This is a genomic window from Paenibacillus sp. 453mf (assembly GCF_900116105.1).
Taxonomy (GTDB): domain Bacteria; phylum Bacillota; class Bacilli; order Paenibacillales; family Paenibacillaceae; genus Paenibacillus; species Paenibacillus provencensis.
The window spans coordinates 1-57,671 of sequence record NZ_FPAC01000004.1 but is presented as its reverse complement, the minus strand read 5'-3'; the positions used below and the strand labels follow the sequence as shown (position 1 = coordinate 57,671).

General features: G+C 46.0%; 49 protein-coding genes and 1 pseudogene (1 of these 50 running past the window's edge). 43 read left to right on the top strand and 7 right to left on the bottom strand.

Features of this window, described 5'->3' with window-relative positions; translation table 11 throughout:
* Positions 1 to 1,157, top strand: partial view of a response regulator gene (locus BM415_RS17835; RefSeq protein WP_091160360.1) — the 3' portion only. The gene continues 421 nt to the left of window position 1, outside the view; only the last 1,157 of its 1,578 coding nucleotides appear in the window; its start codon lies beyond the left edge, outside the window; the stop codon is at positions 1,155 to 1,157.
* A gap of 153 nt (positions 1,158 to 1,310) precedes the next feature.
* On the opposite strand, the gene BM415_RS17830 is transcribed toward BM415_RS17835, so the two are convergent.
* On the bottom strand, positions 1,311 to 1,736 hold the full coding sequence (locus BM415_RS17830) for a hypothetical protein (RefSeq protein WP_091160358.1): 426 nt from the start codon (positions 1,734 to 1,736) through the stop codon (positions 1,311 to 1,313).
* Positions 1,737 to 2,000: 264 nt separating this feature from the next.
* Here BM415_RS17830 and htpG point away from each other — a divergent pair, with 264 nt between their 5' ends.
* The 9 genes from htpG (at position 2,001) to BM415_RS17790 (ending at position 9,087) form a co-directional block, all read left to right on the top strand.
* Positions 2,001 to 3,887, top strand: a complete 1,887-nt coding sequence (gene htpG / locus BM415_RS17825; protein ID WP_091160357.1) for a molecular chaperone HtpG — start codon at positions 2,001 to 2,003, stop codon at positions 3,885 to 3,887.
* Positions 3,888 to 4,115: 228 nt separating this feature from the next.
* Positions 4,116 to 5,000 (top strand): putative RNA methyltransferase, encoded by an 885-nt coding sequence (locus BM415_RS17820; protein ID WP_091160355.1) that lies wholly within the window; start codon positions 4,116 to 4,118, stop codon positions 4,998 to 5,000.
* Positions 5,001 to 5,014: 14 nt separating this feature from the next.
* Positions 5,015 to 6,421 (top strand): protoporphyrinogen oxidase, encoded by a 1,407-nt coding sequence (gene hemG / locus BM415_RS17815; RefSeq protein ID WP_091160353.1) that lies wholly within the window; start codon positions 5,015 to 5,017, stop codon positions 6,419 to 6,421.
* Positions 6,422 to 6,464: 43 nt separating this feature from the next.
* Complete coding sequence (locus BM415_RS17810; protein WP_091160352.1) at positions 6,465 to 6,746, top strand: SunI/YnzG family protein; 282 nt, start codon at positions 6,465 to 6,467, stop codon at positions 6,744 to 6,746.
* A gap of 83 nt (positions 6,747 to 6,829) precedes the next feature.
* On the top strand, positions 6,830 to 6,985 hold the full coding sequence (locus BM415_RS17805; RefSeq protein WP_170862541.1) for a DUF3934 family protein: 156 nt from the start codon (positions 6,830 to 6,832) through the stop codon (positions 6,983 to 6,985).
* A 196-nt stretch (positions 6,986 to 7,181) separates the two neighbouring features.
* Positions 7,182 to 7,415: a YvrJ family protein gene (locus BM415_RS17800; RefSeq protein WP_091160350.1), complete on the top strand. Its 234-nt coding sequence runs from the start codon at positions 7,182 to 7,184 to the stop codon at positions 7,413 to 7,415.
* Positions 7,416 to 7,503: 88 nt separating this feature from the next.
* The gene (locus BM415_RS17795) at positions 7,504 to 7,998 is read left to right on the top strand and encodes a hypothetical protein (protein ID WP_091160349.1); all 495 of its coding nucleotides are present in this window, start codon (positions 7,504 to 7,506) and stop codon (positions 7,996 to 7,998) included.
* Positions 7,999 to 8,114: 116 nt separating this feature from the next.
* On the top strand, positions 8,115 to 8,282 hold the full coding sequence (locus tag BM415_RS25175; RefSeq protein WP_170862540.1) for a hypothetical protein: 168 nt from the start codon (positions 8,115 to 8,117) through the stop codon (positions 8,280 to 8,282).
* A 292-nt stretch (positions 8,283 to 8,574) separates the two neighbouring features.
* Entirely contained in the window at positions 8,575 to 9,087 is a 513-nt protein-coding gene (locus BM415_RS17790; RefSeq protein WP_280142883.1) for a GNAT family N-acetyltransferase, read from the top strand.
* Between the two features lie 170 nt (positions 9,088 to 9,257).
* Here the strand turns inward: BM415_RS17790 and BM415_RS17785 are convergent, their stop codons facing one another.
* A complete protein-coding gene (locus BM415_RS17785; RefSeq protein WP_091160347.1) occupies positions 9,258 to 11,642 on the bottom strand; it encodes a glycoside hydrolase family 16 protein in 2,385 nt (794 codons plus the stop codon).
* A gap of 321 nt (positions 11,643 to 11,963) precedes the next feature.
* Between BM415_RS17785 and BM415_RS17780 the strand changes: the two genes are divergently transcribed.
* The 7 genes from BM415_RS17780 (at position 11,964) to BM415_RS17755 (ending at position 17,683) form a co-directional block, all read left to right on the top strand.
* Entirely contained in the window at positions 11,964 to 12,728 is a 765-nt protein-coding gene (locus BM415_RS17780) for a MerR family transcriptional regulator (protein ID WP_091160346.1), read from the top strand.
* Positions 12,729 to 12,975: 247 nt separating this feature from the next.
* Positions 12,976 to 13,230 (top strand): hypothetical protein, encoded by a 255-nt coding sequence (locus BM415_RS17775; protein WP_091160345.1) that lies wholly within the window; start codon positions 12,976 to 12,978, stop codon positions 13,228 to 13,230.
* Positions 13,231 to 13,357: 127 nt separating this feature from the next.
* Positions 13,358 to 14,158, top strand: a complete 801-nt coding sequence (gene phnX, locus BM415_RS17770) for a phosphonoacetaldehyde hydrolase (RefSeq protein ID WP_091160343.1) — start codon at positions 13,358 to 13,360, stop codon at positions 14,156 to 14,158.
* Entirely contained in the window at positions 14,152 to 15,282 is a 1,131-nt protein-coding gene (gene phnW / locus BM415_RS17765; protein WP_091160342.1) for a 2-aminoethylphosphonate--pyruvate transaminase, read from the top strand. Before phnX ends, phnW begins: the two co-directional genes overlap by 7 nt.
* Before the next feature lie 52 nt (positions 15,283 to 15,334).
* On the top strand, positions 15,335 to 16,120 hold the full coding sequence (locus BM415_RS17760; RefSeq protein WP_091160340.1) for a DeoR/GlpR family DNA-binding transcription regulator: 786 nt from the start codon (positions 15,335 to 15,337) through the stop codon (positions 16,118 to 16,120).
* A 391-nt stretch (positions 16,121 to 16,511) separates the two neighbouring features.
* A complete protein-coding gene (locus tag BM415_RS25170) occupies positions 16,512 to 16,682 on the top strand; it encodes a hypothetical protein (protein ID WP_170862539.1) in 171 nt (56 codons plus the stop codon).
* Between the two features lie 269 nt (positions 16,683 to 16,951).
* A complete protein-coding gene (locus tag BM415_RS17755) occupies positions 16,952 to 17,683 on the top strand; it encodes a Fic family protein (protein ID WP_091160339.1) in 732 nt (243 codons plus the stop codon).
* Between the two features lie 251 nt (positions 17,684 to 17,934).
* On the opposite strand, the gene BM415_RS25675 is transcribed toward BM415_RS17755, so the two are convergent.
* Positions 17,935 to 18,294 (bottom strand): hypothetical protein, encoded by a 360-nt coding sequence (locus BM415_RS25675; RefSeq protein WP_244533532.1) that lies wholly within the window; start codon positions 18,292 to 18,294, stop codon positions 17,935 to 17,937.
* A 36-nt stretch (positions 18,295 to 18,330) separates the two neighbouring features.
* Between BM415_RS25675 and BM415_RS17745 the strand changes: the two genes are divergently transcribed.
* The 9 genes from BM415_RS17745 to BM415_RS17705 all read left to right on the top strand — a co-directional run bounded on the left by BM415_RS17745 (position 18,331) and on the right by BM415_RS17705 (position 30,376).
* Entirely contained in the window at positions 18,331 to 18,972 is a 642-nt protein-coding gene (locus tag BM415_RS17745) for an HAD family hydrolase (RefSeq protein ID WP_091160335.1), read from the top strand.
* Positions 18,973 to 19,059: 87 nt separating this feature from the next.
* On the top strand, positions 19,060 to 19,305 hold the full coding sequence (locus BM415_RS17740) for a hypothetical protein (protein ID WP_091160333.1): 246 nt from the start codon (positions 19,060 to 19,062) through the stop codon (positions 19,303 to 19,305).
* Positions 19,306 to 19,807: 502 nt separating this feature from the next.
* Positions 19,808 to 20,431 (top strand): deoxynucleoside kinase, encoded by a 624-nt coding sequence (locus tag BM415_RS17735; protein WP_091160331.1) that lies wholly within the window; start codon positions 19,808 to 19,810, stop codon positions 20,429 to 20,431.
* The gene (locus BM415_RS17730) at positions 20,428 to 21,084 is read left to right on the top strand and encodes a deoxynucleoside kinase (protein ID WP_091160329.1); all 657 of its coding nucleotides are present in this window, start codon (positions 20,428 to 20,430) and stop codon (positions 21,082 to 21,084) included. Before BM415_RS17735 ends, BM415_RS17730 begins: the two co-directional genes overlap by 4 nt.
* A gap of 277 nt (positions 21,085 to 21,361) precedes the next feature.
* The gene (locus BM415_RS17725; protein WP_091160328.1) at positions 21,362 to 22,714 is read left to right on the top strand and encodes a sodium-dependent transporter; all 1,353 of its coding nucleotides are present in this window, start codon (positions 21,362 to 21,364) and stop codon (positions 22,712 to 22,714) included.
* 255 nt (positions 22,715 to 22,969) lie between these two features.
* Complete coding sequence (locus BM415_RS17720; RefSeq protein ID WP_091160326.1) at positions 22,970 to 24,046, top strand: hypothetical protein; 1,077 nt, start codon at positions 22,970 to 22,972, stop codon at positions 24,044 to 24,046.
* Between the two features lie 15 nt (positions 24,047 to 24,061).
* Entirely contained in the window at positions 24,062 to 24,586 is a 525-nt protein-coding gene (locus BM415_RS17715) for a hypothetical protein (protein ID WP_091160325.1), read from the top strand.
* A 251-nt stretch (positions 24,587 to 24,837) separates the two neighbouring features.
* Positions 24,838 to 29,580, top strand: a complete 4,743-nt coding sequence (locus tag BM415_RS17710; protein ID WP_091160323.1) for an S-layer homology domain-containing protein — start codon at positions 24,838 to 24,840, stop codon at positions 29,578 to 29,580.
* 127 nt (positions 29,581 to 29,707) lie between these two features.
* Entirely contained in the window at positions 29,708 to 30,376 is a 669-nt protein-coding gene (locus BM415_RS17705) for a DUF975 family protein (RefSeq protein ID WP_170862537.1), read from the top strand.
* A 68-nt stretch (positions 30,377 to 30,444) separates the two neighbouring features.
* On the opposite strand, the gene BM415_RS17700 is transcribed toward BM415_RS17705, so the two are convergent.
* Positions 30,445 to 31,470 (bottom strand): serine hydrolase domain-containing protein, encoded by a 1,026-nt coding sequence (locus BM415_RS17700; RefSeq protein ID WP_170862536.1) that lies wholly within the window; start codon positions 31,468 to 31,470, stop codon positions 30,445 to 30,447.
* Between the two features lie 145 nt (positions 31,471 to 31,615).
* Between BM415_RS17700 and BM415_RS17695 the strand changes: the two genes are divergently transcribed.
* From BM415_RS17695 to BM415_RS17675, 5 genes are all read left to right on the top strand, one after another.
* Positions 31,616 to 32,536 carry a polysaccharide deacetylase family protein gene (locus BM415_RS17695; RefSeq protein WP_244533525.1) on the top strand — a complete coding sequence of 307 codons (921 nt, stop codon included), beginning with the start codon at positions 31,616 to 31,618 and terminating at the stop codon, positions 32,534 to 32,536.
* A 20-nt stretch (positions 32,537 to 32,556) separates the two neighbouring features.
* A complete protein-coding gene (locus BM415_RS17690; protein WP_170862535.1) occupies positions 32,557 to 33,222 on the top strand; it encodes a YkyA family protein in 666 nt (221 codons plus the stop codon).
* A 41-nt stretch (positions 33,223 to 33,263) separates the two neighbouring features.
* On the top strand, positions 33,264 to 34,145 hold the full coding sequence (locus BM415_RS17685; RefSeq protein ID WP_170862555.1) for a radical SAM/SPASM domain-containing protein: 882 nt from the start codon (positions 33,264 to 33,266) through the stop codon (positions 34,143 to 34,145).
* 146 nt (positions 34,146 to 34,291) lie between these two features.
* Positions 34,292 to 35,278, top strand: coding sequence for an aldo/keto reductase (locus tag BM415_RS17680; RefSeq protein ID WP_091160600.1), 987 nt, complete (start codon positions 34,292 to 34,294; stop codon positions 35,276 to 35,278).
* 37 nt (positions 35,279 to 35,315) lie between these two features.
* The gene (locus BM415_RS17675) at positions 35,316 to 35,705 is read left to right on the top strand and encodes a MerR family transcriptional regulator (RefSeq protein ID WP_091160314.1); all 390 of its coding nucleotides are present in this window, start codon (positions 35,316 to 35,318) and stop codon (positions 35,703 to 35,705) included.
* A 68-nt stretch (positions 35,706 to 35,773) separates the two neighbouring features.
* Here BM415_RS17675 and BM415_RS17670 read toward each other — a convergent pair whose 3' ends face one another.
* A complete protein-coding gene (locus BM415_RS17670) occupies positions 35,774 to 36,991 on the bottom strand; it encodes a GAF domain-containing sensor histidine kinase (RefSeq protein WP_091160312.1) in 1,218 nt (405 codons plus the stop codon).
* A 111-nt stretch (positions 36,992 to 37,102) separates the two neighbouring features.
* Here BM415_RS17670 and BM415_RS17665 point away from each other — a divergent pair, with 111 nt between their 5' ends.
* The 8 genes and pseudogenes from BM415_RS17665 to BM415_RS17630 all read left to right on the top strand — a co-directional run bounded on the left by BM415_RS17665 (position 37,103) and on the right by BM415_RS17630 (position 50,198).
* Positions 37,103 to 37,462, top strand: coding sequence for a winged helix-turn-helix domain-containing protein (locus tag BM415_RS17665; protein WP_348272332.1), 360 nt, complete (start codon positions 37,103 to 37,105; stop codon positions 37,460 to 37,462).
* Positions 37,463 to 37,622: 160 nt separating this feature from the next.
* Complete coding sequence (locus tag BM415_RS17660; RefSeq protein WP_139237012.1) at positions 37,623 to 44,237, top strand: S-layer homology domain-containing protein; 6,615 nt, start codon at positions 37,623 to 37,625, stop codon at positions 44,235 to 44,237.
* Between the two features lie 237 nt (positions 44,238 to 44,474).
* Positions 44,475 to 45,251, top strand: coding sequence for an NUDIX hydrolase (locus BM415_RS17655; protein ID WP_091160307.1), 777 nt, complete (start codon positions 44,475 to 44,477; stop codon positions 45,249 to 45,251).
* Between the two features lie 160 nt (positions 45,252 to 45,411).
* Positions 45,412 to 45,664 (top strand): annotated as a pseudogene (locus BM415_RS17650) (isochorismatase family protein).
* Entirely contained in the window at positions 45,661 to 47,145 is a 1,485-nt protein-coding gene (locus tag BM415_RS17645) for a nicotinate phosphoribosyltransferase (protein WP_091160304.1), read from the top strand. Before BM415_RS17650 ends, BM415_RS17645 begins: the two are co-directional and overlap by 4 nt.
* A gap of 108 nt (positions 47,146 to 47,253) precedes the next feature.
* On the top strand, positions 47,254 to 48,072 hold the full coding sequence (nadE, locus tag BM415_RS17640; protein ID WP_091160303.1) for an ammonia-dependent NAD(+) synthetase: 819 nt from the start codon (positions 47,254 to 47,256) through the stop codon (positions 48,070 to 48,072).
* Between the two features lie 572 nt (positions 48,073 to 48,644).
* The gene (locus BM415_RS17635; RefSeq protein ID WP_091160301.1) at positions 48,645 to 49,154 is read left to right on the top strand and encodes a DinB family protein; all 510 of its coding nucleotides are present in this window, start codon (positions 48,645 to 48,647) and stop codon (positions 49,152 to 49,154) included.
* Between the two features lie 159 nt (positions 49,155 to 49,313).
* Positions 49,314 to 50,198: an AraC family transcriptional regulator gene (locus BM415_RS17630; RefSeq protein WP_091160299.1), complete on the top strand. Its 885-nt coding sequence runs from the start codon at positions 49,314 to 49,316 to the stop codon at positions 50,196 to 50,198.
* Between the two features lie 184 nt (positions 50,199 to 50,382).
* Here BM415_RS17630 and BM415_RS24800 read toward each other — a convergent pair whose 3' ends face one another.
* Positions 50,383 to 50,622: a helix-turn-helix domain-containing protein gene (locus BM415_RS24800; protein ID WP_139237011.1), complete on the bottom strand. Its 240-nt coding sequence runs from the start codon at positions 50,620 to 50,622 to the stop codon at positions 50,383 to 50,385.
* Between the two features lie 360 nt (positions 50,623 to 50,982).
* Here BM415_RS24800 and BM415_RS17625 point away from each other — a divergent pair, with 360 nt between their 5' ends.
* The 3 genes from BM415_RS17625 to BM415_RS17615 all read left to right on the top strand — a co-directional run bounded on the left by BM415_RS17625 (position 50,983) and on the right by BM415_RS17615 (position 52,657).
* A complete protein-coding gene (locus tag BM415_RS17625) occupies positions 50,983 to 51,345 on the top strand; it encodes a 2'-5' RNA ligase family protein (RefSeq protein WP_244533523.1) in 363 nt (120 codons plus the stop codon).
* A 48-nt stretch (positions 51,346 to 51,393) separates the two neighbouring features.
* Positions 51,394 to 52,266, top strand: coding sequence for an aminoglycoside phosphotransferase family protein (locus BM415_RS17620; protein WP_091160297.1), 873 nt, complete (start codon positions 51,394 to 51,396; stop codon positions 52,264 to 52,266).
* 94 nt (positions 52,267 to 52,360) lie between these two features.
* Positions 52,361 to 52,657, top strand: a complete 297-nt coding sequence (locus BM415_RS17615; protein ID WP_244533521.1) for a DUF3600 domain-containing protein — start codon at positions 52,361 to 52,363, stop codon at positions 52,655 to 52,657.
* Positions 52,658 to 52,742: 85 nt separating this feature from the next.
* Here BM415_RS17615 and BM415_RS25845 read toward each other — a convergent pair whose 3' ends face one another.
* Positions 52,743 to 55,454 carry an S-layer homology domain-containing protein gene (locus BM415_RS25845; RefSeq protein ID WP_091160295.1) on the bottom strand — a complete coding sequence of 904 codons (2,712 nt, stop codon included), beginning with the start codon at positions 55,452 to 55,454 and terminating at the stop codon, positions 52,743 to 52,745.
* 743 nt (positions 55,455 to 56,197) lie between these two features.
* Here BM415_RS25845 and BM415_RS17600 point away from each other — a divergent pair.
* The gene (locus tag BM415_RS17600; RefSeq protein ID WP_091160291.1) at positions 56,198 to 57,262 is read left to right on the top strand and encodes a serine hydrolase domain-containing protein; all 1,065 of its coding nucleotides are present in this window, start codon (positions 56,198 to 56,200) and stop codon (positions 57,260 to 57,262) included.
* Positions 57,263 to 57,671 lie beyond the last annotated feature (409 nt).

Genomic DNA, 57,671 nt, shown 5'->3' with positions numbered 1-57,671 from the left:
AACAGACCAAAGCGCTGCTTGAAATAGATTGGGTGTCCTCTATCTGTCAATCACGGACACTTGGCGCAGAGCTAACCGAATGGCAGCAAGCAGCAGGCATCCCTGCAGATTCAGCCGGATATGCCTGTGTACTGAAGGTCACTGTGGATCAGGAGAGCGGGCAAGCAGAGCTTACTCGAATCCAGCAATGGGCACGAAACCGCATATCAGTATATGGATTCTGTCATGCAGGACCTTTTATTGGACAGCATCTTCCGCTGCTGCTGTTTCCTGAACGGCTGAGGAATGAAAGTGGCATATCTGTTCGCTCAAGAGCTGCTCATCTAATTAGGAGCCTGTTGCAGGAAGCGCAGCGCATGTTTCCTTCAAGCGGAATGACCGCGGGCATCGGAACGCTGAAATTCAGCAGGGAAGGATGGATGAGATCTTATCACGAGGCTGTGCTCGCTTCTAGTGAACCGCGTATCTTCTGCAGCTGTTTCTATGAGGATCTGCCCGCAGGGAATGAGGAGTCGTACCCTTATCCTCATGCTTGTGAGCAGCAGTTACTGCTTATGATAGGACGTGGCAACGTGGAGGAGGCGAAGGGCATGTTTCAGCAGTACTTGAACGAGCTGCTTGAAATGACAAGGTATCAGCTGGCAAGGGTTCAGCATGATCTGCACAAGCTGTTTGCTCAAATACTTAACCAGGCGAAGGAGAAGGGAATATCTCTCCCTAAGCTTGGCGGATTTCACGATATAAATGACGTCGAAGATTTACGCGGGCATGCTATATTTCAATTTGATATTGTACTGGAAGCGCTGGACACATGGTATATGGATGAGCACAGAGGCAGTATAGAAAAAGCAAAGGCATATATAGCTGAGCACTACAGCAGGGAGCTGTCACTTGAGGAGGTCGCTGATATCGCGGGGCTGAATCCCCATTATTTCAGTAAGATTTTTCATGAGAGGTGCGGCATTACCTTCATTGATTATTTGACGGGAATCCGAATCGAAAAAGCTCGGGAGCTGCTCGGAGATCCCAGTCATATATTGAAGGACATTAGTCAGAGAATTGGATACAGGGATCCCAATTATTTCAGCCGTGTCTTCAAGAAGATGGTTGGCATGTCGCCTTCCGATTATCGGAGTGCTGCACTTAAAGAATGCTAGGCTTACGAGCAGAAGATGAAACGAAGGACACGAGAATATCGTGTCCTTTTTTAGCGGATGCCAAGACTACCCTTCGTAACGTACTTGCATGACAGTATGAATTTTATGAAGCGAGCACGGAAACCAACCTCCGGCAATCGACTCGTTCATAGATTATGGAGATTTCACTCTCTGAAACACATATGAGAACAAGTTCAATATTGCTATATAAAACGGGTAGAAGATCAGCATGCCAAGGACAATAAGTCCTACAGCGGGTCCTGGATCATCGGCAGGATGGGTGATGGGAAACAGCGTAACCATTACATAAGTAAAGCCGATAAAATAAGGTATCCACAGCAGAACAGTCCAATAATTCGCCTTCCGCAGGCCAAGCCATCTGACGTTTAGGTAACAGAAAAGGGCAGAGAACAGCAGTGATACTCCAAGGCTGCTCCAGTCAACTGCTTGATTCACGATATCCATCTCCCAGTTCGTAAGCCTCGCAATTCGATAAAAATTACCGAGACTTTGAACGAGATAGAAGATCAGCAGCGCGTACATAGCACTCATTATATTAAGCTTAAGTATGTATTTCATGGATTTACCTCCTAAATGAAGGATCGAGCCTATTTTAAACGAAGTAATACATGATTTGGTTACAAATCTGACAGTATCCAGTAGATGAAAATGATCGGATTAGCTTTATTCAGATAATTAATTATGCTGATTACTACAAGAACTGAATCTAAACTTGACATCAATTTTTCGGATATGATATATAAGTAGAAGAGTTAGCACTCTAAGGTTTAGAGTGCTAAAAATTTGAGCAGCGACGCTCATAGAATAGAAGGGAGACTAATCATGGCAACAAAGCAGTTTAAGGCCGAATCCAAGCGCTTGCTGGAGATGATGGTTAATTCTATTTACACACAAAAGGAAATTTTTCTAAGAGAGCTTATTTCCAACGCCAGTGATGCGATCGACAAGATGTACTACAAAGCATTGGTAGAGGATCAGCTGACTTTTAATAACGAAGATTATTTCATCAAAATTACGGCAGATAAAGAAAACCGCACGCTCACCATTTCTGACACAGGGATTGGGATGACTCAGGAGGAGCTGGAGAACAACCTGGGGATCATTGCGAACAGTGGATCTTTTGCGTTCAAGAATGAGAATGAGCTGAAGGACGGCCATAATATTATTGGTCAATTCGGGGTCGGCTTCTATTCTGCGTTCATGGTTGCTGATGAGATTACCGTCATTACCAAGGCTTGGGGCAGCGATCAGGCCTATAAATGGCAGTCTCAGGGCGCAGATGGATACACGATTGAACCGGCTGACAAAGACAGTGTGGGCACCGATATCCTTCTTCACATTAGAGAGAATACGGAAGAGGATTCTTATGATGAGTTCCTTGAGGAGTATCGTCTTAGAACGATCATCAAGAAATATTCCGATTTCATTCGTTATCCGATCAAGATGGACGTGAAGACACAGAAGCCGAAGGAAGATGCAGAGAACGAGTTTGAGGAAGTTACCGAAGAGCAAACCGTAAACAGCATGGTTCCGATCTGGCGCAAGAACAAGAGTGAGCTGACAGATGAAGACTATGAGAACTTTTATTTCGAAAAACGCTACGGCTTCGACAAGCCGCTGAAGCACGTACATATCAGTGCGGATGGTGCCGTTGTGTACAACGCCATTCTGTTTATCCCGGAAAAAACACCGTTCGACTATTACACCAAGGAATATGAGAAAGGTCTTGAGCTCTACTCCAACGGCGTACTGATTATGGATAAATGCGGGGACCTGCTGCCGGATTACTTCAGCTTTGTCAAAGGGATGGTCGATTCCGAGGATCTGTCCTTGAACATTTCCCGCGAGCTGCTGCAGCATGATCGTCAATTGAAGCTGATTGCAAAGAATATTAAGAACAAGATCAAATCTGCACTCCAGTCCATGATGAAGGATGAGCGTGAGAATTATGAGAAGTTCTACGAATCGTTTGGCAGACAGCTTAAATTTGGAGTGTACAACGATTACGGCATGAACAAGGGCGATCTTCAGGACCTCCTGCTGTTCTATTCCTCGAAGGAGCAGAAGCTGGTCAGCCTGGCTGAATACGTCTCCCGTATGCCGGAAGATCAGAAGTATATTTACTATGCAACAGGCGAATCCGTACAGCGTATCGAACGCCTGCCGCAAACGGAGCTCGTTGCGGATAAAGGATATGAAATTCTCTATTTCACAGACGATGTGGATGAATTCGCCATCAAGATGCTGATGAGCTACCAGGAGAAAGAATTCCGTTCTGTATCGAGTGGTGATCTTGGATTCGAAGCGGATGCCAGTGAAGAGGAAGCCGAAGCGAAGGAGTCCGAGAACAAGGAATTGTTTGAGAAAATGCACGAGCTATTGGGCGGCAAAGTGAAGAGTGTCAAAGCTTCTAAGCGTCTCAAATCCCATCCGGTCTGCCTATCCGCCGATGGTGAAATTACCATCGAGATGGAGAAAGTGCTGAATGCGATGCCGAATGCGGACGGCCAGCAGGTCAAAGCCGACAAAGTGCTGGAGATTAATGCGAATCATGATGTGTTCAGCGCATTGAAGCAGGCATATGAGAATGATCAAGATAAATTCGCGGTATACACCAGCGTTCTGTACAACCAGGCGCTGTTAATTGAAGGTCTTCAGGTTGAAGATCCAGTCGCGTTCACGAACGATATCTGCAAAATGATGGCGTAAGGTTTACTACAGCTCCATGCCACGGTAAAATGAAATGAGAACAGAGGTTTCTGTTCTCATTTTTCTATTTTAAGGAGAACTACGTATGCTAATTCAGTTCATTCGCTATCGTTAATGAGAGGTACAGATTATAAGTAAGCCCAGGCGTTTTTTAAAAATGACAAGCCGGGGGTTTATTTTTCTGTGCCTTTTTCATTCCTGCGATAAATGAATGAATGGGGTGTTAGCATGCTGAATTCACACGTTATTAATTTGCTTCGTTGTCCAGTATGTAACGGGGAAATGGAGCTTACGGCAAGAAAAGGCTTGTTTTGTCCGCAAGGACATACCTTTGATATATCGAAATACGGCTACATTAACATGCTGCTGCGTGCAGCAAAAACTAAATATGATCGCACATTATTCCGTGCGCGCAAACAGCTGATCGCAGATGGTAAGCTTGAACCGCTGATTGAGGCGATCGCATTCGGAATGATGAATCACATGCCGGATCATCTCCAGTACTCTAGGGCTTCTGCGCCGAATATGCTGCTGGATGCCGGATGTGGCGAAGGGTCATTGTTAATCCAGCTCCAGAAGAAGCTTGGCTCTATGACGAGGCATGAATGGATTGGTGTTGGGCTGGATATTGCCAAGGAAGGGATTCTGCTTGCGGCCAAGCAGAGCTCCGATTCTCTCTTTTGTGTTGCGGATCTTGCAAGAACGCCGCTTAAGAGCCATGCTGTCGACCACATTCTGAACATCTTGTCTCCTTCGAACTATGAAGAATTCGACCGGCTGCTGACGGATGACGGCATGGTCATTAAGGTTATTCCAGGCAGCGGGTATTTGCAGGAGCTGAGAAGCCGATTCTATGAGCATACGGCACAGGAGGATTACGATAATAAGCGTACAATCCAGCATTTTGCCCGTCATTTTCACATGATTTGTGAGGAGAAGGTAAGCTACACACTTCAGCTTGACGCTGAGGAAATGGCCCACTTGGTTCATATGACGCCTCTGTCCTGGGGAATTACAGAACACAAGCAGAAGGAAGTCCTTAAACAGCAGAGTATTACGTTTGATTATCATATAATGTACGGGAAAAAGAAGAATTCGAACTTTAAGATATAGAAGGTGAGATTCCATTGAAGACAGTGGCCATCGTCGGCGGAGGCATTACAGGCTTGTCCTGTGCCTATCATTTGCAAAAAGAGATTAGAACAAGCGGTCAAGACGTGCGGATCGTCCTGTTAGAGGCAGACTCTGCGCTGGGCGGCAAAATTAGCACCGTACATGATGGGGAGTTTACGATGGAGACGGGAGCTGACTCCATTGTGACGCGCAAAAAGAATACGTTTCAATACATTGAGCAGCTTGGGCTAACCGATCGCATCGTTTTCAACGAGACAGGTACTTCTTTTGTCCACAGTGACGGAGCGCTGAAGCAGATTCCTGATGATTCCATGTTCGGGATACCGATGAGCATTGAATCTCTCGCCAGTACGACACTTGTATCTGCCGAAGGAAAAGTCGAAGCACTCAAGGATTTTTACACGCCTAATGACCGGTTTACAAAAAATGATTCTCTAGGTGAATTTCTTGAAGCTTTTCTCGGCAAGGAGTTTGTGGAGAAGCAGATTGCACCCGTTATATCCGGGGTATATTCAGGGAATATTTATGACCTTACCCTGGCTTCGACGCTGTCCTATCTGCTGGATTACAAGAACGAATATGGGAGCCTGATCCGCGGACTGTCCGAGCAGCGAGGCAAGCTGAAATCCTCTGGAGAGAAGAAGTTTCTTTCTTTTGCTGGAGGGATGTCTGATCTCATTGATGCGTTTGAAAGGGAACTCTCTAAGGTGGATATTCGTAAAGAGACGTCCGTTACCCGCATTGAGCGTGTGAATGGAAAGTATACATTGAATTTGTCTGCCGGTGATGAATTGGAAGCCGATTACGTCGTATTAAGTGTCCCTCATACCGCAGCGGGAAGTATGCTTGCTAAGCCTGAGCTTATGAGAGATTTTGAGAAGCTGAAGAGCAGCTCCTTGATCAGCATCTATTTGGGCTTTGACATTCCGGACAGTGAGCTCCCGGCTAACGGGACGGGGTTCATCACGACGGATGCGAGTGACCTGAAGTGCAATGCTTGTACCTGGACGAGCCGAAAGTGGAAGCATACATCGGATCACAGCCGTTTGCTGGTCAGACTCTTTTATAAAAGCACGAAGCCAGTATATGACTCACTTCTTCCCTTGTCTGAAGAGGAGCTTATTGAGGTTGCGCTGAGCGATATTCGCGAGGCGATGGGAATTTCGGCGAAGCCGATGACGCATCACGTCCGCAAATGGCATGAGCAAATGCCGAATTATCATATGAAGCATCATGAACTGGTTCAGTCGCTGGAGCATGGTATGGCACTTTATTTCCCGGGAATTTGGCTTGCTGGCTGTTCCTACTATGGAGTGGGGATTCCAGATTGCATGCTGAATGGGGAGAAGACAGCAGCGAAGGTAATTGAGCAATTGCATTTACAAGGCGTAGTAGAATAACCTCAGAGGGATAGATACCACTATTATTAAGGGGGACATCAGTATGCTGGGTATTACGGTTGCGAGAAAAGGTGATCAGCTCGTAATTCGATGGCAATTGACCAAGGTCGAAATACCGCTTGAGCAAATCGTCTCCGTTATTGAGGATGCAACGTATGCAGGTGAAATAAAGGATGCAATAAGAATTGGTTTACCGCAAGGTACCACAGATCGGATCGTAATCCGTACAAAGGATGCAGCATATCTCTTATTTACGACGAATGCACAGTCCATATTAACAAATATAAATCAATACCGGGATGAGTATTTCAAGGCTTCTTCGTAAGACTGTACATTGAGTTCTCATTCCTGTATAGTGTTAGGCTAACCCATAAGTATGGAAATGAATATAAAGTGGTGAAGGATAGCATGGCAAAAGGTAAAGGCGGGACAGGAAGAGGGACAGGCAAAAAAGGCTGGAATCGCTGGCAAGCCAGTGAGCGACGCGCCAAGAGTGCGCCAAAGCCATATAAGAGCAAGGGTACTAAGAAATCTTCTGATACAGCTCCCGAAGGTCAGAAATAAAGCAAGCATCAAACATAACAGGATATAGATGATTTAAACTTCAGAACAGTATGCGTTAGGCCGTCCGGCAGAAGCTCCGGGCGGTTCTTTTGCGTTACATAAAGTTTATCTAAGACCGGGAATTCAAGAAATCGCTGTTAATAGTTGTAAAAAGGACGATTCCATTACCTTTCCATATATAAGGGAGGGATTTACAATGGAATTAATCAATCTGGAAGAAATCATTTACTTGGTGACGAACATCGGTTTTCCCATGGCGGTTTGTGTCATTTTACTCCGGTATATACTGAGCACGATTGGAACGCGTTTAGATAAGCTGGATAACTCCATAACCCGGCTGACAAAGACGGTCCGGGATTTGGATGCCGAAGCCAAAGCAGCGACGGCTAATCAAGCAATTAAGTCAGATCGGGACAAAGAGGGTGGATAATCAGTATTTTCAATTACAAGGACTGCGAACGAACTGAATAGATTCATTCAGCATTCAACACTTATTCAGAATTGGAGTATTTTTAATTATGAATCGACTAACTAAACAGATACTGCCAGCCATATTAACAGGCTTGCTGGCAGCAGGCTGCTCACAGCCTGCTGCGGTTGAAGAAATTGCACCTGAATTAGATAAAGTCTATTATCTCTTGGATGAAGCGGATTCTTCCGAACCTGAAGAGATACCAGAGCAAGATCAGATGCAAATGAAATCTTCTCATTATAATGAATCTGGCCGCGAAGTTCGAATCACTGCGGAAGTTACAAATAATCCGGATTATCAGGTTCAGTTTGTAATGCCTGATGAGGCGGATGAAGTGTTCACTGAGCCCAAGGTTAGCATCGCCAGCAGCAATGAAGAGACAAGCATTTATGAAGTGAGGTTTGAAGTGAGAGAGGATTATTTCACAGCCCATCCTGATGTGGAAGTGGTGTATGATACAGCGTGGGAACAGTTCAAGGAAGATCAGAAATATACCATTCTGAAATCACAGACATCCGTATCCTCAGCAGACGTAAATTAGAGCAATTTTATAGTGTAAATCATTCTAATCGTCAGCGTTAGCGTTTCGTTTTCCCCGCAAAGGGTAAATTTCAAGCAAGACACGATGAAATATATCCTAAGAGGAGGAAGTTACACATGTCTAAAAAAAGAGGAATTATAATGACAGCCGTTGGCGCTGGTGTCACTTACTTGATGAGGAATAAAAAAGCGAGGGACAAGCTGTTTACGTCAGTCTCCAATATGATGAGAAGCTCGCGATCGTCACATGGAGGCAAAAAAGTACCGCGCGTAGATTTGAAATAGGCTATCACACACCCAGTCACTAATCAGCAGGCATATTTGCTTGACAGTCACTCATCATCTGACAGTCACTTCACATGGAGGGAAAAGTCCAGGCCAGAAGGCCTGGGCTTTTCCTTTGTGTCCACATCATTATGGGAAGAGTTGGATAAGATAGAAGGTACATGACGGGGCGTTATTGCAATCAGAGTGAGCTGTGGTTTGAATATCCTTGAGGTGCAGTGCTAGACTGGAAAAGGCAGCATTGTGGTTGAAAGCAGCATCTAGCAGATTGTGATATAAGGAAGTGAAAGAATTGGTTCAACTAGAAACATTTGATCAGATATATAGCATCATGAAGGATTCTTTCCCGGTTATTGAGTATCGCAGCTATGAAGGGCAGAAGATGTTATTGTCTAATCCGTACTATCGGCTCCTGACACAAGAGGATGAGCACGGGAAAGTAATTGCTTTTCTCGCGGGCTGGGAATTTGAGAGCTTTCGATTCGTCGAGCATATTGCCGTTTCTCCGGTCATTCGAGGCGGAGGAAGAGGAAGACAGTTAATGGAACAATTCATGAAGGAATCGGCACTGCCGGTCATTCTAGAAGTCGAGCCTCCCGAAGATGAGCTGAAGCGAAGAAGAATCGGGTTCTATGAGCGGCTCGGTTTTCAGCTTGGGGATCACAAGTATGTACAGCCGCCGCTGCGGGAAGGTCAGCCGGAGCTGCCCTTATGCATTATGAGCTATCCTCAGCGATTGACAGAAACGGAGTTTCATTCGTATAAGGAACAGCTGTACAGGGAAGTATACGGCATTCATAGATGAGTCAAAGTCATTTAATTAACAAAATAGAGGTTGGTTACTGAGAGAAAATACAACCAAGAAGAAGCAGGCAATTGTGCTGTGCCTGCTTCTTTCTCTTGAGCTATAGAGCTGCTTTGACATGAATGACTATGACGCTGATGGATACCGCACCTGCTTAGAATCCCGTTATATCATTCGGGTACACCCTCGGTAACGCCATGGATGTAGGTGAGCCAAGGCGTATCTAACGCTCCTCCACCAGGATTATAGGTGAAAAAGTATTCAACGGTATCTCCCTGCTGCAGGTTATTTACATTGTAGGTGAAATTGCCGCTGCCTGTTGAGTTCATAGCAACGTTCAATTGCCCTCCGTTATTAACTTTATAGTGCAAATCGGCGAAAGTTGCGCCATTTACATAGAACTGCAAATCATCTCCAATTATTTTCAGACCCTTGACCTCATCTCCAACAACAGAGACAGGTTCAGGCTCGGTAGGTTCGGTAGGATCAGGATTCGAGTTGCCTTCTTTATAGACACGGACATAATCTACCTGCATCGTGGCAGGAATATCCCCAGGGTTCGGAGTCTGTCCACCGTCAAAGCTTCCGCCAACCGCTAGATTCATAATGAGGTAGAACGGCTGATCAAATGGCGCATTCGGATTGTCCGGCGCAGCAGTGGAGTACCACTGCTCTCTCGTCACTTTGAAGAAGAACTTCCCGTCCACATACCATTTAATATTATCTTCTTCCCATACGACAGAATACACGTGATAATCATTTGCGAAGGTTTGCCCTTCCGGGAAGTGATACTCTCCAGAGAGATGTCGGTTGGCTGGCCATTGTCCGCCAAAGTGTACGGCACCGCTGGTTGAGCCCGGCAAGCGTCCTCTGGCTTCCATAACATCAATTTCACCAGATGATGCCCATACACCATAAGGACTGTTCTCTGGAAGCATCCACAAGGCTGGCCATAGGCCATTTCCCGTCGGCAGCTTCGCACGGAAATCCACTCTGCCATATTCGAGAGAGAACTTATCCTTTGTATTAATCTTACCAGACGAGTATTGTGCATACCGACTTGGGTCTTGTGGGAAGGATTTTGGCTCGTTCATGGCTTTGATCGTTAAATTTCCATCTTGTAAAAAGACATTCTGTGTACTATTCGTGTAATGCTGCAGCTCGGAGTTACCCCAGCCCCAGGTGTTCGGGTCATCGTTTAAATAATATCCTGTTTCATAGCTCCACTTGCTTGTGTCGAGTGTGGATCCATTAAATTCATCCTGCCAAATGAGATTCATGCCTTGAATGTCAGGATTGCCTGGCGTTCCGATCATAATATCCTCCTGATCCGTTACGTCTGGCCGCGGGGCATCCGGGTTGCCAATGAAGGTATAGACGACGTAATTATTTCCGATACTGCCGCCTTTCTGACCATTCAGCGGATAGCCGATTCGAATCTGCATATCCTCCTGGATAGGCTGGAACCAAAGGCCATAGATATGATCCGCCCAGTAGCCCCACTGATTGGCATCGGACATGTTGTTATATCCACTGGAGGAGTAGGTAAATCCGCTCTGACTGGATTGATCCAGATCTATCCACACGCCTCCAACGTTAATCTGGTATACAAAATTACCGAGCTCAGTTCCTACAGCAGCTCCCCCATCGATCCTGGGAAGAGGGAGGCCAATGGCGCCCCTCTCATCTGCTGTAAATGTCGTTCCTTCATACGGTGTGATCACATAGGAATTTCTTACGGGTTCATTAAAAGTAATGGTGTAAATAACGTTAGCTGCCGACGTTTTGGACTCTAATTTGACGTTGATCGACTCCGTTACATTGAACCAGAAGCCGCCGCCGCCATCGGTAAATTGACCAAAGTTCTGATCATAGATCCAGCCGCTGGCTGCATTGTTGTCAATATCAATCCATTCTGTGTCATTGACAGGCTTGACATACACCTTTAGATCTTCCGCTACGGCTTCGTAGGTTACGGCTGGATCATTATTAAATGTAGGATAGGTGAAGCCTGCACCGCCTGTATATCCCGCTGTAATTTGCGGTCCTTGTGTGGGGGTCATTGCTGTGATCGTTGTTTTGTTAATGTTATTGAATACGAGTGTGTATTCTAGTGTAGCTCCGGTTGTCTTGGAGTACAGCTGAAGCTCCGTTGTAGAGGAGAGGGTGAACCAATAGCCGTTAAAGCCGCCATCGCTCCAGTGCCCCCAGTTTTGGTTGTAAGTAAAGCTGTCGATACTATCGATATCAACCCAGCTTCCATTGACCTTTACCTTAACCCCCAAATCATGAGCAACATCATTCCATGTGACAGAGCCTCCGTTAAACACCGGCATGACAAAACCATAGCTGGCCTGCCCAACGCCCGATTTGGTAATAACAGGGCCGTCGGCGGCAGAGAAATAGGTCATTGAGGTGATGGAAGGAGCTGCTTCTTCAGCGGCTTGAACATTGGAAGCGGGCAGCAGACTGAAGGTAGTGACCAGAATTGCGGTTAAGAACAAGCTGAACGCGGCGTGCAAGATACTTTTTCCCGTAGCATGACGATGCTTCATAAATAACCTCCCTCAATAGAGTAGATGCTCCCCAGTGGAAATCGTTCGTTTTGGTAAACGCTTCCAAATGGGGGCGACTTTATTTTATCTAATAACATTCGGAGATGAACAGGTCGCATTTTTTGGTTTTGGTCTCACTTTTTCGGTTTTATTAAGTCCCCAAGTGGAATTTTTCGATGACGAACGACTTTTGTGTCAGCAACCAGAGTGAGAGAGCCAAAAATGGGCAGCCAAAAATGGAGCGCTAAAATGAAACGCCTAAATGAACGCTTGAAACTAACGTTACGTGATGGATTATGATCAGTTCAGGGAGGTGAAGGAATGCTGTATAAAGTGAAGGAAGTAGCGAAATTCACGGGAGTCACGATCCGAACGCTGCATCACTATGACGAGATTGGACTGGTCAAGCCGGACGAAGTCACCGAGTCCGGTCACCGGCTGTATTCAGACGACAATCTGAAACGGCTGCAGCAGGTACTGTTTTTCCGCGAGATCGGGTTCACTCTGCAGGAGATTGGGCCGATTCTGGACCGACCGGATTTTGACCGAAGAGGGGCGCTTGCGGCGCACAAAGAGCTGCTCATGGAGCAGAAGAGACGGCTCGAAGAATTAATCGATACCGTCGATCGAACATTACAAGAGGAGAATGGGGGAGTTCCGATGTCGAAGGAAGAGATGTTTAACGGATTTGATATGAAATCTATTGAGGAACACAAGGCGAAGTATTCACAGGAAGCGAAGGAGAAGTACGGGGAAGAAATCGTTACGCAAACCGAGCGTAAAACTGATGCCTATACGGAGCAGGACTGGGCGAGAATCCACGCCAGAAACAAAGAGATTAACGACAAGATCGAAGGAGCTATGGACCTTGGGCCTGCAGATGCACAGGTGCAGGAGGGAGTTGCTGAGCTTCGTCAGGAAATTACGAATAATTACTACGACTGTACACCCGAAATCTTCCGTGGTCTGGCCGATCTGTACGTGGAGGATTCGAGATTTACCAAGAATATAGAGAAAGGAAGAACTCCAGGGTACGCTGCCTTCCTAAGAGAAGCAATGATCATATACTGTGATGGCTTAAAGTAATAGAAGACGGGGATTGGAGTAACTCAGATATCGAAATACCAGGAAGAAAAGCTGTTCTTGCACCTATAAAGGTGTTTAGCAACAGCTTTTTTTGTGTGTTTCTAGCCAAAACAAACTAAAAACAATCAAAAACACATAATTAACGTGTGTTTGACACTCTGTTAACAATGGTTCCGTAGACTGTAGTTACAGCTAAGGCAAGGCTGTTACGTTAGCAGGCAATTCACAGAAAGTTAGGAGAATGCATATGAACAATGGGGGCTTGGTCATTGACAGCATTAGTAAGTCGTTTGGAACCTATACTGCACTACAACATATCAATGTCACTATACCGAAGGGGAAGTTCACATGTCTTCTGGGTCCCAGCGGATGCGGCCGTGATACCGCGCAGGCAGCAGCGATGTCCGTGCTGATCGTCATGCTGAATTTAGCAGTACGAGGAGGATACGAGGTACTTACCGCAAGGCTTCGCCGCAAAACCGCTGCGTGGCAAAAGAGATAAGTACAACCGAGACATCCGAGGATTTGGCATAAGTTTTTGAAAGAACATCCAATTAAAATTAGGCAAAATCCTGAAGCATTATTAAACGATGAAGCAATCATAAATATAAAATAACGGAGGTAATAACATGATTAGAACAGTAATTTTGGATTGGGCAGGTACGATGGTGGATTACGGGAGCTTTGCTCCCGTAGAGGCATTCCGGAGATTGTTTGACGAACACGGCATTGCGGTAAGCTCGGAGGTCATTCGTAAGCCGATGGGACGGATGAAGATCGATCATCTTCGCGATATTTGTGAAGATCAAGGAGTCTCAGCAGCGTGGCAGGAAAGGTATGGACGTCTGCCGAACGTACAGGATGTCCTTACGATGTATGAAGCCTTTGAGCCTATGCTGTTCTCACTGCTCGATCAATTCGCTGTTCCAGTCCCGGGTGCTGTAGCAATGGCCGATCGACTGCATGCAAAAGGCATAACGATCGGTACAACGACGGGGTATACACGTGCAATGCTTGATGTCATCGTTCCTGAAGCGGCGAAGCATGGTTATAAGCCGGACAGTGTCATTGCGCCGGATGAGACGGCAGCAGGCAGACCTTATCCTTGGATGATCTTCCGAAATGCAGAAGCACTGGGTACGATTCAGATGAAGGATATTGTTAAATGCGGGGATACAGAAGCAGACATGAGAGAAGGACGAAATGCTGGAGTATGGGCAGTGGGTGTTGTATTCGGAGGTAATGAGCTGGGGCTTACTGAAGAGGAAGTCCGCAAACTGCCTGAGGGAGAGAAGCAGAAGAGATTTGACGAAATTGCTGAACAATTGAAAAAGGCTGGTGCGCACTACGTTATCTCCGAGATCGGCGAGCTGGATCAGGTCATTGAAGATATTAATCTTCGTATGGTGAACGGAGAGCTTCCATGCTAACAGTAAAAAAGACAAGCAGTAATCCGTATCTGCTGCTGACTCCCGGACCCTTGACCACGACGGACACCGTCAAGCAGGCGATGCTAAAGGATTGGTGCACCTGGGACGATGAATATAATACGCTGGTAAACTCCATTAGACACAGGCTGGTTCGGCTGGCTGCACCTGGGCACACAGAAGAATATACCGCTGTGCTTATGCAAGGAAGCGGCAGCTTCAGTGTTGAAGCGGTGCTTGGCACAGCTCTGCCGAGGCAGGGAGGAAAGCTTGTGGTGGCGGTAAACGGAGCATATGGAGAACGCATGGTGGAAATGGCGAAGGTGCTTGGCATTCCGGTGACGGCTGTCCGTTTTGATGAGAGAGAAGCGATCAGCCCGGCTGTTTTTGAGGAGGCACTGATGAAGGATCCTTCCATTACTCATGCGGCTATCGTCCATTGCGAGACAACTACGGGGGTACTGAATCCACTCCATGAGCTAAGTGAGGCGGTACGACGCCAAGGCAAATCACTAATCGTGGATGCCATGAGCAGCTTTGGCGGGGTTCCGCTGGACATGCATGAGCTAGGAATTGATTATTTGATCAGCAGCAGTAACAAATGCATTCAGGGCGTTCCCGGCTTCGGATTTGTACTTGCTCGAATCAGCTGTCTGACCGCTTGTAAAGGCAACGCACGCTCACTGTCCCTTGACTTGTATGATCAATGGGATATCATGGAACGAATGAACGGGAAATGGCGTTATACATCTCCGACCCATGTCGTTCGGGCTTTTGATCAGGCATTAATCGAGCTTGAGGAAGAGGGCGGTGTAAATGCACGCTACAATAGATACAATCAAAATCAGCAGGAGCTGGTTAAGGGAATGAAGGAAGCGGGTTTCTCTACATTACTGCCGGCCGAATGGCATTCTCCGATTATTACCTCGTTCCGGTACCCGGAGGCTGGCTTCTCGTTCTCCGCATTTTACAGTCGGTTGAAGGAAGAAGGTTTTGTTCTATATCCGGGCAAGCTGACAAGCGTGCCTACGTTCCGTATTGGAACGATCGGGGATGTGCATGCTTCTGATATTAAAGAGCTGATCGGCATTGTGAAACGGATAACGGCTGCAAATGGGGATAAGTAAGCTGCAATAAGACCTGGATATATAAAGAACGAATACAAAGGAGAATGAGTAAATGTCACTCGCTGGAGAGGAACGGAAGCAGACTATATTAGATATGCTCCAGCTGCAGGGCAAGGTCAGAACGCCTGAGCTGGTAAGGGCACTGGATGTCTCTTCGGAAACCATTCGCAGATACCTCGAAGAACTGGAGAATGAGAACAAGCTGAAGAGAGTGTACGGCGGCGCTGTCAAACTCAATGTTGAACGGGAAGAGCCAGCTTACGGCAAACGTGAAGTGCTTCAGGCAGAAGAGAAGAAGCGGATCGGCAGGACCGCAGCTTCTCTGGTACAGAACCACGATATCGTTGTTATTGACGAAGGAACGACAACACTGCAGATGATCGATTCACTCATCCTTAAAAAGCATCTTACAATACTGGTGTCTTCAATCTATACCTTGAACTTGTTAATTAATTATAAGAATAAAGGTGCGTTTGACGGAGAAATTGTGCTTATCGGCGGGAGAATTAATTCCAAGCATTATCGTGCATCTGGAACACTTGCCGTAGAGTTCATGTCCGGTTTCCATGTCGACAAAGCGTTTGTGGTCGCGGACGGTCTTCAGCTAGATACCGGAATCACGAGCTATGAGGATGACAGAGGGCTGCTGGCTCGAACCTTCATGAAGCAGGCGAAACAAACCATTGTGCTGGCGGATCACACCAAGATTGGAACCTCTCATTTCTATAAATTTGCAGACTTCAGAGAAGTGGACATGGTAGTCAGCGATGTGCCGCCTCCTGCGGCCTGGGAGAGCAAATTAACTGAAGAGGATGTCCATTGGATCGTAGCCGATTAAAATGTTCTAATCATAGCTTTGCATTTCATATAACCATGATGTGTGAAAAATATGCATGTCATGGTTTTTTGTTACCCATAATACACAATAAAACAATGAAGAGTAGAATAAAAACACATATTTAACTTGTGTTTAACAGCCCGTTAACGAAATGTATTTTATAGTAAAGAAGTACTGAGAAACAGAGGTAGACAGCATTTCGCTTATACCGAAAGCTTTGTAAAAAAACAAATTAATAAGGATAGCTGGCTGCTACAAAAAGGTCGTGTAAGTGGCGTAGTCTGGCACTTCTTCCGAAGTGCAAGGACAAGGTACTGCTTCGTTAATGGCATACCTAAGACAAATAGAATATAAGTACAAGATTCCATTATTACTATGAAGGAGGCACAGAGTGGAATATCCTTTAATGCACCCTCCATTTGAAATAAAGTCTTTTGAAGAAATGAAGAAAAAAGAAGCGCAGCAGCACTTCGAATGGTATATAAGTGAGATACCATCTCGCATACAGCTCAAAATGGGAACTGTTCGATCCAGCCCATATGATAAATGTCTTGAATTTTAAGTTACTAGAAGGCGATTCCGATATAAATGCCTTGTATAAACTATTCGAGAACGAAAAGAACCTTATAGAAGAAGAATCCTAATCATTTTGAATAGAGCAGACCGAGTTAAACCGGTCTGCTCTATGTTTATGTTTAAGTAAATAAACTGTAACTAAACTTGTACTTCTGAGTTCATAATTATTTATTTAGAAAAGAGGACATCCCAAGTATTGATAAGAGTTACTTTTGATATAATGCTAGTAAGAAGAAGTAGGAAGGAAAATGGATAATGTTTAATCAAATTGATGCTCTTCGAATAGAGGTCGATAAGAAACGCCCGATCGATCCAAAGCTTATGAATACCATTGCTCAAAAATTCCGTGAAGAGTGGACTTATCATACGAATGCAATTGAAGGCAATACATTTACTTACCGTGAAACGGCCTTCTTCTTAAGAGAAGGACTGACGGTAAAAGGAAAATCATTAAGAGAACATCTAGAAATAATAAACCATGCAGAAGCTATAGATTACCTCAATGAGGCCATTAAACAGAGAGATTTAACCGAACGCATTATTAAAGACTTTCATGCCATTCTTTTTCAGGGAGTAAGGGATATCGACTTCTCTCCTGGAGACTACAAGAAGATGGATAATCACGTGCTCACTATGTCCGGAAATATTCATCAGTATACTCCTGCAGTACAAGTTCCGTATGAAATGGAACGTCTCATTGAATGGTACAATGGAAATTTACATATGCATCCTGTCAAACTAGCAGCAGTACTGCACCATAAACTCGCTGCTATCCATCCATTTACCGATGGTAACGGTAGAGTCAGCCGGCTTGCTATGAATTTTATACTCCTAAAAAACGGGTATCCGCCTGCTATCATTCGTAATGAAAAGCGCGAAGATTACTATATCGCCTTGGAGCAAGCAGATAATAGAGACTTAGAGCCGATTATTGATCTAATAGCATCTGAAGTTAAGGCCAGCCTTGAACTGATGTTATCCGTTTAATAACATTTTTAGTGCGTTAGCTTTTCATGTGATCTGGATCCGCTGCTTCCATAAGAAAAGAAGATTCTCGAATTAGGGGGATTATCCTCGGAACCCCGGATGACCCAGAAGATCCTACACTTCAATCCCCCTTTAGGACTCGGACCACCCGGGAACTCGTTTCTCTGGTGAGCGACCTAATCGCGAAGAGTGGGGCTTCCGCGACTGCATATACGTCTTCGATACGACGTCAGAAAGAAACGTGCGAGATCCTATTCAGCAACACGTCTATTCCAATCATCATCGACGAGCGCCTTCGTCAGATCGACAACGGTCCACAGTACACTGGTATGAACTGGGGGGATATAGGCGAAAGAGATTACCTTGCCTTCATCGACAAACCCTTTCCCCAAGGTGAGTCCTTCAGAGACTTCGCGCAAAGAGTTCGCGAGTTCCTGGATGAGAAGTTGAAGGAACATAAGGAGCACACGATCATCACGGTGGGATGGCGTCTGAGTCCCGCCATCTTCGCGCATGTCTGCTGTGGAGTCAGTTTGGAGAGAGCTATCACCGACAACGCTAACATCAGAGGCCCGTTTACTTATGGGTGATCCAACGGCGCGAATTAGCACGCATGGTTGCCGCAGCTGACGAAGGAGAACGAAACAATGAAAAAGTACATACTCTTCGATCATGATGGTGTTCTAGTTGATACTGAATTCTGGTATTTCAAAGCGGGAGAACGCGCTCTGGCTGACATTGGATTTACCTTGGATAAAGATCAATACCTCCGGGACATGACACAGTCATTGGGCACTTGGTCCCAAGCTAGGGCCGCAGGTATTGATGAACAGACTATCAGCAAGCAACGTGAAATCCGCAACGCCTATTATCAGGAATATCTAAGAACAGAAGCCATAGAGATTGAAGGCGTAGTTGAAACTCTAGCCGAACTGTCAAAGTACGTCCGCATGGCCATCGTGACGACTGCAAAACGTGCGGATTTTCAACTTATTCATGAAAATCGCCAGATTACACCATTCATGGAATTCGTCCTTGTTCGCGAAGACTACGAGCGCACCAAGCCGCACCCGGAACCATACTTGACCGGCCTAAAGCGATTCGGAGCTACCGAAGAAGAGACCCTGGTTGTAGAGGATTCAAACAGAGGGTTGAACTCAGCCGTGGCGGCTGGTATCGACTGTGCGATTGTCCATAACGACTTCACAAAAACACATGACTTCTCACAGGCCAGCAATCGAATCAAGACTCTGATTGAACTAAAGAACATTATTTTGAATGTAACCTGAAAGAGCATTCGCCAGCGTTCCCGTACTCACTTTGTGAAGAACAGTGCAGACAGCGCGGACTCACGTTATGCCCGTGGAACGTAGAGCTTGGCTGCTTTGTACTACGGCATGTTTATCTTCGCCGAGATACTAAAGGCGATGCCAAGCGCTTCAGCTCAGTTAGATTTCGCTATCGAGCACATGGGTGAGCACGTGGAGAAGGACAGTCAGAACAGCTGGCTGCTTTTCCACTCCTCGGTGGCAAAGTTGTCGTTCGAGGAACTCGTGGGAACAGAAGGTGGAGGGTATGGTTCACAGGGCTTTCAGGCTCAGGAAATCAACGCTTGTAAATGAAGTCGAAAAACGTATAGTAACCTCCTTCTACTCCTGAAACAGAAGGGAGCAGTTTGCCGGTCGGCAGCTCTCCTTTTTCATTTTTTCTTTAACGGGAAACGTTAATTCAATAAGAACGAGTAAGCAGCCGCTCAAAAGACCAGTTGCTTTTTCTTTAAGCTGACAGGCAATGCAGGAGTAAGCACTATCTTCTAAGCATCCATCATCTATCAGAAACAGCTCTTGAGTGGAGCAGTCGCTATGAGGGTAAGAGCAAGCTGAATAAACTTGCAGTTTAGACGATCATATCTCTCTTTGGTTCATAAATTTCATGACACAAGAGAGATATTTTTGTTGTGCAAATAGTTCCTGATTTTAGTGCTCTCACACCGGCCTCAACTTGTGATACAATAAACTGTCTATGAACTAGATCGAACGAGTTCGATCACCCGTTCTAATTTGGTCCATCTCGTAAGAGTGGATGAATTAGAACGATGGCATGATAGATTACAGGAGGATTCACATGAGCACAGGTTCCTTTATCGCTGTTGAGGGCCCGATCGGGGCTGGTAAAACGACGCTTTCCACGATGCTGTCGCAGGAGCTGAATATTCCGCTGCTGAAAGAGATCGTGGAGGAGAATCCGTTTCTCGGCAAGTTCTATGACAATATTGAGGAGTGGAGCTTTCAGCTGGAGATGTTTTTCTTATGCAATCGTTATAAACAGCTGGAAGATACGACAACGAAATATATCCAGCATGGTCAGCAGGTCATTTCCGACTACCACATCTACAAAAATCTGATCTTTGCCAAGCGTACGCTCTCCGGCGTGAAATGGGAAAAGTATCGTCAAATTTATCACATTCTTACAGGCGATCTTCCGAAACCGGATTTGATTATATATATTAGGGCTGATCTTCAGACACTCTTGAAGCGTATCAAAATGCGGGGCCGTTCATTTGAGCAAAATATGGATACCGCCTATTTAGAGCAGCTTATCATCGACTATGATCATGCGATGGCATCTCTTGCTGAGAGTGAGCCTGATACCAAAATTATTACGATTGACGGGAATCAGATTGATTTTGTAACGCATCGCGAGCAATTTGACCTGATTGTGTCCGAAGTAAAGGAGTATATTCAATGAGTGAAATACAAATTCCGGGTAACGCCTTGATCACGGTTGCAGGTACAGTAGGTGTAGGCAAATCCACACTTACAGCTGCGCTTGCAGAGCGGCTCGGATTCAAGACATCTTTAGAGAAGGTTGACCATAATCCTTACCTGGAGAAGTTCTATCATGATTTTGAGAGATGGAGCTTCCATCTGCAAATATATTTTCTGGCTGAACGTTTCAAAGAGCAGAAAAGTATATTCGAAGCAGGGGGCGGGTATGTTCAAGACCGTTCCATCTATGAGGACACAGGAATATTTGCCCAGATGCATGCAGATAAAGGCACAATGAGCGAGACGGACTTTGAGACGTATTCTAGTCTGTTTGAGGCAATGGTAATGACACCGTATTTTCCTCATCCGGACATTCTCATCTATCTGGAGGGTAGTCTACCGTCCATATTAAGTCGAATTAAAGAGCGTGGTCGGGAGATGGAAATTCAGACCGATCCTGCGTATTGGGAAGAGATGCATGAGCGCTATGCCAAATGGATTGACGGCTTTACCGCTTGTCCGGTACTTAAGCTGAACATTGACGAATACGATGTGCATGATCCGGCTTCCTTGGACAGTATTCTGAAAGAAGTGGAGCAAAAGATCCTAATCTCCAGAAGCAAGCAGCAATAGGTTATTCACGATACTTTGAATATAGGTAAGCGAACTTGCGCACTACTAAATATATAATAAAAAGAAGGCGGCTTATGCCGTCTTTTTGTTAATAATTTATTACTTTTAAGGATTATTTGTGAAATAGATCAGATCTATAAATAGGTCTGTAGGCTTATAAGTTGATTTTCCTAATATTTTTATGTATACGGATGTTCATCTATCTTGTATAATATCAAAAAATTAGAAAAAAGAGTCTTAATATAGTAAGGCTTTCTCAAGAGAGAGGGAGGTCATCATGGTACCAAAACAGACGAATCAGTTGGATACACCAGGTACAAAGGAGCGATTTTCTTCAACCGGCTTTATTTTAGCAGCAATCGGAAGTGCAGTAGGGCTTGGGAATATGTGGAAGTTCCCTTATATTACTGGCCAGTATGGCGGCGGAGCCTTCTTCCTGCTCTTTATTGCCTGCTTGCTCATTGTAGGATTGCCTGTATTGCTTGCTGAACTTGCAATTGGACGTGCAGGACGCGGCAGCGCATCCTCTTCCTTTGTCAAAGCTGGGGGAGGAAAAATTTGGGGTGTATTCGGGCTGTTATCCGTTATTGCTCCATTCGTCATTATGACATTCTATTCGCTCGTGGCAGGCTGGACGCTCCACTATGCTGTGCTATCCTTCAGTGGACAACTGTTTAACGACACCGATTTTGGTGGACAATTTAGTTCCTTCACGGGTGGTTATATGCCGATCGTATGGGGAGCGATCGTTGCTGTAATTACCAGCTTCGTAGTAGTCAAGGGAATCTCCGGCGGGATTGAGAAGTTCAACAAGATCCTTATTCCGGGTATGCTGGTTCTGCTCATTATCCTTATGATTCGTTCCATTACACTGCCGGGCGGTATGGAGGGGGTATCCTTCTTCCTGTCACCGGACTTCTCGAAGCTGACACCTGAATCAGCGCTTGTGGCGCTTGGACATGCCTTCTTCTCCCTGTCACTCGGGATGGGGACGATGATTACGTACGGTACTTTTGTCAACCGCAAGCAGTCACTCGGATCAGCAACAATGGCTGTCGGGGCAGGGGATATGCTCTATGCACTTATTGCAGGTCTGATCATTTTCCCAACGACATTTGCCTTTAATATTGCTCCCGATGCGGGACCAGGCCTCGTCTTTGTTGCACTGCCAGCTGCATTCTCGGCGATGCCGCTCGGCTGGTTGTTTGGGGGATTGTTCTTTGTCCTTCTAGGGATTGCGGCATTGACCTCTTTAGTATCCCTGCTTCAAGTTCCCGTTTCCTATGTGATGGAGAAATGGAACTTACGCCGCAGCACTGCGGTATGGATCATGTCTGGTCTTGTGTTCCTGCTCAGCATACCTTCAGCTGTATCTATGGGACTGATGCCAGAGCTCCAAATTAACGGGATGCCGGTGTTCGATTTTGTTGATTTTGTAGCCTCCAACTGGTTCCTTCCACTCAGTGGACTTGTCGTTACCCTGTTCGCAGGATACTTCTGGAAGAACGTTGCCGAAGAAGCAGGGCTTACACAGAAATGGTTCCGTGTATGGCTGTTCATGCTTCGTTATATCGCACCTATTCTGGTGTTGTTCGTATTCCTGTACTCGGCCCAAATTATTAAATTGTAATACTTAAGCATACACATTCTTCAGGCAATACACTACGCATAACCTCTTTCGCTTTGGCGAAGGAGGTTTTTTATTGTATTATATTCGGATACATAGCCAATTTGTTAAAAATTACAATGTTAATAAGCAGGAGGACAGAACAAATTTCGACAATCATTTGCCTACTCATCTGTTATATTTGTATGAAAGTTAATTTTGCAGAAATGTGCATCTATGCGCATCCAGAAGATTCAACAGAGAGGGGCTCAAACGTTGATGCGTTTGGAGAAAAAAGAAATATGGTTCATTTCCGTCATCCTGATGTTGATTATTGCCTTGATGATGATGTTGATTAATATATGGAGTTCGGAGCAGCAGAAGGCTGCTGAAGAACAGAATCTGCCAGTAGAGCAGACCGAAGAAGGCTCAGGTATGGTATTAGAGTCTGTTGAAGAACAGGAAAAGCAAGAGGGGGGTGCTGGTGATCCTAACAGCGATGCCAACCTTAAATCCGTTAATCCATATTTTCCTGAAGATCTGCCCTTTCCTATTGAGAAGACAGAAGGTGTTCTTGGAGATCAATTCCCGCTGGACAAGATGTCAGTGAAGAGAATCAGTATTATGGTCAGCTTGGATAACGGGGTTAGAGGATACACGGTTTCGCCGCAGAGTTATCGTACTCTTGTACAGGGGCTGACAAGTCTCAATCTATCGACAGCGAAGACGGAGATCGATGCTTCGGCTCTCGCTTCCGACGTGTATATTCGCTTCAATCTCGATAATCAAATGTATTCTATTAAATATAATCTCGATACAAATACAGTAGAACTGAATGGTCAGTATTTCTATGCTTCTCGCAACCTGATGAGCTATCTTCATTTATTCTGCAGACCGAATACACTTCTCGGTATGCTCGGTGAAATGAGGGGGATGGATGTAAGTGCAGAGGATACCCCTGCGCCGCAGGAAGATGGGTCACTTGTCTATGACCAGGAACGGTTCAAGATCCAAGAGAAAAATTTTACGGAGTGGAGCCGTTATATCAGCAGTAGTGCCGATTATAAGGAAGCTTACTATTACTATTCTGTCGGTGATGACAGCATCAAGACCGTTCGTATCCATGAAGAAGCTGGAATTCTATCTACTCCATCGACCATTCTGTTTACGAAGAACAACGTCTCATCCACAGATGGCATCAGCATAGGGATGAGTGAAAAGGAGGTGCACAGCTTGCTGGGCAGCCCTAATCTTATGCTGGGTAACAAGTGGATTTATACTATGGAGGATAACCGTAGGTTTAATTTATATTTTGCTGAAGAGAATCTAAGATATATAACGCTGACTAGCCAATGAAAGGGTATATAGGATATGTTCGATCCCACCATATTTGATAATTTAAAAGTAGCGCTCGAGAATGAGCTGTACGACCTGGACAACCTGGATAACGCCATCCAGATTACGAATCGAATCGATCGGCTGGAGATGTCGACGATGTCGCGTGTGTTCATGCTTCGGTTTGAACTGACAGGAGAGAGGCGGGTATCTGCCGAGATCGAGCTTACGGCATCCATGCAGGAGCTGGCTGCTGAGATACTGGAGCTGTCCGGTGAGAATCCTGGCTGTGTGCTGTGTCTGCGGTATATTGTGCAGATGAAGGATACTGACCTGTGCAGCGAGGTGGAGCGGATGATGGCAGAGATGTGGCCTGAGCAAAAGACCGTACAACAGATCAGCTATGTGTATGGCTTCGAATCGATGATGACAAATACTATTGAAGTTTATTTCAACCGCAAAATTAATGAAGATCATATGCGTGATCTGCCGGAATTGTTGCAGTATATGATGGAAGCAGCGAAGAGACTTGGGGAGATCATGGAGTTGCAGCAGTATTAATAGGATAGATTCACATCAAGGTGGGAAAGTACGTGACGTATGAGATCCCGCCTTTTTTGTACCATTTTACTTGAAAGGGATGATATAACGGTCTGAATCCATGGGAAATTGTCTTGTTATGCTGATAAATTTTACAAGATTGCACACCATCTCGGCATTTCTCCACACATTTTACGCTTAGAATGTCCCTGACACTTGATCCAAAAGATGTAGATACAAACTACATATTATCAAGATAGGAGAGATTGCGAATGAGCAAAAGGACAAGACGTCCGCTGCAAGTATGGAGCTTGGTACTCGTAATAACAATCTTAGCGGGTCTTTGGAATCCATCCATGTATACGGCGTATGCATCCCCAGAGGGGAATCAGATCGTCATCAGTCAGGTCTATGGTGGGGGAGGTAACTCCGGCGCAACCTACACGCATGACTTTATTGAGCTCTATAATCCGACGGGAGAAGCTGTAGATCTCACAGGGTATACCGTAAAGTATGCCAGCGCAACAGGCGATTTTGGGACAAGCATTCCGACCGAGCTGAATGGAGCTATTCGTCCTTACTCGTATTATCTGATTCAGCAGGCCAAAGGAAACGGCGGGACAGCTGCTCTTCCGGCACCTGATCAGACAGGAGCCATTAACTTAAGCGGTACAAACGGCAAGGTAGGATTATTTCTTGGGGAAGAACTCGTAGATCTAATCGGCTATGGAAATGCCAATGAATACGAAGGTAGTATTGCTGCCCCAGTCCTGACCAATTCCACGGCAGCTGTTCGTCTGGCAGCACCCGGAGCAGATCCAGGCAGCAGGGGACTGGATACGGATAACAATGCAGAGGACTTCAGCGTAGCATCCCCAGATCCACGAAACTCCTCCTATGGTCAGCCTGAAACGAAGACCGCAGAGGTGACAGTGAGTCCCGAGCAGGGCGCTTATCCACTGGGAACCGAGATTCATTTGAGCTCGGCAACGGCAGGGGCTTCTGTATACGCAGATGTCTATGGTTCCGATGGAGTAAACAGCGGCTACCAGCTGGTTACCGGTCCGATTCTGCTTAATGAACCCTTGACAATCCATACTTACGCTGAGAAGGATGGGCTGGAGCGTAGTGAAACCTCTATTTATTCCTACGATTTGCTTCCGCAAATGACCATCGCTGAGGCAAGACTTGCTGCACAAGGCGAGCAGGTCATGATCTCCGGTATCGTTACTCATGTGAATGGCAGCAAGATGTATGTGCAGGATGAGACGGCTGCCATCGTCTTGTATGGCTTCCCAAGCTTTGCACAAGCAGGAGATCGGGTCCGTGTCAGCGGCGTCATGGATATCTATAACAATCTGCAGGAGATAGCGCCTTCACAGGGGCTCCCTTATACCTTGGTAGAGAATAATGTGGGAGTGCCTTCTCCGGTGCAGGTGACAGGGGCAGATCTCGCTTCCGATTCAGGTGAGCAGCATGAGGCAAAGCTTGTATATTTGGAAAACGTGTATATACGCGAGAAGTCAGGCAGCAGCTGGATAGCTGAACAAGGCGGAAACGAATTTACGATTTATTCGAATCTTCCAGGATTAGCAGCCGGCAAGTCCTTTGATAAGATGATTGGTGTCATTGAGCAATACAGAGATGTCTATCAGCTTATACCGCTGAATGAACAGTCTTTGATTGAAGATCTATTGTCGGTTCATGCCAGCCCGGCAGAGGGTAAGATCGTTATTGGTCAGCAGGTTACTTTGTCTTCTCCAACAGCCGGTGCGGACATATATTACACCCTGGACGGCAGCGATCCGACGACATCAAGCACGCATTATGAAGCACCGATTACGATCCATGTCGATACAGTGATCAAAGCCATGGCTGTATCGGGCAGTGACACCAGTGAAGTATATACCTTCTCCTATGAGGCTACCGAACAGCCGCGCATTCATGATATCCAGGGAGCAGGGCATACCTCTCCTTATCTTGATCAGCATGTGAGTGATATTGAGGGTGTCGTTACACAATTGGGGTACCGATTCAGTGATGGAAGTTATCAAGGATTCTACATTCAGGATCTGGAGCCGGATGATGATCCGGATACTTCCGAGAGCATTTACGTGTATAGTACCAATCTCGACTTGAAGCCAGAGGTTGAAGATATTGTAACGATCAGCGGTACAGTGGCAGAGTATAACGAAGGAAGCAGCAGTAATTTAACGACAACACAAATTGTACCGACATCCATTATTAAAGTAGGAGAGACCGGGCTGCCTGCTCCAATCCTTCTTGGCAAGAACGGCCGGGTTATTCCTTCCGATGTGATTGATAATGACGGGTTTGCGGTCTTTGATCCGGAAGAGGATGCAATCGACTTCTACGAATCACTGGAAGGCATGAGGGTTGTATTACCGTCCCCAACTGTAATTAGTCCAACGTGGACAAGCAGTCAGATCGTGAATATTCCAACACGCATTGATAATGGAGAAGCGGAAGTCCTTACGCCGGCAGGCGGTCTTGTTCTGAAGCAGGAGGGTAATCTGAACCCACAGCGGCTTCTGATTGCTTCGATGGCTCTGAATCAAGATGTTCGTACAGGGAATCAGTTTGCAGGAGATGTAACGGGTGTGATTGGTTATAATGCAGGTAACTTCAAAGTGATGCCTGCCAAGGATGCATTGCCTGCACTTCTGCCTTCTTCTTATGGGCAAGAAACAACTGAAATTGTACCTGACGAGGATCAATTGATCGTAGCCAGTTATAATATTGAGAACTTCTATCCGGGTGTAGGCAGCAGCAAGATCACGAAGCTTGCAGCCTCCATCACTTCGAACATGAAGCTTCCAGATATTATTGGACTTGTAGAAGTACAGGATCATAACGGTCAGACAGATAATGGCATCGTTGAAGCGGACGACAGCTATCAGGTACTAATTGATGCAATCATCGCTAATGGCGGACCCGAATATGCATTTACGGATATTGCTCCGGTCAACAATGAAGACGGTGGAGCTCCAGGAGGAAATATTCGGGTAGGCTTTCTTTATAATCCTGAGCGTGTAACGTTAGCAGATAGTATAGAAGAGAGAAAGGGGAGCTCCACCGAGGCGGTGACGTATGATGCCAATCAGGATCAACTTAGTGTAAATCCCGGTCGAATCGAGCCTCAGCATGATGCTTTTCTGGAATCACGAAAGCCGCTTGCTGCCCAGTTTGAATTTAAAGGGGAGAAGGTCATCGTTATCGCCAATCATTTCAATTCCAAATCAGGTGACAACGGCCCATTCGGAAATGTTCAGCCTCCGGTCCTGACTAGTGAAGCGCAGCGGCACGAAATTGCTGCGGTCGTGAACGGTTTTGTGAAGGACATCATACATGGAAATGAAGCATTAAATAAAGAAGCAAACGTCATTGTGCTAGGGGACTTGAATGATTTCCAGTTCACGGAGACGGCAGACATCCTGAGAGGAGACGAGTTGGATAATCTGATCGATACCTTGCCTGCCGGAGAACGGTACACCTACACGTATGATGGGAATTCACAGGTGCTTGATCATATTCTGGTGAGCAAAAATTTAACGGAGCACACACAGACTGACGTCATTCATTTGAATGCTGATTTTACAGAAGCAAGCGGAAGAGTGTCAGATCACGATCCCGTCATGGCCCAGATTGATATCTTGGCAGCGGGCAGTAAGGAAACGCCAGGGAATCCAGATCCGGGTACAGATCCAGGCACAGATTCGGGCAATCCGCCTAGCAGTGGAACGAACCCGCCTGTCGATAATCCTGAGCACATCCAACCACCTGAGGCAGAACACGGAACGATAACGGTAGAAGGCGTGCTGAATACAACCAGTGAGATGAGAATTGCTGAAGGTGTGGTTACCGGAGAGCAAATTACATCAGCCTTATCCGGTATGCAGGATGGAGTGCTGCGGATTAAACTCGACATGGATGAGGATTATGATTCTGCGCAGATCTCGCTTGTTCCGGAATCTATGGAGCTGTTGCTCCAGCACAAAGCGAATCTGACAATTCAGATCAGCGTGTCCTTTGGCAGCTACGAGCTTCCAATAGAAGAGATTGACCTGTCTCAGATCAGAGCTGAGCTTGGAGCCGGAGCCGGGGAGTTTGAGCTGAGGTTCGCCTTAACGAAGGATCAGGCTGCGATCGAGCTGGCAAGTCTAAAGGGTTATTCTCCACTTGCTGCTGTCAATTATTCTGTAGCTGCATACTCAGCAGAGGGGCAGGTCTATGAATTGACCGAGTTTGATCAGTATATACGAAGAACCATAACGCTAACTCCTTTTGAGCTCAGTAAATTAGAACACATGGCAGCTGTACGTGCTCAAGATGAAGTGAATGCGGACAGACTACATCCGGTGCCGTTCCAAATAAGCGGAAATGAAGCCGAGATATTCAGCCGTTCAAATAGTACCTATCTGCTGCTGGAGCATCATGTGACCTTTGGAGATATGAACGATCACTGGGCACGTTCTAATGTGGAGCAGCTGGCGGACAAGATGATTGTTTCCGGAACAGCTGCAGGAGTATACGACCCGAATACAGCAATTACTCGTGCTGAATATGCTGCACTGCTGGTTCGAGCACTAGGGTTAGCTGTTACACCGGAGGCTATGATCTATAGTGATGTACCGAATAGTGCATGGTATGCACATAGCATTCAGTCAGCAGCAAATGCAGGGCTGATAACAGGCTATACGGACGGCACCTTTAGGCCAAATCAGCAAGTTACACGTGAAGAGATAGCCGCAATGACTTATCGTGCAATGCAGTTCGCAGCCTATGAACCGACAAGCTCTGATCGTTCATTAACCTACTTGGACAACGAAATGGTTCATGACTGGGCCAAGGAAGCAGTAGAAGAACTGAGTAGGCTCGGTGTATTATACGGCGATCGAACAGATCACTTCGACCCATCCAGATCAGCGACCAGAGCGGAAAGTGCTGCCGTAGTCAACCGGATGCTCGATCTTCTAGTCTATACTCAGAGTTAATTCATATCCATTACAATAAGGAAGAGGACAGTGCGGTTGTACTGTCCTTTTTCTAATGGGGCGGTTTATAATATACGGGATGAATATGGTGATATTTCAGATGATAAAAAGGGAGAGGCACTCCATTATGAACATTTCGATCCTGGATACGAAGCGCCGGGCGATAAGCTCCCTCCAAGGAACCTGGTGGCGTGTCCTCATACTGACCGTACTTATAGGAATTCTCACGCTCATCATCCCACTTATCTTTGACATCCGGAGCAGCGGTGGTTATGAACGATGGAAGGTGTGGGAGGAATCTGTCTTCGAATTTAATGATCTTAATCTTCTCTTGGGCATTGTTATCATCCCGCTCTTAACCTCCGTATTTTGGTTCTATCTGGATCTTGTTCGCAGTTATGATCCATGGCTGACGGAGCTATTCGAGGTATACAGGGATGGAGAGAAGGTATTGAAGCTCATATGGACTGCGATCACAGCTTGTTTTTTGCTGCTGATGTGGACCCTGCTACTCGTTGTTCCCGGCATCATTAAGCTGTTCTCCTACTCACAGACGCCTTATATCTTGCAGGATCACCCTGAATACTCGGCTCTACAGGCAATCACAGAGAGCAAAAGATTAATGGACGGATACAAGTGGAATTATTTTGTATTCCTGCTCAGCTTCCTTGGCTGGGGCGTTCTCACCGCAGCTTCGCTCGGTCTTGCCTGGCTGTTTGTGGGTCCTTACTTTTCAGCTGCGCAAGCCGCCTTTTACGATGAGCTCAGGAGAATTAACAAGCAGCCCGCATCATAGCATAGCAAGTCAAAATACAATAAGCTGGTGCCCTCTCTCCATCTTCTTGAAGAGCAGCACCAGCTTTTTTATTTTATCCTCCTCAGTAGTTCCATTCCAATGTGGGTTGGATTGGTTGCGAAGGAGGATGTGCGCTTGTTAGACAGCACGACAACACCGATATCTTGTCCAGGAAGAAAGCCCATAAAGCTCATATAGCCATGTGTACCGCCATTATGCCAGATGAGGTTATCTTTGAGCTCGTGAAACCAGCCCAGTCCGACGCCAAACGTATCATTTTTTTGAAAATGTAATTGCTGGGTAATAGAATAGATGCTGCTCATTTCCTTGTCCGGGTGCAATCCCATATGAACGGATAGAAAAGTTAACAGATCGCTAATGCTAGAGCGGAACGCACCGGTGCCTGGGAAATCTTGAAGTACAAGCTCCGCTGCTCTGCGGCGGCCGGCATACCCAGGAACAAGCCTCTCCCGTGCTTCGGAAGGGAGATGGATTGCGGTGTCCGGCATTTGCAGTGGAATTGTAATTCCATCCTGCACGGCCAGTTCATAAGTGGTCTGCAGCTCTGTTGCTAGCACATGTCCCAGCAGTCCCATTCCAGCGTTGGAATATTGATATTTGGTACCGGCCTCCCTATCTGAAATATTGCGCAAATAGAACGCTGCTTCGGATAAGCTGAATGCAGAGTAGGGATCACGGTTATTCCTGGTATCGAATAAATTTTTTGTTTCCCTCAGGATGCTTCGTGACGGCAAACCCGAGGTGTGTGTCGCAAGATGCTTGAATTTAACCGGTGAGTCGGGCGGGAGCAGGGGGACATATTGTCCAAGGGATTCCTCGATCGTCAGGAAGCCGTCGTAATGCAGCTGGGCCAATAGAGACGCCGTGAACAGCTTGGTAATTGAGCCGATTTCATAGATCAGTCTGCTATATTCGGACGTAGGATAGGGACTCAAATCACCGATTCCATATACGCGTCTTTCATTACGATAGACAGTGCCGATCACGAGCACGGCCTCTTTGTGCTTGGCATAGTAGCTTTCCAGACAAGAGTCTATGAAATTTTGAATGGTAAGTGATAGAAATGGACTCAAGTGGAGCATCGCTCCTTTGGATATATTAGGAATCGTTATAGTTAAGATTATTTTATTCTATTGTTACCTGGTTGTCATTCAAGTCGAGGCTATTTATTTTAACCTAAATAATAGAAAGAGAATCAATTGAAAGAAGTGACACCGTTTGAGAAGAGATCGAAGACAAGCAAGCCGTAGAACCGCATACCGTACAAATAGCAGATCCAATAGGAGTACAAATCGCAGAGCAAATCGCAGAGCAAATCGTAAAATGAAGAGACTTTACCGCAGCTTAATCGCTTCATTTGTCATGGCGGGTGCGATTATACTGATTTGGAATTTTGGCAATATCGATACAAGCCTCTTCGGGCAGCATGAGGGCTTCCAGACCGAGATAGAACAACCAAGCCTGCTTGGGGGATTTACAGTAGTTAAGGCCGAGAAGAAGCTGCCTGTCATCTATAAAGGAAATGTAGAGAAGACAGCTTATATGACATTTGATGATGGGCCGAGTAAATATACGGGCGCTATTCTGGATGTCCTGCAGCAGCACGATGTGGAGGCGACGTTTTTTATGATCGGTTCTGAAATACATAAATGTCCGGACGCAGTGAAACGGATAACGGAGGAAGGACATTATCCGGGAATGCACACGATGAGTCATAATTATCATCATTTATATAAGAGCGGCGGCTCTGAGAATTTCCTGGATGAGGTGAATGAAGAGCAGCTTATAATTCAGGAGATCACAGGCTATTCTCCGGAGCTGGTACGTGCTCCCTTTGGAAGCTCACCACAGATTGGCGAGGATTTTCGTGAAGATATTGCAGATTCGGGCTACAAGCTGTGGGACTGGACGATTGACTCACTTGACTGGGATTTGCCGGGCAAGCCGAAGCAGATTATAAGCAATGTTAAGAAGGATGTGCACCGGGATGTGGAAGTTATTCTGTTCCATGAGAAGGAGCAGACACTGGAAGCGCTGCCTGCGATCATTCAATATTTGAGGAGAAAGGGGTATAAGATTGAGGCTTACAATCCTGAGCAGCACTTTGTGATGAATTTTTCACACGATACAAGGCTATGAATATAGAGAGGAAGACAGGTATGGCAAGGAGTCGAATAAGAAAGCTCATTGTATTATTGGTGAGCATCACCGTATTGACGGCCTGCAGCAAGGAGGAAGCGGTGAATATTGTGCATGCAATAGAGACGACGGTACAAACCGAGAATCAGATGCATTCCGATCTGAATCAGCTCGCAGCGCTTGAAGAGGAGGATATGGTGCTCTATGAAGCGATTCTGGAACAAGGCAGAGAAGATAGCGAAGAGCTCGCAGAGCTATTGGACAACGCACAAATCCATGTGAAGGAGCGTGCGGACCTGCTCGATGCTTCCAAATCCATTATGGATGCTGCGAAGATCCAGAGCGAGCGCTGGGAAGAAGAACTGTCTGTCTTTAGAGGCAGCAAGGTCAGCGAAGGGGTGTCCCTTCAGGCGGAGGAGCTATGGGCAGACTATCAAGCTCGACAGCGTATTTTTGATCAGCTGTACACCCGATATGAATCGGCTCTTCAGACAGAAACCGAGCTGTACGCTCTGCTGGAAGAGAAGGGAAGCCTTCTCTCGATCACTGAACTCAAAGCAAAGGTGGCTGAACGCAATCTCGTATTTGTCGAAGTGAATGAGATTAAGAATGAATTTAACGAGGCGACAAAGACGTTCAATAATAAGCACCAGGCTTTTGTAGCAGAGATCAAGGCATTGCTGTAAACTGGTAGAGTAGATCTTACAAAGAATGGAGAACGTTCGTGTTGAAGACATTCAAGAAGGTATATGTTGAAATCACTAGCATCTGTAATCTCGCCTGCAGCTTCTGTCCGCAGACAAGCCGTCAGGCCAAGTTTATGCATTTGGATACCTTTAATAATATTTTGGATCAGATTAAACCTCATACGAACCACATCTATTTGCATGTCAAAGGCGAGCCGCTGCTTCACCCGAAGCTCGATCAGCTGCTGGATGCTGCATATGCCAAGGGGTTCAAAGTGAACATGACGACAAATGGAACGCTGATCGAGAAGGCGAAGCATCGGATTATTGGGAAGCCTGCAGTAAGGCAGATGAATTTTTCGCTGCACAGCTTTGACGGTCATGAAGGGTCGACCAATCGGGAGGGGTATCTTGCTCATATTATTTCGTTTGTGCGAGAAGCGGTTAAGCAGGATATTATTGTATCCTTCCGGTTATGGAATTTGACGCAAGATAACATGACCAATCTAGAGAAGCAGCGTAATCGGGAAACTCTTGAAGTGTTGGAGAGAGAGTTCCAGCTGGACTTCAAGATTGAGGAGAAGGTGACGCCCGGCAGCGGGGTTAAGATTGCCCACAATATATACTTGAACCAGGATCATGAGTTTGAATGGCCGTCTCTAGCTGCCGAAGAGGATGATGGCAAAGGCTTCTGTCATGGGCTTAGAACACAAGCCGGAGTATTGGTAGATGGCACAGTTATCCCTTGCTGTCTGGACGGGGAAGGTGTCATTAATCTGGGAAATATCCACAGTACTCCTTTCTCCGAGATTGTGGAGGGTGAGCGAGCAAACAACCTGTTCTATGGCTTCTCACGGCGGGAAGCAGTGGAGGAGCTGTGCCGTAAGTGCGGGTATCGCAAAAGATTCGGTGCAGGTGCGTAAATCACCTAGTTATATAGGAAAGTACCCTCATTAATGAGCTACCTTTTAAATTATCTGTTGACTTGGAGTTAACTCCAAGTGTGATAATAACAGGGATCAGCTGTGCTGATAACATTAATGGAAAATGAGGTGCTTACAGAATGGAAATGGAATACGTAAAGCTTGGAAATACCGGTTTGGATGTATCCCGGCTTTGTCTTGGCTGCATGGGCTTTGGAGAAGCAGACCGCTGGATTCACCCATGGGTACTTAATGAAGAAAACAGCCGTCCGGTGATTAAAGAAGCGCTTGAGCTGGGCATTAATTTCTTTGATACAGCCAATGTTTACTCGGATGGGACAAGCGAAGAAATTGTGGGCAGAGCGCTGAAGGATTATGCCAATCGAGATGAAATTGTTCTTGCGACAAAGGTGCATTTTCGCATGCATCAAGGTCCGAATGGCGCAGGGCTTTCCCGGAAGGCGATTATGAGTGAGGTTGATAAAAGTCTCAAAAGGCTGGGAACTGATTATGTAGACCTGTACCAAATTCACCGCTGGGACTACGAGACACCTATTGAAGAAACAATGGAGGCACTACATGATGTGGTGAAGGCGGGCAAAGCAAGGTACATTGGGGCTTCGGCCATGTATGCATGGCAGTTCTTGAAAGCGCTGAATGTTGCGGAGCGAAACGGGTGGACCCGCTTTGTGTCCATGCAGAACCACTTGAATCTGATCTATCGGGAAGAGGAGCGCGAGATGCTGCCACTGTGCCGGGAAGAAAAGATCGGTGTGATCCCATACAGCCCGCTTGCCGGGGGAAGATTGACGCGAGATTGGGAGGAGACGACGCATCGCTCCGAGACAGATCAAACGGCGAAGTCAAAATATGATCCCATGGCGGATAAGGATCGCTTGATCGTAGATCAGCTTGCAGCGATCGCACAGAATCGCGGGGTTCCTCGTGCGCAAATTGCTCTTGCCTGGCTCCTGCAAAAAGAACCAGTGACGGCACCGATCATCGGTGCGACGAAAATATCCCATCTTGAAAATGCGGCTGCCGCATTATCCGTTAAATTGACACCTGAAGAAATAACGGCACTCGAAGAGCCGTATGTTCCACATCCGGTGGTCGGTGCACTCTCCCGCTGAGAATGATCTAGACTATCATGAGGTGAGGTGAGGCTGCGTGCTGATCGCAGAGGTGAGTGAAAAGTTTAAATTAACACCGGATACCCTTCGTTACTATGAACGAGTAGGACTTATTCCGCCTGTAAACCGTAATAAGAGCGGAATCAGAGACTACACAGCAGAAGATTGCAAATGGGTGGAATTTATTAAATGTATGCGTGGTTCAGGGCTTCCGGTTGAAACGTTGATTGAATATGTCGGTCTATTCCAGCAGGGAGATGGAACCCTGGAGTCTAGAAAAAAATTGTTGATTGAACAGCGTATGCAGCTGCATACGAAATTAGAAGAAATGACACAATTGCTGGAACGGCTGGATGATAAAATATCCAGATATGAGGAGACCATCCTAAAGAAAGAGCAGAGGTTGAATCGATCCGGCGAGGTATAAATTCATACTTATATGTTGGAGGAGCAGCACGCTATGGCGGCTGCTCTTTGTTTATGGTGAAATATGTCTTATGAGGCAGTGCAGCTGCAAAATTTAAATATAAACCGGCTTCCGCGCTCACTCGTTTCTTCAAGCCACACCGTTCCGCTCATTAATTCAGCAAGGTGCTTGCAGATGGAGAGCCCAAGTCCTGCACCTCTGAATTTATTTGGGTTACTATGAATTTGGGAGAAGGACTTGAAGAGAAGATCTATTCGATCCGCGGGGATGCCAACCCCAGTATCTCTTACTTCAAAACACACATTCACGGTATTCTCTGCAGCATCCTCTAATTGTACGGATATGCCGACTTCACCTTGCTCAGTGAACTTGATTGCATTTCCAAGCAGGTTAATCAAGATTTGACGTGTTTTTTGAATGTCACCATGGAGTGTCAAATCCTGACTTACATGGTATTCAGCATACAATCGGATGCCCTTCTTCTGTGCTTCGGGAGTGAACAGCTGTATCACATGCTCAACCACTTCACTTAATTGGAAAGGGTGATTCTCTACTGTAATCATGCCGGCTTCCATCTTGGAATACTCCAGAATCTGATCCATCATGTTCAATAGATGGTTGCCGCTCTCCTCGATAACATTTACATATAGTGCTTGTTCCTCATTAAGTTCGGTAGATTTGAGCAAGTCGGCCATTCCCAGCACCCCATTCATAGGCGTACGGATTTCATGACTGAGCACGGCCAGGAGATTTTTTTTATTATCAAGAACTTGTACGGCAGCTTGCTCGGCCATCTGTAACCGGTCAATGGTGGACTCAAGCTCAAGTAGATCCGTATAGAAGGAAGACAAGGAGAGAAGTAGATCGACATCTCGCTCCTGATAGCGGTAAAATCCATGGTCAAAGGAACAGAGGGAGCCATAGAATTCCCCCTTCTCATTCCGTATAGGAACTCCTATGAACGAACAGCCTCCAACGAATCGAGTCGCATCCATATCCTTAGTTAAGGGATGGGTCAGATTGTTATCAATAATGAGCGGCCCCTGAGCATGTTCGGTAACGAGTGCACAATATGATTCTGCATTATCGACGACCAGCCCTTCTTCTAGAATAAGCTTGTCGCGATTAAACGACTTGAGCACCTTCGTAGAAAGATGATCCAGGTTAGCTATACAAAACGTGTTAGCGGGTATGAGCTTGCTCGCTGTATTCATGACATTCGCAGCAGAATCATACAGCTTATGTGAGATCACTGAGAGAACGTCAATATACTCTGTTTTTAACATGACTGCCTGATTCCTCCTAATTGAGGACCTTTGCGTAGATTCTCAAATTATATTAAGCCCTAACCACTATAATAGTTTGTATTGTCTTAGAATAAAAGGGGGCGAACACGGATTGAAGGGGCTAATGTTATTTTTCTAAAATGCCTGTTTACAAATTTTTCCTGTTCTGATCTACTTGATCTACTGGGCGAGTCGGGCGGGAACATGCATTATCACATTACCAAGCTGTACGAAGGTGGATTACTTGACCTCGTGGAGGAGAAGAAGATCGGCGGTGTTACAGAGAAGAACTATCAATCCAGGTCGAAATGGTTTAACTCGGCATCTCCAGAGGCACTCGATTCGGTAATCAGCGCAAGCTTCCCATCCAAAAAATCGACGACGATTAATCTTCGGCTTACGTTAACGACGAATTCCAAAAATGTCAATGAGAGCTCACTGATTACTCAGTCTAATTCATTGTCAGTTTAGTAGATTAGGTATTCTGATTGTCGTCCAAGGCGGCTTTCCGAATACCTTTTATATTTCTAAGCGGCCGAGGTTACACAGTTCAATAGTTAAGTTAACAATTCATTACTACAATTTGGTAGAGCGAATAAATAATATACAACATCAGGGAGAGGAGAAAAAAATGATGATTCGTTGGTATCACAGATCGGGACAAGCTTTTCTTGCCTTTCTGCTGGCAGTACTGTTCGTGCTGCAGCCGCTGGGCAGTGTTTATGCAGCGATGTCAGAAGCACCGGATACGGCGTTCGGCCGTGTTGTGGATGTAAGAAAGACAGAGCTCGCCCCAGGCGCAGAGTACACTTGGTATGACATGGAGATCGATCGAGGTCTCGAAAAAATGCATTTTGTCGAATTTAATCCGGATTCACCCCATTTGGACCTGCGTGCAGGAACAAAAGGTGGATACGTATATGGAATGGAAGGCGTGTCGGAAATGGCCGAGCATACAGATGCTCCGGGCAACCGTGTAATCGCTGGCATTAACGGCGACTTCTATGACCTATCAGGCTACGGAACAGGGGTACCGAATGGCCTGTTTGTTGATCAGGGCCGCATCTTGAACAGCGGTTCAAGCTCTTTTGCCTTTGGGCTCAAGGAGGATGGTACGTCGGTTTACGGTAAGCCTAAGCTGACAATGTCGGTGACTATTGACGGCACCCAGACCAATCTGACGAGCATAAATCGTTACAGAGAGAGCAATCATCTGACTCTATATACACCGGACTTTTATACATCCACGAAAACAAACGCATCGGGCACCGAGGTTGTGCTGCAGGTGCTGGAAGGGGATGTGAAAAGTGGACAAACCATGAAGCTGAAGGTGCTGGAGGTTCGGGCGAACCAAGGTGACGCACCGCTTGCTGAAGGCACCGTTGTCTTGTCTGCATCCGGAACGAAGTTGCCGATTGTCAGCTCTCTGGCAGCAGGCGATGAACTGACGGCCAGCTTCCAGCTGGATGGTGAATGGCAGGATGCAAGCATGGTCATCAGCGGCCAGGGACCACTGGTAGAGGACGGTGTTGTTCAATCTGGCGTGGGTCCAGAGGGCGTGCACCCGCGTACGGCGATTGGAACGAAGGCTGATGGCTCCATCGTGCTGTTTGAGATCGACGGACGCGCACCGGGGTTCAGCGAAGGCGTGACTACAGAGGAGCTTGCTAATATTCTGGCTGATATTGGCGTTGTAGACGCTATGAATCTGGATGGAGGCGGTTCTTCTACATTCGTGGCCCGGATGCCGGGCACATCGGATGTGCAGATGCTGAACCGTGGATCTGACGGTGGTGAGCGTGCAACGGGCAACGGCCTGCTGCTCGTGAACACGGCGCCGGAGGAAGCTGCATCGAGGCTGGCTATAACCCCGGGTGAGGAACGCGTATTGGCGGGTTCTTCTTACAAATTTGCAGCCGCAGCGGTTGATCGGGCAGGTCATCCAGCTGATCACGAAGGCGCTATCACCTGGTCGGTATCCCCTGATTTGGGGACTATTTCAGAAGACGGGGAATTCATTGCAGGACAAAATGCCGCAGCGGGTCAGGTTGTCGCATCTGCAGGCGGTCTTGAAGGTACGGCAGAAGTGGAGATTGTGGATCAGATTACGGAGCTGCAGTTTCCGGATGATATTAAGACGTATAATACCGGCGTTAATGAGACGCTAACGGTAACGGCACTGCGGGACGGTCAAGTCATTCAATTAAGCAATGATGTATTGGAGTGGCGAGTAGAAGGTAATATTGGCACCATTGATGACAAGGGCGTGTTTCATTCGACGAATGAGGGCGGCCAATCCGGTACTATTACTGCCAGCTACAAAGGCATCGAGACCTCGATGGAGGTTAATGTAGGGGTACCGCCGGTTGTGCTCGAAGAGTTCGAGAGCATCGAGAACTATAAAGCCAGTGGAGCGGCATATAATTCGGTCGAGGTTGATTTGAATACTGACCCGGATTACATCCGTTCGGGGGACGGTTCGATTAAGCTCTCCTATGATTTTGTCGGTAAGATAGGTACATCGGGAGCTTATGTATCCGCGAACAGCAAAGCAGAAAATATTCAAATTCCCGGATACCCGCAGAAGATTGGAATGTGGGTATATGGCGACGGGCAAAAGCACTGGCTGCGGGCACAAGTACGTGACGGCAACAATGCGGACTTTGCCATTGATTTTACAGGTGCCGATAATGGTGTGGATTGGACAGGCTGGAAGTATGTTGAGGCCAATGTGCCGGCAGGAAAAACAACACCGCTCACCATGGACTTGCCGGTACGCTACATGGAGACCAATAATAACAAAAAGACGGCAGGTGCAATCTATATTGACCAAATCCGGGCCATTTACGGCCCGCTTGACGAGGATCACGAGCCGCCGGTCATTACGGATTTATCCCCAGCTGAAGATACAACGGTAACGACAGGCACACCAGTCATTCGCGCACATGCGGCTGACGCCGGCTGGGATGCAGAGGTTCACCCCGGAACGCCCCTTATTGATCCGGACAAGATCCGGATGTATATCGACGGTGAGCAAGTAGCGCATACGCTGTATCCGCCGGAAGGCAGTATCAGTTATACGCCGCAGCTACCGCTCGAGGACGGTTATCATACGGTGAAGCTTGCCGTCCGCGATCTTTCCGGTAATCAGACAATTAAGGAATGGAATTTCACTGTAGATACAGGAGCTCCCAAGTTCCGTTATACTACGCCAGAGCAGGTATATGCGGGACATACTTATACAGTTAATATTTCCGCTGACCAAGTGGATCAGCTGATCGGCGGTCATCTTGAGCTGGGATTCGATACAGCATTCGTTAAAGACATCTCTGTTCAGAAAGGAGATAAGCTGACGGAATCGCAGTTAACTCACTCCGTTGACACTGAGACAGGCGTCGCTCGCTTGCAGTTCAGCGGTCTGGAGTCGGCTTCTCTCACTGATGAAGATATCGTCGCTCAAATTACGTATACCGTGAAAGGCACAGCCTCCGGAATGAATCAAATTGCTTTCCGTTCATCCGAGCTCGATCTGATTGATTCGACTGAGCCGAAATCTTATCGGGGAGCGTCCTTGAAGTCCGAGATCAAGCATGAGCTGTTACTTCAATGGGACGAAAATATCGCGCAAAATTATGTTACCACCTTTTCAGTAACCGATGAGAATGGCAATCCGGTAGAAGGCGCCAAGCTGTTTGCAGATGGAGCTGAAGTCGGGGACGGGACGCTCGTTACAGATGCATCAGGTCAGCTTCGTACAGGTCAGCTCACGGAAGCGTTGAAGAGTTATGATGTGCAGGCGATTAAAGATCAGCAGCACAGTCTGGTTTCGGAATTTACTACCTCTGCGCTTGCAGGTACGGAAACACCTTACAATATTTCGGTCGGCATGGGTGAGGACCCGACCACCTCGCGCAGCTTTAACTGGCACACACATCCAAGTGTAAATGAAACGGTTGTAGAAATCGCAGAAGAAGCCGGCTTTGCAGGCTTTGATCAGCCGGGCGTTATCCGTTTGAACGGCGATAGTAAACTGTTTAATACACAGGACATTGGCACCATTCGTGTTCATAAAGCGAATGCAGACCGGCTGAAGCCAGGAACGGCTTACATATATCGTGTAGGCGATGGTGCGGAGCATTACAGCGAGCAAGGCTCCTTTACAACAGCGCCGGATACAGGTGATTATACAAAGTTCCTAGTTTTCGGGGATTCGCAGGCTGCTGATCTTGCGGGCTTTGAGCTGTGGGGCCGTACGATGGATGCCGCTAATGCGGAGCACCCGGATGCCGAATTTATGGTTCATGTAGGGGATATGGTCGACAATGGCTTCAAGGAGCAGGAATGGAATTGGTGGTTCTCTGTAGTCCAAGAAGAGCTGATGAATCTTACAGCTGTTACCCTGGTAGGTAACCATGAAGTCACAGGTACGAAGAAGAACGGGGATTTCCTCGCGCATTTCAACCATCCGCTGAATGGTACCGAGAATCAGAAGGGAACAAACTACTCCTTCGACTATAAAAATATGCATATCTCTGTTCTGAACAGTGAATATGATATTGAAGAGCAGAGGGCATGGCTTGAGGCCGATCTGGAGAATACGGATAAGCAATGGAAGCTGGTCTTCTTCCACCGCGGTCCGTATGCGAGCATTTACGATACAGAGAATGTACGTACTGCGTTGACTCCGGTGTTTGACAAATATAATGTGGACCTGGTCATGAACGGGCATGATCATATTTATTTACGTACTTATCCGCTGAATAACCAGGAAATTGTAGGTGAGCGTGAGGGTACGACGTATATTATTCCGGGTTCCACCGGTCCGAAGTTTTATGAGCGAACCGTGCGGGATTTCCAAAATGTTGTCGTAGATAAAAAGATACAAATGTACTCCTCCGTTGAAGTGGACGGAGATACGCTGACGGTAACAACCAAAACGGTCGATGGCGAATTAGTGGATAAAGCTGTACTTGAGAATCCTACGCATACTGTAGAAGCTCCTACAAGTGAAATTCAAGTAGGCGAAGAATTACAGCTCGGTGTCAGCGGCATGCTGCCTGAAGATATGGAATGGTCCGTTTCGGAACCATCCGAAGAACAGTTGGAAGAAGGATTAGATGGATTAGTTGAGGTCTCCGAAAGCGGCGTTGTGAAAGGAATAAAGAGTGGAGAGGTTGTCATTCGTGCAACAAGCAAGTCCTCACCGAATCGATTTGGTGATATTAGACTTCATATTACCGAGTCGGAAGCGCCGGTGGCTATCGAGCTTAAAGGGAAACCATGGCTGAAGCCTGGAGAAACAGATACGACGGTTGTCGAAGCTGTCTATGCTTCTGGAGAGCGCATGCCGATAACGGAAGGCGTTCTATACCAAAGCACGGATCCAACTATAGCTGAGGTGGACGAGCTTGGAGTAGTATCAGCACTTGCAGAAGGCACGGTCCAGATTAAGGCAGAATATGCCGGGCTGACCGATGAATATAATTTGCAGGTCAATGAAGAGCAGGTAGAGCCTGAACTTGCCTACATCCAAATCTCCGGTCCGGAACAGCTCCATGTTGGTGAAACTTCGACAACAGTTACGCAAGCTGTCTATACGGATAACAGCTTGCACCCTCTGACCGAAGGCGTGCAATATACGAGCAGCGAGGAAACGGTGGCGGCAATCGATTCCGAAGGCACCATTACTGCATTACGTGAAGGTGTAACGGTCATTTCAGCGGTGTATGGGGAGTTTAGCAATGCATTCACCCTCACGGTGTTTTACGAGGACAAGCCTGCAGTTCAATTAGAAAGGATTGAGCTCACAGGCATTCCATTGAAGCTTGAACTGAATGACACAGCAAGGGCTGTCGTCAATGGTTATTACAGTGATGGCACTGAATCGGCGGTCACTGAAGGCGTGACATTCAGCAGCAGCAACAAAAATGTGGCTGGAATTGATGCGAATGGTGTTATCCGTACGCATCACACGGGCGAGACAGTGATTACGGCGGTATATGGAGACGAGTCTGCGTCTCAAGCTTTGCGTGTAGAAGCGTCAGACCCTGATGATGACAACAGCGATAATGGAAGCAATGAAGATAACGGAAACAGTAATGGCAGCGGTGAAGGAGAGGCAAGCGATACACCGGGTCGCCTTATTGTGTCAGAGGAAGATCTGAATGCACTTGGCTCAGAGGGGCATATTCAATTCTCAATGGGCAGCAATGCATTCACTGAGCTTGTGATACCGGGCAAGGCAGCCGAGCTTGCCGAAGGTAAGACAATCACGGTTCAGGCCAATAACGTAAGGGTTGCGATTCCATCGGAAGTACTGCGGAGGTTTGCTGATCTGGCATCAGATGAACAGCTGGCAGACAGCACCATAGTACTGAGAGCAGCAGCTGCTAATGATGCCGATGTCTCCTCCTGGCTAAGTCAGGCAGAAGACCGGTACGCAGCAGCTCTTCAAATGGGAGCAGCATATGACCTCACGCTGTCCCTAGAGCCAAGTAACGGTGAAGTAATAACGCTCAATGAATTCGAGAAGCCTATCGTTATTTCACTTCCTGTTCCGGAAGGAGCTGAACCTGCTTTAACCGGAATATACTACGGAGAGAGCAACGGTTCCATAACTTATATAGGCGGAACGGTTCGGAATGGCTGGGTTACAGCAGAGCTGAATCATTTCAGCTTCTACGCAGCGATGGAGTATAATAAATCGTTTGCTGACCTGTCTGCAGGCCATTGGGCGGAATCGGCTGTGAAACAGCTTGCGGCAAGGCAGATTGTCGAAGGCACGACCATGGAACGCTTCGAGCCGAATCGTACAGTTACTAGAGCTGAATTTGCAGCCATGCTGGCAAGATTGCTAGATCTTGAAGGAGAAGCGCAAGAAGACTTTACAGATGTATCCTCAGATCAATGGTTTGCAGATGAAGTAGGCTTGGCAGCGAAAGCAGGGATCGTACAGGGCTATGCAGATGGTTCATTTGCTCCTGGGCAGAGGATTACTCGTCAGGAGATGGCTGCTATGATCGTTCGTGCATATACGTACCAAACAGGTGAAAAGCCAGAATCAGGCGATACTGGCTATACAGATCTGAAGGATTCTCCTCAATGGGCCGTACAAGCAATCAAAGCTGCCCATACGTTAGGTATGGTGACCGGCTTCTCGGCAGATGAGTTCAGGCCGCTTGGCGTGGGTACTCGTGCCGAAAGTGCACAAATGATGTATAACCTGGCTAACATTTTGAATCAATAAGTTGTGCTAGAATGAAGTTAGTTACTACCCCCGGCTTGTGTAACGACATAAGCCGGGGGTTCTTTTATACGCATATGATCAGGCAGGGGATAAGCAATTGTTTTTCGAATACGATGGAAGATTGTTATCTGCGAAATGATTTAATTCAAATATTTGGTTGACATTGATTACCCTCATGCATATAATACAATTAACAAATTGATAATTGTTAATAAGTTGCTTGAGGAGATTATAGTCATGTCTAACACAGAAGCAATGGAACAATACGATATCAGAAAGTATAGAACACCGGATGGTTATACTTCAGACATTGCTGTGTTCACGATTGTTCCCGTTCGAAATGAAGAATTCAAACCCCCGGTGATGGATTTAAGAATTATGTTGATCCAGAGAAGCATGGTAAATAGTGAAGGCAAGCCGAATATAGAGGCTGGGAAATGGGCACTTCCTGGTGGGTTTGTCGATCCTGAGGAAACGGCCTTCCAGAGCGCGGAGCGCGAGCTTCACGAAGAAACAGGAATACAGAATATTCATCTGGAGCACTTTGGCGTGTATGATAAACCGGGTCGTGACCCGAGAGGCTGGATTATCACGAATGCACATTTTGCCATCGTCCCAGAGCATAAGCTGTCCGCAAGGGAAGCGAATGACGATGCAGCAGATGTTCAGCTGTTCTCGGTCAGCGAGGTGCTTGAGCTCGATCTGGCGTTTGATCATGCAATCATTATCAAGGACGCAATACAGGTCATTAAGGAGAAGCTGCTTGAGACAACGGTTGCGAAACAATTCCTGCCAGCGGAATTCACGTATTCCGAGCTCCAGGCCGTTCTGCTTACAGTCACGGATGATTCGGCAATTACGTTAGAGGCGGCCTTTGCAAGAAAGATCAAAACACTGCCTTTTATTCAGGAAGTAGCGGGGCAGAAGACGACGAGAACTTCGAAAAGGCCGACACAGCTATACCGTTTTGTAGACGTGTCCCTGAATAAGTCGATCTATCATGCGAAGCTATAATCCCTTGTCCGGCAGCACTTTGCAATAACGGTTGTGAAGTGCTGCCAGGATAATTTGGGGATAGGACTTATGAGCAGTAACATAAGAAGGTTTTTATTACCTTATTAATTAACAATTAATTAATAGTTAAATTAAATAATAAAGGAGTTGTTATTGGTTAATGATGAACAATAATAAAAAGAAAGCCCTCATCCATATTGATTACACGCATGATTTTGTGGCTAGTGATGGTGTACTGACCTGTGGTGAACCTGGGCAGATCAGCAGTAGATGCTTACAATAAAGGCTATCAATTCGTTGTTCATGAGGATGCGGTTGCTAGCTTCAATACAGAGGGACATGATTGGGCAATTGGACATTTTGCAGGAACACTCGTTGCAGAGATCTATAGAAATGGAGGAATGATACGATGAACAAAATCGAACTTACGCAGTTACAGCATCAGGATGACAGTATGGCACTGCATACGGATAAGTATCAGATTAACATGGCAGAGGCTTATTGGCGGGATCATATGCATGAGCGCAAAGCCGTCTTTGAAGTATATTTTCGTAAGCTGCCTTTTCAGAACGGATATGCTGTTTTTGCCGGCTTAGAACGGGTAATACGTTATTTGAAGGGCTTTTCCTTTACGGAGAGCGATCTTGCGTATCTGCGCGAGGAAGGTTATGAAGAAGCTTACCTTGATTATTTGCGAGGATTGAGATTCACGGGTACAGTGCAGTCGATGCAGGAGGGGGAGCTGGTATTCGCGAACGAACCGTTAATGCGCATTGAGGCACCGCTCGCAGAAGCACAGCTCGTGGAGACGGCCATTCTGAACATCGTTAACTTCCAAACGCTCATTGCGACCAAGGCGTCCCGGATCAAGCAGGCTGCTGGAGCCGATTCATGCATCGAATTTGGAACACGGAGAGCACAGGAGATGGATGCAGCGATATGGGGAACCCGGGCCGCTTATCTTGCAGGATTTGATGCCACCTCCAATGTGAGAGCAGGGAAGCTGTTTGGCATTCCTGTGGCAGGAACCCATGCCCATTCGATGGTTCAAGCGTACCGGGACGAATATATGGCATTCCGAAAATATGGAGAAACTCATCAGGATTGTGTATTTTTGGTTGATACTTATGACACGCTGAGGTCAGGCGTACCTACGGCGATTCAGGTTGCGAAGGAGCTTGGTGACCGGATTAACTTCAGAGGAATTCGTTTAGACAGTGGGGACCTGGCTTATCTATCCAAGGAAGCTCGCAGAATGCTGGATGAAGCGGGATACACGAAAGCGAAGATCTACGCATCCAACGATCTGGATGAACAAACGATCATGAATCTGAAGTCACAAGGTGCACGAATAGATGTCTGGGGTGTAGGAACCAAGCTTATTACCGCTTACGATCAGCCTGCACTAGGTGCAGTATATAAGCTGATTGCTATTGAGGATGAGAACGGACAGATGGCAGATACGATCAAGATCAGTTCAAATCCTGAGAAAATTTCGACCCCTGGCCGGAAAAAAGTGTACCGGATTATCAACAAAACGAATGGCAAATCGGAAGGCGACTATATTGCACTCGAGCATGAGGACCCCTCCAAGGAAGAACGTCTTCATATGTTCCATCCTGTGCATACTTATATAGGTAAATTCGTGACAGAGTTTGAAGCCAGAGCGCTTCATCATACGATTTTTGCAGACGGGGAATTGGTGTATAAGCTTCCGACCCTCCAAGAGAGTCGAGACCTGCTTATCCGTAATCTAGGTCTGCTGTGGGATGAATATAAGCGGGCACTGAATCCGGCAGAATACCCGGTTAATCTAAGCAAGGCATGCTGGGATAATAAAATGAAGCGGATTGAGGAAGTGAAGCAAAGAGTGGCCGCAGCGATGAAAGAGTAGGAGGGGCATTCGGGTGGCGAAATAGCTCATGCTATGACTATATTAAAAACCATCACTTATATGAATGATTTCATTTCATTACACATCACACATAGGAGGAACCAAGAAATGAATACACAAAAAGAAATTATGGAAGCACTGAATGTAAAGCCTAGTATTGTGGCAAGTGAAGAGATCAGCGCAAGAGTGAATTTCCTGAAGGATTACTGCAAAAAGACAGGAGCCAAAGGATACGTGCTCGGCATCAGTGGAGGACAGGATTCTACCTTAGCAGGGCGGCTTGCTCAGCTGGCGGTTGAATCGCTCCGTGAGGAAGGATACGAAGCACGCTTTACTGCGATTCGTCTTCCCTACGGTACCCAACTCGATGAGGCAGATGCCATAGAAGCACTCAAGTTTATTCAGCCAGATGATGCGGTAGTGTTTAATATTGAAGAGCCTGTCAATGCATTCGCAAGTGAGTATAGCTCAGCTTCGGGAGAAGCTCTGGCAGATTATCACAAAGGAAACGTCAAGGCCAGAATGCGCATGATTGCGCAATATGCTTTTGCAGGCGAGCGAGGAGCCTTGGTCATAGGTACGGATCACGCAGCAGAAGCGGTTACGGGATTCTTCACCAAGTTTGGTGATGGGGGTGCAGATATTCTTCCACTCACTGGACTTTCGAAGGGGCAAGGACGGGAGCTGCTTAAAGAGTTGAACGCTTCTGAGCGCTTGTATTTAAAGACTCCGACAGCGGACCTCTTGGACAATAAGCCTCAGCAAGCAGATGAGACCGAGCTTGGAATTACGTATGAGGAGCTAGACAGCTACCTGACAGGAAATCAGGTGGATTCGGATTCTGTTACGAAGATCGAAGCGCGTTACAAGGCTTCACAGCATAAAAGAGAGCTGCCGGTTACTCCATATGATGAATGGTGGAAGTAAGGTGTAATGAAAAAAGAGCTTCGAAAGCCCACTACTTCAAGGGTTTTCGGAGCTCTTTCTTTAGAGTCAAACCTGCATAGGGCTGCTCTTTAATTCATAGATTTTTTGCAGAGTATTGATGTGGGTTGTCTTCTCGTCATCATCCTCTGAGTGGAGATACCACTCCACAAGCCTGTACCCGAATAGAAGAAGGATCATCTCGTAGACGCAATGATCGTTGACATGGGATAGTACCGCTTCCTTTGATCAAGCGTCAGGAGAGATCATCGGAACCTATCAAGAAGAGTATTCCACATGAGGTGAAAAAATTTTATTTCTTTTGGCTCGTTGCGATTGACGATAGATCCGATTCTTTGGTTGTTTGAAGGAAATTCAATTGATCAAGTCTTTACTGGAATGACAGTATATTCTGGGTTGTTTGGAATTAGTCGAATCATTCATTTGGTTTCAGTAATTACTGCACGGATATTAATGTATCGTCCGTCAGCTAATAATTACTTTCAAAGCTCTATTGCTGCATAAGTGTTATAATCTTCTATATCTGTAACTCTATAGAGAAGGGAGCACCATTTATGAACCAAAGACCGTCAGAAGAAGAATATTCCGGAGACATCGGCGAGTATATCCGGTTGGTGCCGGAAGGCAGCATCATCGACATTCTGCTCGCTCAGGAAAAGCAAATGACCGAACTGCTGGCATCGTTGACTGAAAGCCAGGGCGCGTATCGTTATGCGGAAGGGAAATGGACGCTAAAAGAAGTCGTGGGCCACATTGCGGACGCGGAACGCATTATGACCTACCGCCTGCTCCGGTTTGCTAGAGGAGACCAGACGCCTCTGCCCGGTTTCGACCAAGAGCTGTTCATACCTCCATTCGGAAGCTGGACAATCGCGCAATTGGCCGAAGACTACAGGGCCGTACGGCAATCGACGATCACGCTGCTGCGCGGGTTACCGGTGGATGCCTGGTCTCGAAACGGTACAGCCAACAACGTCAACATTACGGCACGCGCCATCGCGTACGGTATCGCGGGACACGAACTTCATCACATGGGAGTCATCCGTAATCGGTACTTGAGTTAGTCGTTTGAAAGATCGGGACGGAAGCTGCACGGATAACGCGGCTTCCGTCCTTTCTCTATGGCATGCCCTTCCTGCCCCGGATACGAAACTTAATTGTGCACAAATAGTTGCGATATGGAATCTTGGCATAACTATACTTCTGTTAAGAGGAGGGATCAGATGGATTGGCTTATGCGAATGAATCGGGCATTGGATTACATCGAATTGAATCTAACCGGCGAGATTGAATTAAAGGAAGTTGCTCAATGTGCTTGTTGTTCAACACACCAGTTCCAGAGAATGTTCTCATTCATTACAAATGTGTCGCTGGCGGAATATATAAGAAGGAGGCGGCTTACTCTTGCTGCAATTGAATTGCAGAATAGTGAGATGAGAGTTGTTGATATCGCTATAAAGTATGGTTATGAATCTCCGGTTTCATTTGCAAGGGCATTTCAATTGTTGCATGGTGTTAATCCAGCGATGGCCCGAGAAGAAGGGACTGCCCTCAAAGCCTATCCTCGGATTTCCTTCCTTATTTCAATTAAAGGGGAAAAGGCTATGAACTACCGTATCGAGACAAAAGGATCCTTTCAAGTATTCGGAATCGAAAAAATATTTCAATTAAACGGAGTAGATACTCCGGCAGAATTATGGAAACAAAGCCATGCTAACGGCGAGGTTGAAAGGCTTGCGGCCAATGCAGGCGACTTACCAGCCTTTATTAATCAGGACTATCATAAAGTACATGCTGTTTGTAGCTATAAAAAAACGGAAGAGGATACTTTCCCATACATGCTGTGTGCATTTAAGGATGAAACAAGTAAGACCGATGGTTACACAAGTATTACGATACCAGCACAAACGTGGGCGATCTTCTCATCTGATCCGTTCACATGGGATAAATTTGATGAAACAATTGAAACATTATATAAGCGATTTTTTTCGGAGTGGCTTCCTACTGCAGGATATGAACAGGTTGACGGAATGGAATTTGAGATTACAGGAAGTAAAGATGGACTTAATTTTATTGAGCTATGGTTTGCAGTCAGAAAATTAATTTAGTGGATTGTTTAAGAATATCTTCTTAGAATAGTTCGCAATAAAAGGAGCAAGTTTGCCGGTTGGTAGCTGCTCCTTTATCAGTATAGATCCTATTTAATAGAGTAGTGTTGATTAACTGCAATAAGCTCAACTGTTAGTTGAGTCTATTTAATAATTGTCCCTTTTCTTTAGACGGATTGTCAACTCAAGCGCGACAGTTCGACCAGGTAGCATTGAGTTTTTCTTTGATCCGATTAGCTAGTTCCTGTGTCCATTTCCCAGCAGAAACAGAGGCTTTGCACCGCTGTGTATAGCCTTCTTGAGAGAATTCTGCACGGTATGGCTCTTGAGTTCTGTTTCTCCGGAGCTCTCGTGAAATCGTAGCATGGTGCCTGTTCAGTACCTTGGCAAGAAAAATATACAACGATTTATGAAAAAGGGTCATGCGCAATGATTATTACTGGGGATTTGAGCCTAATTCAGTATGTACAAAGTGATTCAATTAATGCCCCCAAACAAGCACAGTTAAAAGAGATGGATATAATACGAGTTTAAGATTAGTAAAAATCACTATATAGCGGAATGTGATTCACATGTTTGGCTAAAGGATGTGTTATTAAAATGAATTATTTCATTGGAATTTCCCTTCCACATGATTACAAAAGAAAGATAGCGGCATTTCGTGATCGTTGGTCCAATAATCGTATTAATGATGTAGCGGAGCCACACATTACTGTGAAAGCGCAGGGGGGGGCTTACAGCAGATTAACATTGGTTAGCAAATGTTAGACAAACATGCTCTTTAATGCAGGGATTTCAACTATCATTATCTGAACCGGGATCGTTTGGAAGTTCTGTTGCATTTCTGAGTGTTGGAACGAACAAAGATGTACTCGAATTACATAAACGCTTGGTAGATGCGATTTCTCCATCTCAGGAACTTTTAGATGATTATTTTGAAATGGATAAATATCATCCTCATCTGACTTTGGGACAAACCTACTGGGGTTTGAACGAGACAGAAATTCAAGAAATGAAGCGGTTAGCAATTGATGAATTAGCTCCTTTTCCAACCTTTGCTGTCAATAATGTACGTGTATATAAAGAAGTTGAATCAAACAAATACGTTCCATTTGCAGATATTCCATTGGGTATTTCAGCAAAGTGAGCTCAGTATAACCCATTAGTGTAATAATTCAAACGACGAGGTGTTAGAATGGGAACAGATAAGATGCACGTCGACGAAATGGAAATTGACGAGGCGCTCGTACGCCGTCTAATTCTCGACCAGTTTCCCCACTGGGCAGAGCTAACCCTGGAGCGGATCGAGCCAGCGGGTACAGTAAACGCCATCTTTCGGCTGGGTGACAAATATTCCGTTCGTCTTGCAAGGCGGGAGGGACCTACGATACCAGAAAGTCGCGAAATGCTGTGGCTGCCGAGGCTCGCGCCATTAGTTCCGCTTGAAATCCCTGTACCTATCGCGCAAGGGCATCCGAATCTCGATTATCCATGGTTTTGGGAAATACATACGTGGGTTGAGGGGAAGACAGTACCGATTGAGGAGATTGATGCGAGTCAGGCAGCACGTGATCTTGCAGATTTCGTTGCAGCCCTGCAACAAATCAATTCATCGGGGGGACCGCCGGGACGCGGCATTCCATTAGCTCAGCGAAATGAAGAGTTTCAATACTGGCTGGCTCGGTTCGATGGCGATTCTGCAGTGGCTTCTGTGTGGGAATCGGCGCTGGCTGCACCCCCCTGGAACGGCCCACCCGTTTGGCATCACGGCGACCTTGATGTGCGTAACTGGCTCGTGCGCAATGGACGCATTACGGGTGTGATCGATTGGGGTACGATGGGCATTGGAGACCCTGCATGCGATATCATGGTCGCCTGGAAGTTACACTCGCCTGCGGCCCGTGATGCGTTCCGCAAACATCTTCCGACGGACGATGCTACGTGGGCAAGAGCCCGTGGATGGGTCGTATCGCAGGCAGTGGCAGTGCTTGCCTACTACACGCCGGAAAACAATCCAGTTCTGTACCATGAGGCAGAATCCTGGCTCGACCTAATATTGTCTGAATGAAGGAAAATATAATTTCGATAACAAAATGGAGCAGTTTGCCACTCAGCAGCTGTTCCATCTATTATTTATTTTCTAGCAAATATCGCACTTCATATTGAATCTTTTCTCTGACAGAATTTCATTAGCTGTTGAAAAGATTGGTGCTTCACAGGAAGATTATCATGAGGTTGAAAAATTTCTTCAGGCAGCAAAAGGCAGGCTCACGGAAGACGAATTCAAGGAGTATATAGAGCTGACCAAGCAGTTGATGCAATTAAAGCTAAAGATTAGCGATGAAAATGGGATCAGAAATGAAGAGAAGCTGACTAAAGAAGAACAACAACAGTGGGCTAAACTCACATCCAAGCTGGAGCCGTATTTCGAGAAGATCAATGGAATCGTCAAGCCGTAGAACCCTTTGCGAATTTATTTTGAGTGAAAAAATGCAAAAGGGCTGATACTAGAAACTAGTTCAGCCCTGATCCATAACATTTGCTTTATTTTGCTACAACATGTGCGATGACACGATCTTCATTGTAAGTGACAGTAACGTCATAACCATCGGCAGTTATACGATCAAATTGACCTTTAATTCCACCTGCAGTAATTAACGTAATATCTTTAGAACCCTCAATCTTATAGTTAGAGAGATCCAGACTCAGGCTTCCACCCGCAAGATACAGCATTTTATTGACTTGAATTTGACTGTTGTCATCATCCATGACCATTTCCAAGGTTCCGTTGTCCATGGTAAAGTTTCCGTTTACTTTCAATGCTCCATCGGCGTTAACTAGGACCGTTCCATTCTCCACATACAGATCACCGGTACCAAAAGCGGTCGCAGATGCAGCTTCCAGAGTTCCAGCTTGCAGTAATGTTCCGCCGGTGTAGCTGTTTTTTCCTGTAAGAGTAAGGGTTCCTGATCCCTTCTTCGTAAGCATGCCGGCACCACTGATATCATTTCTCCACCAGTCTTGTGCGTTAAAGCGTCCTTTGGAAGCGTCCATATCCACAGTTACATTGTCTAGGAACGCACCGTACCCATCCGCAGCCGTGACGAGATCCAGTCTGCCCCAGCCGTTGGATTCGTCCAGTACAGGATAACCAGAGTCAATGGATGTGGTATACAATACTTCTCTGCGCTGCTCATCGGTTAAATAAGGTTGACGCGTTTCGAGTAAAGCTTCTGCGCCTGCTGGCACTTCAGGAGCCAAGCCTTTGATTCCGGTTTGAGGCAGGCCGTAAGTAAGCTTCTCTCTGTAGAAGGCTTTGTTGGCGTCGTGATCTGCCCATTTTGTTTCATCATACGCACTCTTGAAGGTATAATCCTCTGTTACGGTATGCGCATAGTCGTACAGGCTCATGTTTTTTGCCGCTGCGGCTGCGCCAAATACCTCTCCTGCATTTTCATACGCCTTCTCTAACAATTCTTGGTTCTCTTCCATATTTAATGCATATGCCGTCATGGCTGTAGCTTGAATTCTTGCACCAATCACATCAAGCGGTGAGTGCATTCCGGTTACGATTCGATTTTCGCCCATTTGAGCAGCTCTGGTTAAAAATTCAGCGTATCGTTCTGGTGTAGCGTAGGCAAAAGGCAGAACGGATAAGTACGATGCACTTGTATGTCCGCTTGGGAAAGCACCATCTTTACCTATTCCATCCTCCGCTTCTCTTCTTACATAGCTCAATGCAGGAATAACCTCAACTTCTGTTTCATACGATTGGAAATGTCTTTCTCCGGTTGATTTTGTTCCGCCTGAAGGCAAGGGCTCGTCTGTAGCTTCACCTTCACCCAGCGTTTCCCATACAGGCAAACCGTTCTGATCCACGACCTCTTTAACCTCACCGCTCGAATTCATTCTCCATGGTCTAGGAGAAGAGTAGAAGTATTTTGCAGGATTAGATGAGGCAGGGATTTTGAAACGAACGAGATCCACTAGAGCGACCATATCTGCAAGCTCGCTATTGGCCCAATCGCTGCCGATCCCCTGGCTTTGGTCTTCCGCGGTGGTCTCTGTCAAGACGACATCCATTTCATCGATATTCCGTTCAACGCTTGTCACTGGCTTGATGATATCTACATAAGTGTTAGCCAGAGGGCCAAAACCATCGATCATACTATAGATCTTATCTCTTTGGTCATCATAGTAGGCTGCCAATGCCTCTTCATCAGTACGTTTTTGCGTAACATCTTCTACATATTCGATATTCGCAACCCAGGTCGCCTTATTTCTGATCTCGGTGTTTGCATAGGTTTTCTTATCTGCAACTACAGCGCCTGCATCATTTTTATACCCATCATAATATACGGTAGGTCCGTCTCCGTAATTGGCAACCTCTCCATTGACTCCAGGAGTAGTTAGCGCTGTTCCATTTCTCCAGGCTGGTTGGTTCAAGGACCATACCTGATCAAAACCGTCCAGAATTTGAATGAATGGATTCGTTGCGACCGTGTTCTTTAATGTGGCGTCTGCTGCATTTGCACCATGCTGTACTGCAGATAAAGTAGCCTCAGCCGCAGGAGGGGCAACATTCAGCTGGTTTCTTGTTCCAACGGGTTTAGATGGTTTAGCACCTACTTGGGTATTCGTTTCCACAGCATTAACCAATATTTCGACTGCTTCGGCACGAGTGATGGAGTGAAGAGGTTTAAAGCTTCCATCTTCATATCCGGATATCATGTTGGCCGCCGTCGCTGCACCTACAGCCCCTTTGCTCCACGCTGCAATGGAGGATGAATCGCTAAAGGCATCTGCAGCTTCCTCATTCTCCTCCAAGTTCAGAATTCCGGCGATGATCACTGCTGCTTCTTGACGGGTTAGCGAATTTTGCGGCTTCATCGTTTGATCCGAATACCCGCTTATATACCCAGCGGCACTGGCTGCAGCAACAGCTTCATAGTACCAGGCATCCGCAGAAACATCTTTGAAGCTAACCTTGGTTTGTCCTGAATATCCAAAAGCAGCATTTACTAAATTTATAAACTCGGCTCTGGTGATGGAGTTGTTCGGTTTAAAGGTGCGGTCCAAATATCCTCGTACCAATCCTTGATCGATCCAGGCTTGGATTTTTGCTTCTGCCCAGTGTCCCTTAATATCGGAGAGCTGAACCTCCGGGTTCGCTGCGAAACTCGTACCGGTAAGCGATGAGCTTGCCATAGATAACATTAGAAGAAATGCCAGTGATTTTTTTGTTTGCTTTCTCATAGCTGTAACAACACGCCCCTATTCTTGATAATTGAAATTTTTCTACATGCACCAGCAAATGATGAGAAAGTCTCCATTTCAGATGCCTGTTACGCCGTTACTTTAGCATTTTGGGGACTCAGGGAGCTATAGAACAATTTCCGCTTTATATCAAAATCGTACGATTTGGGCGTTTTGTGACTCAAAAGAAAGAGGAAATCGTACATTTGTAAAATGGACTGCAGTGGTTTGTAAATTGAGGGAAAAGATAGTACAAGTAGATCCAATTATATGGAAGGGGGATGGTTACTATGATACAAAGAAAATTCCGATTAGTTATCTAGTTGTTGATTCCACAATTAGAAGTAAAGGAATTGGAAAGGAATTAGAGGAATTTGCCACTGCTTCTGCCAGAAAAAGGGGATGTGACAGAATCCAAGTTCATTGTCATTCCAGAAGAATAGATGCTCATCGATTTTATGAGCGACAAGGTTTTAAGGAGGCTCCTAAGTATTTTTCAAAAATGTTAGACAACGACGAACCAAACACTAACATTTAGCTAATGTACGAATGCTTTCCCCTTCTCTATTTTGTGCAACTGATTCTATCCGAAAGCCTAGAACAGATCATTGTAGGAAATGAAAAAGATATGTCAGCTGCTCTTTTTTCTTTAAGTAAACGGGCAGGAATGTTGGGAAATGGAAAAGAATACATAATTTAGCTTCCCAAAATAGGTAGATTAACTAAAAGGAGTAACTTTTACAATGAAGGATTTACAAAGTTTTGTTTCAGATTACACGAAAGATAAGAAACATCTACATCTTGTTATCGGGATTATTAGGGAGGGAGATATTGAATACTTTTCGTTTTGTAATAGTAAAAAGAAAAGCATGGTTCCTCCTGAGAATATGTTGTTTGAAATCGGATCCATAACCAAAGTTTTTACTTCAATACTTTTATTAGAAATGGAACAGGAAAAACTGCTTTCCTCGGATGACATGGTTGGTAAGTTTGTGCAGAATGCTGAAAACGATTATTTGAATAAAATTACCTTGAGAAGCCTGGCTACTCATACCTCTGGATTACCTATATTGGCAGCCAACCACAATTTGGCTAAAAAAAGATCAAATCCTTATTCAATGTATACCGAGCAAGATTTAACTGCTTTTTTATCTAATGCTGACTACACAGATAGCATTGGTTCGTTTGGATATTCCAATATCGGTATGGCGATACTGGGAAACATTCTATGTAAGGTGTCAGGAAGCAAGTATGACGAACTGTTAAAAAAATATATAACGAGTCCATTAAAAATGAATGAGACAGCCGTTATGCTTAATTCAGAACAGGATGGCAGGTTTTTGAACGGACATGCTTCAACTGGGAAAAGAGTCCCTCATTGGGATCTTTCTATACATGAAGGTGCTGGGGGGATTAAGTCATCTGTTAGCGATTTGAGTTTATTTGTCCAAGCCAATCTAAATGATGATAATCCGATAGCCTCTACACTACAAAAAAGTCATCTCCCTATATGGATAGGAAATTCAAACCGTTATTTTGGCTGGGGTGAGGATAAACTTCTAGATAAAGATATCCTCTGGCATAACGGGGGTTCAGCTGGTTTTAATAGTTATCTAGCTTTCAACAAGGAACTCCGTGTAGGAGTTGTATTGCTATCAAATTATTCTTTTTTCTCGAATTCTCTTATGGATTATTATTTTGCTCAATTAATAAAATGGATTACTAAAAAAGAGCCTTCTCAAGGAACTATGATAGACTCTACAGGTAAAAAAATATTTGAAGCAATCATATGTGAGAAAAGTCATTAAAGTAACGGAGACGTGAAGAATAGCAGTATATATTCAGGGCAAGCGATACATAAAAATGTTATCTAATTTAGTGGACTTTTATTCATTAAGCTCCCTCAATATAATTCGTTTTCCTCACTCAAGCTCATGAATTCGTAGGATTTCATCCCTTGTTTAATTCGAAGAAAGAGATGTTTGAGGAGCTGGTAGTCAGTTAAAGGAGAATTGGGCATGCAGAAATAAAGGGTGAGCATTAATCACCCAAATTATTCCATATTTGCACGTCTCCACTTCGCCTTAGTGATTCTCACTCCCATGTCTCAACGGGTCCAAGCCCTATCATTCCTTCGTCACATCTTAACCAAGGGGTGGAGGTCGGTCTTTCTAACGGAACGGGTCCGAGCCCTTTTGTTTAACGTCTCCCGATACT

Coding starts and splice junctions, on each gene's coding strand:
- BM415_RS17660 (WP_139237012.1), top strand. CDS start 37,623: ATGATGATTCGTTGGTATCACAGATCGGGACAAGCTTTTCTTGCCTTT.
- BM415_RS17600 (WP_091160291.1), top strand. CDS start 56,198: ATGAAGGATTTACAAAGTTTTGTTTCAGATTACACGAAAGATAAGAAA.
- BM415_RS17690 (WP_170862535.1), top strand. CDS start 32,557: ATGGCAAGGAGTCGAATAAGAAAGCTCATTGTATTATTGGTGAGCATC.
- BM415_RS17780 (WP_091160346.1), top strand. CDS start 11,964: ATGCTGTATAAAGTGAAGGAAGTAGCGAAATTCACGGGAGTCACGATC.
- phnX (WP_091160343.1), top strand. CDS start 13,358: ATGATTAGAACAGTAATTTTGGATTGGGCAGGTACGATGGTGGATTAC.
- nadE (WP_091160303.1), top strand. CDS start 47,254: ATGAATACACAAAAAGAAATTATGGAAGCACTGAATGTAAAGCCTAGT.
- BM415_RS17645 (WP_091160304.1), top strand. CDS start 45,661: ATGAACAAAATCGAACTTACGCAGTTACAGCATCAGGATGACAGTATG.
- BM415_RS17705 (WP_170862537.1), top strand. CDS start 29,708: ATGAACATTTCGATCCTGGATACGAAGCGCCGGGCGATAAGCTCCCTC.
- BM415_RS17715 (WP_091160325.1), top strand. CDS start 24,062: ATGTTCGATCCCACCATATTTGATAATTTAAAAGTAGCGCTCGAGAAT.
- BM415_RS25175 (WP_170862540.1), top strand. CDS start 8,115: ATGTCTAAAAAAAGAGGAATTATAATGACAGCCGTTGGCGCTGGTGTC.
- BM415_RS17760 (WP_091160340.1), top strand. CDS start 15,335: ATGTCACTCGCTGGAGAGGAACGGAAGCAGACTATATTAGATATGCTC.
- BM415_RS17710 (WP_091160323.1), top strand. CDS start 24,838: ATGAGCAAAAGGACAAGACGTCCGCTGCAAGTATGGAGCTTGGTACTC.
- htpG (WP_091160357.1), top strand. CDS start 2,001: ATGGCAACAAAGCAGTTTAAGGCCGAATCCAAGCGCTTGCTGGAGATG.
- BM415_RS17745 (WP_091160335.1), top strand. CDS start 18,331: ATGAAAAAGTACATACTCTTCGATCATGATGGTGTTCTAGTTGATACT.
- BM415_RS17800 (WP_091160350.1), top strand. CDS start 7,182: ATGGAATTAATCAATCTGGAAGAAATCATTTACTTGGTGACGAACATC.
- BM415_RS17680 (WP_091160600.1), top strand. CDS start 34,292: ATGGAATACGTAAAGCTTGGAAATACCGGTTTGGATGTATCCCGGCTT.
- phnW (WP_091160342.1), top strand. CDS start 14,152: ATGCTAACAGTAAAAAAGACAAGCAGTAATCCGTATCTGCTGCTGACT.
- BM415_RS17720 (WP_091160326.1), top strand. CDS start 22,970: ATGCGTTTGGAGAAAAAAGAAATATGGTTCATTTCCGTCATCCTGATG.
- BM415_RS24800 (WP_139237011.1), bottom strand. CDS start 50,622: ATGACCCTTTTTCATAAATCGTTGTATATTTTTCTTGCCAAGGTACTG.
- BM415_RS17630 (WP_091160299.1), top strand. CDS start 49,314: ATGGATTGGCTTATGCGAATGAATCGGGCATTGGATTACATCGAATTG.
- BM415_RS25845 (WP_091160295.1), bottom strand. CDS start 55,454: ATGAGAAAGCAAACAAAAAAATCACTGGCATTTCTTCTAATGTTATCT.
- BM415_RS17755 (WP_091160339.1), top strand. CDS start 16,952: ATGTTTAATCAAATTGATGCTCTTCGAATAGAGGTCGATAAGAAACGC.
- BM415_RS17810 (WP_091160352.1), top strand. CDS start 6,465: ATGCTGGGTATTACGGTTGCGAGAAAAGGTGATCAGCTCGTAATTCGA.
- BM415_RS17635 (WP_091160301.1), top strand. CDS start 48,645: ATGAACCAAAGACCGTCAGAAGAAGAATATTCCGGAGACATCGGCGAG.
- BM415_RS17795 (WP_091160349.1), top strand. CDS start 7,504: ATGAATCGACTAACTAAACAGATACTGCCAGCCATATTAACAGGCTTG.
- BM415_RS17830 (WP_091160358.1), bottom strand. CDS start 1,736: ATGAAATACATACTTAAGCTTAATATAATGAGTGCTATGTACGCGCTG.
- BM415_RS17670 (WP_091160312.1), bottom strand. CDS start 36,991: ATGTTAAAAACAGAGTATATTGACGTTCTCTCAGTGATCTCACATAAG.
- BM415_RS17820 (WP_091160355.1), top strand. CDS start 4,116: ATGCTGAATTCACACGTTATTAATTTGCTTCGTTGTCCAGTATGTAAC.
- BM415_RS17730 (WP_091160329.1), top strand. CDS start 20,428: ATGAGTGAAATACAAATTCCGGGTAACGCCTTGATCACGGTTGCAGGT.
- BM415_RS17725 (WP_091160328.1), top strand. CDS start 21,362: ATGGTACCAAAACAGACGAATCAGTTGGATACACCAGGTACAAAGGAG.
- BM415_RS17625 (WP_244533523.1), top strand. CDS start 50,983: ATGCAGGGATTTCAACTATCATTATCTGAACCGGGATCGTTTGGAAGT.
- BM415_RS17805 (WP_170862541.1), top strand. CDS start 6,830: ATGGCAAAAGGTAAAGGCGGGACAGGAAGAGGGACAGGCAAAAAAGGC.
- BM415_RS17655 (WP_091160307.1), top strand. CDS start 44,475: ATGTCTAACACAGAAGCAATGGAACAATACGATATCAGAAAGTATAGA.
- BM415_RS17775 (WP_091160345.1), top strand. CDS start 12,976: ATGAACAATGGGGGCTTGGTCATTGACAGCATTAGTAAGTCGTTTGGA.
- BM415_RS17620 (WP_091160297.1), top strand. CDS start 51,394: ATGGGAACAGATAAGATGCACGTCGACGAAATGGAAATTGACGAGGCG.
- BM415_RS17735 (WP_091160331.1), top strand. CDS start 19,808: ATGAGCACAGGTTCCTTTATCGCTGTTGAGGGCCCGATCGGGGCTGGT.
- BM415_RS17785 (WP_091160347.1), bottom strand. CDS start 11,642: ATGAAGCATCGTCATGCTACGGGAAAAAGTATCTTGCACGCCGCGTTC.